Below are 55546 nucleotides of genomic sequence, written 5' to 3' on the forward strand. Positions count from 1 at the left end.
CCACACCGAACCGGGAAGGCCCTCACCCGTTCAAGATCCCTCAGCCGAGACCTGCATCACCCGTCCACAACCTCCCGGGACAGAACACCTAGGGCTCGGCGGCCGCGTCCCCCGGACGGCGGGCGATCGCGTGGTGCGGCCACCGGGGTGGCCACATGCTGGACATGGCGTCCAGGATCTGCGCACACATGACTGCTCCCGAGCGGGGCACTCGCAGGAGGGTGCCTGACGGAGAGGGAGTCATGAGGAGAGAATCGACCCGGGCCGCCGCGCCCGCGACCACAGGAACCGTGACCACGGCCGTACCGGCCCGACTGGACCGCCTGCCCTGGTCACGCTGGCACTGGATGATCGTGATCGGCCTCGGAACCGTGTGGATCCTGGACGGCCTCGAGGTCACGATCGTCGGCAACATCGCCGGCCGCCTGGCCGAGGACGGCAGCGGCCTCGACATCACCGCCGCCCAGGTGACCGGGACCGCGGCCGCCCTGTACGTCGCGGGCGCCTGTTCCGGAGCACTGTTCTTCGGGTGGCTGACCGACCGTTACGGCCGCAAGAAGCTCTTCATGGTGACGCTGGCCGTCTATCTCGGAGCCACGGCGCTCACCGCCCTGTCGATGGAATCCTGGTGGTTCTTCCTCTTCCGCTTCCTCACCGGCTTCGGCATCGGCGGGGAGTACGCGGCCATCAACTCGGCGATCGACGAACTGATCCCGTCCCTGTACCGGGGCCGGGTCGACCTGATCATCAACGGCAGCTACTGGCTCGGAGCGATCGGCGGGGCCCTGCTCTCCATCGTCATGCTGGACACGAACATCTTCGCCGTCAACGTGGGCTGGCGGCTCAGCTTCGCGCTCGGCGTGGTCCTCGGCCTGGTGATCCTCCTGGTCCGAAGGCACGTGCCGGAGAGTCCACGATGGCAGTTCATCCACGGTCACGGCGAGGACGCCGAACAGCTGGTGTCGTCCGTCGAGCGCGAGGTCGAGAAGGAACACGGCCGCCCGCTGCCGGCACCCGCGGGCGAGATCACCATCCACCAGCGCCGGAGCATCGGCTTCGGACTGATCGCGAAGACGGTCTTCCGTCGCTATCCGCGCCGCGCCGTCCTCGGCCTGTCGCTCTTCATCGGCCAGGCGTTCCTCTACAACGCCATCACCTTCGGCTTCGGCACGATCCTCACCACGTTCTTCGACGTGCCCACCGGCCACACGGGCTACTACTTCGCCGTCATCGCCGCCGGGAACTTCCTCGGGCCGCTGCTGCTCGGCAAGCTCTTCGACACCGTCGGCCGCCGCGTCATGATCTCGTCGACCTATCTGCTGTCGGGCCTGCTGCTGTTCGGTACGGCCTGGCTGTTCGGCAGCGGCGTGCTCAGCGCCACCACCCTCACCGCCTGCTGGTGCGTCGTGCTGTTCTTCGCGTCGGCCGGCGCGTCGAGCGCTTACCTCACGGTCTCCGAGGTCTTCCCGATGGAGACCCGGGCCATGGCCATCGCCTTCTTCTACGCGATCGGCACGGCGGCCGGCGGCATCAGCGGCCCCCTGATCTTCGCCGACCTCACCGAATCCGGCGTGCCGTCCGAGACGGTCCTCGCCTTCCAGATCGGTGCCGGCCTGATGTGCGCGGCCGGACTCGTGGCCGCCTTCCTCGCGGTGAAGGCGGAGCGCCGCTCCCTGGAGGACATCGCCGAGCCCCTGTCCGCGGCCCGTGACGACGCGGAGCCGACCCGCACCTGACCGAACGAACACGACCGCTCCACGACCGTCCGCGCATCCGCGGCCGGTGCACGAGCGGAAACACACATGACGTGGCCGAACCCCCGACTCGGCGTTCGGCCCACGGAGAGACGAGCGAGGTACTTCCATGCACACGTACGTCCTGCAAGAGCCGGTGCTCGCGGCCGGAGTCTGGCAGTCCGGTCTCGCCCAGGTGCTGGGCGGGCTGCTGGTGGTCGCGGTCCTGATCGGAGCCTTCGTCCTGGGCATCCGGGTCAAGAACCGCGAGCTCCCGCCGCCGGAGCCGGAGTCGCAGCCCCGGCGGCCCGACACGGACCGGCTGCCCGGCGAGATGTCCGAGTACCGGAAGCCCTCGGAGGTGCCGCAGACCGACGGCGAGCACCGGCTCAGGCCCCACAACCTGAAGAACTCGGGCGAGGCCGACTCCGAACCGCGGAGCGAGGAGAAGCGCAAGTGGCGCGGCATCTCCAGCGGCGGCTTCGGCAGCGGCGGAACGGGCCACGGGGACTGAGCCGTCGCGCTCCCGCCCGGGGCCGTACGCCCCGCCCCGGGCGCGGTCCGCGGTCGTGGGAGACCCGCCGCGGGCCGGCGCGCTACGCGCGAGCGGCGCCCCCGTCGACCAGGTGCTGGATGCCGGGGCCGTAGAGCTCCGCGAGCCGTTCGGCGGTGGTGTGGGCGGTGGCGCCGTCGGGGCGGTGGAGGCTCAGGGTGGCGCCCAGGCCCAGGAGCTGGCCGGCGACGAGTTCGGCGCGCAGTCGGGCGTCGGGGCCGGTGAGGACCTCCGTGAGGCGGTCGGTGATCTGCTCGCGGAAGCGGGCGCGCAGCAGGGTGCGTTTGTCCTCGATGCCGAGGGAGAAGACCACGCGCAGGAGCGGGTCGCCGCGGAGCCGGTCGCGGAGCTCGACCATGGTCAGGACGAGGTGCCGGCCGAGGTCGGGCAGCGGGGCGGCGAAGAGCTCGGCGGCCGCCGGACGGAAGTCGACGACCGTGTTGAACAGGGCTTCCTTGCTGCCGAAGCGTTTGACGATCAAGGAGGGGCTCACCCCGGCCGCCGCGGCGATGCCCCGCATGGTGACCTCGGCGTACGGCTTGAGCGTGAACGCCCTCCGCGCCGCGCGGATGATGGCCTCGCGCCCGGTCTCCGGGCCCGCTTCCCCTCCGTCCGCGGGGGAGCTCCCGGCTTCCTGGCGGACGGTTCGATCCGCGTCGGCCGTGGCCGGGGAGGTGGGTTCGTCGGCGGTGCTCATGCGTTCCCTCGGGCGGCGCTGGCGGGCGGTGGCACCGTGACCGTACCGCCCGGCCGCTCCCCGTCGCGCGGGGCCTTCCGGACCGGCCGGTCGGACGGCAGGAGGAGGGTGGCGACGAGGGCGGCGAGGGCCGCTCCGGCGGCGATCAGGAAGATCAGCAGGTAGGCGTGGAGCGTCGGTGCGGTCCGGCCGTCGGCCACGAAGGTCACACGGGCGAGCACGGCGGTGACCACGGCGCTGCAGCAGGCCTGTCCCACGGAACGCATCAGGGTGTTGAGGCCGTTGGCCGACGCGGTCTCGCTCACCGGCACGGCCCGCATGACGAGGGCGGGCAGCGCGGAGTAGGCGATGGCGGTGCCGCAGGCGACCACGGTGGCGCCGGCGACGACCAGCCAGAGGCTGTGGCTGGTGAAGAAGCGCACCACGTAGCCCACCGCCATGACGACCGCCGCGACGGCGAGCGCGGTGCGGGGGCCGTACGTGACGGAGATCCGCGCCGAGAGCGGAGACAGGGCCACCATGGCGAGCCCGCCGGGCAGCAGGCAGAGTCCGCTGACGACGATGGAGGCGCCGAGGCCGTAGCCGGTGCTCGTGGGCTCCTGTACGAGCTGGGCGGTGACCAGGGAGTTGGCGTAGAACGAGAAGCCGATGAGCAGGGCCGCGACGTTGGTCAGCAGCACGGCGGGCCGGGCGGACACCCTGAGGTCCATGATCGGGGACGGGGTGCGCAGCTCGTACCGCCCCCAGAGCAGGCCCACGGCCACCGAGGCACCGAGCAGACCGAGCGTCAGCGCGGAGGTCCAGCCCCAGCCGGAGCCCTGGGTGATCACCAGGAGCACACCGACCAGCAGGGCGGCGAGGCCCAGCGTGCCCGGCACGTCGAACCGTCCCCGGGAGCGCACGGCCGACTCCGGCACGATCCACAGGACGAGCAGGAGGTCGAGCAGACCGAGTGCGGCGGACGCCCAGAACATGGTGTGCCAGTCGAAGTTGTCCGTCACGACGGCGGCCAGGGGGAGTCCGATCGCCGCGCCGATGCCGAGGGTGGAGCTCATGAGCGCGATCGACGGCAGGACGCGCTCGGCGGGGAGCTCGTCGCGGATGATGCTGATGCCGAGCGGGATCACGGCCAGGGCCGTTCCCTGGAGGGCCCTGCCGGCGATCAGCACGCCGATGTCGGAGCTGACCGCACAGAGCACGGAACCGAGGGTGAGCACCCCGAGCGACGCGAGGAGGACCCGCCGCTTGCCGTACATGTCGCCGACCCGGCCGAGCACCGGAGTGAACACCGCACCGGTGAGGAGGGTGACGGTCACGAGCCAGCCCGCCGCGGCCGCGCTCGCCCCGGTCAGCTCGGGCACGTGGGGCAGCAGCGGCACGACGAGGGTCTGCATGACGGCGACGACCATGCCGCAGAAGGCGAGGACGGGGACGACGAGCCGGGAGGGGGCGGGCCGGGACGTCGTGCCGGGCACGGGTTCGGCGGAGGTCATCATGCTCCAGAGGCGAGGCGAGGCGAGGCGAGGCGAGGCGAGAGCCGGGAAGGGCGGGGGTGCACATGCGTTCACCCCCAGGGTAAACAGGCGTGCACCCCCTGCCAAGGCCGGTGCCCCGGCACCTCGCTCGCCTCCTCACTGGCCCACTGCCGGGCGGCGGCGAACCCTTCCCCGTGCCGCGTACGGCGGGGCGGGTGATGCTGGGGGCATGGGTGGCGCGTTCCCGCGACGACCGTCGCCCGCCTACCGGGCGGCGGCGCGGAGGGCTCTGCGCGTCACGATCGCCGCCACGGCCGGGTTCTACGTGTTCCTCCACGGCTTCGACTCGGCGGTCGGCGCGACGTACGCCCTGTTCGGCGCGATCGCCATGGCCGGGCTCTCGCACCTCCCCGGCTCCGGGCGCCAGCGGGCCGCGCTCCTGGTGGGCGTGGTGCCGGTGTGCTGGGTGCTGATCACGCTCGGCACGTACCTGTCCGTCCGGACGTGGAGCGCCGTGGCCGGCATGCTCGTGGTCGGGTTCGCCCTGGCGTTCGCGGCCGTCGGAGGACCACGCTTCGCGGGCGCGGCCACGGGGCTGCAACTGATGTACATCCTGCCGTCGTTCCCGCCCTACGACCCCGGTTCGCTGGGCGAACGGCTGGCGGGGGCGACCTTCGGGCTCGCCCTGCTGGTCATCGCGGAGATGACGCTGCTGCCCGAGCCGGCGGCCCTGCCCTACCGCGAACGGGCCGCCCGGGCCGCCGACGGCGCGGCGCGCTGCGCGGACCGGCTGCGTTCCGCCCCGTACACCCTGCCGGAGCCCGCGCTGCGCACCGCCCGGGCCCTGAGCGCGGGGCTTCGTTCCTCCCGCGTCCCGGAGGCGGAGCGGCCGGCCGGAGCGGGTGTGCGACCGAGGGCGCTGGCCCACACGGGCCTGGCGACCCGCACCTTGCTCGGTCGACTGACGGCGTTGCCGCCGCCTCCCCCGTCCGCGACCACGCCCCGGGAAGCCGGGGCCGAAGCTGGGGATGGGGATGGGGATGGGAATGGGAAGGGGGCCGGAGCCGGAGGCGGGGCCCGACCCGGGGCAGGGGCGGCCGAGGTGGCCGGGACCGGTCTTCCGGGCCCGCTGCGGGCGGTCGCGGACGTGGCGTGGGAGACCGCCGCCCGGCTGAGGGGCGGAATGTCCGACGGCCGGGCGCATGCCCGTCTGCAGCGGATCCGTCAGGCACTGACGGCGGCCGAGGACGGCCCTCCGGCTGCGCTGCGCCGCAACGCGGCGCTCCTGGAGATGGCGGACGCGGCGCTCGCGATGTCCACCGCGGCCGACATCGCCGTACGGGGCCGAGCGGCCGACGCCCCGCCGCCCGGCCCGTTCTGGTACGCGCGGATGCGGGCACCACGGCTGTGGTGGCGGCGCCTCTCGGGCCACATCGGCAGCCGGTCGGTGTTCTTCCAGAACGCCGTACGGATCAGCCTGGCCCTGGCGGCGGCCCGGTTGATCGCGGGCATCGACACCCTCCCGCACGGCTTCTGGGTGCTGCTGGCCACCCTGACGCTGACGCGCACGACGGTACGGGAGACCAGGAGGACGGAGCGGATCGCGCTGACCGGCACGCTCGTCGGCGCGTTGGCCGCGGCGGCGTTGCTGGCGCTGGTCGGTACCGACATCGAGGTCTACGCGGTGGCACTGCCGCCGCTGATGCTGGTCACCTTCACGCTGGGGCCGGTGAAGGGCGTCGGGTGGGCGCAGGCGCTGTTCACGGTGGTGGTCGCCATGGTCTTCGCGCAGCTGGCGCCGGCCACCTGGCAGCTCGCCGAGTTCCGGCTGCTCGACGTGCTGACCGGCAGCGCGATCGGCGCCGGGTTCGGGCTGCTGGCCTGGCCGCGCGGGGCCCACGACGAGTTGGGGCGGTCGGTCGCGGTGCTGCTGAGGATCGCCGCGGAGATCGTGGTGGCCACGACGGCGCAGACCGCGGCGGGCGGACGACGCGTACCGGTGGTCACCGCACCGGGCCACCGCTCGCTGCAGCACGCCCTGGTCATGGCGGAGTCGGCGTACGCGCAGTACCAGAGCGAACCGAAGGGGCCCGCTCCGCCGCCGGCGGGCCGGGACTGGCAGGCCGCGCTCATCGCAGGCCACCACACGCTGTGGGGCGCCGACCGGCTTCTCGTGCCCTCCGATCCGGTCGTGGTCCCGCCGCTGGGGAGGGAAGCCGCGGAGTCCGTCATCCGCGCGGGCGACCGGGTCGCGGCGGACATGCTGCTGATCTCCGCCCGCATCGACCCCACCGGAGACGCCGTGGAGACACCGGTGCCGCTCCACGCCCCGACAGCCTCCGCCACCGTCGCCGCCGACCCGCCCGGCGCACCGCGCGCGTACTACGCGACGGTGTCCTGGCTGGCCTCACTGACGACGGACCTTGTACGGCTCGCAGGCGACACCGACACCGACACCGGCGCTGACGCGCCTGTCGGCGAGCGGCGTTCGCGCCGGGCGGGCGATCCCGCGGGCACCGGCTCGGGTCCCACCGCGAGCCACGGCGAATCCCGCTGAACGCGACCGCCGACTGCCGACCGCCGACTGCCGACTGCCAGGATGAAGCCGACCGTCGGAACCGACCGTGATGGGGAAAGTGGGACGAGGATGTCGACTGCCGAGGGGTATCCGGTGCGTGCCGCCGCCCAGGCCCGCACGCTGGCCGACATGGACGCCCGACTCGTGGAGTGCCGGGCGTGCCCGCGGTTGGTGGCGTGGCGGGAGGAGACCGCCCGGGAAAAGCGGGCGGCGTTCCGGGACCGGGAGTACTGGGGCCGCCCCGTACCCGGGTTCGGGCCCACGGACGCCGCCCTGCTGATCACCGGACTCGCGCCCGCCGCGCACGGCGCGAACAGGACCGGGCGGATGTTCACCGGCGACCGGGCCGGCGACCTGCTGTTCGCGACCCTGTACGAGCTGGGGCTGGCCTCCCGGGCGACGGTGACGGGTCCCGACGACGGGTTGGAGCTCACCGGCGTGCGGGTCACCGCCCCGGTCCACTGCGCACCGCCGGACAACCGCCCCACGCCCGGCGAACGTGACGCCTGCCGCCCCTGGCTGACCCGCGAGACGCGGCTGTTGCGACCGACCCTGCGCGCGGTCGTCGCCCTGGGTGCCTTCGGCTGGCAGGCAGCGCTGGCGGCGCTGGGCGAGGCCGGGTGGAAGGTGCCCCGACCGCGGCCGGTGTTCGGGCACGGTGCACGGGTGCTCCTGCCCACCGAGGAGGGGACGAACGGCCCGCTCACGTTCTTCGGCTGCTACCACGTGAGCCAACGCAACGTCTTCACCGGAAGACTGACGCCGGAAATGCTGAGCAGGGTCCTCGCCGAGGCGGCCCGCACCGCCGGCCTGCCGGTCGAACGACGGGACGGGTAGCCCCGGCCCTCCGGCGACGGAGTTCCGCGCGAGGGACCAGGGTCGCCGGTCGACGGGGAGGCGCGGATCCTCGCCGCCACCGGTGGCCGTACCGCCACGGCGGACCGACGAGCACGACCTCCCTGTCCCCGATGATCGCGAAAGACGGCAGCGACGGGAGCGGGGGGAGGTTAGGTTGGCGGGGGGCAGGGAGGGCGACTGACGGGTATGGGGGAGCGATGTCCGAAGCGGCGGCGTGTCAGGGCGGGGCGCAGGAAGGCGGCGATCGGCAAGCACCGCTCCAGGACACCCCGGCCGACGGACGACCAGGGCCGTGGCTCCGCCTCGGACGACTGCTCCGCTCCCTGTTCCGTACCACCCTGCGGGGCGTGGTGTCCGTGGCCGCGGCGCTCACCGTGGTGAGCGGGGCCGTCGTCGGCGTGAAGGCCCTCCTGCCCCGGGATCCCGATCACAGCGTCCACATCGACAAGCCCGCGGCCACCGGAGTCGTCTCGCGCTGCATCACCGTCGCGGGTACGGGCAAGCCTGCCGAGGGACACCGCCTCTGGACGGCCGTCCGCATCGAGGGCGCGTACTACCTGGTCGGCCGGGCCCGGCAGGACAGCACACAGGGAACGGGTCACTGGAGCGCCGACGCCGTGACCGTGGGTCCCGAAGACGGCGTCAGTACGACGTACCTGCTCACGATCCTGGACGTGGCCCCCGGCACGGACGCGGCCCTGAGCCGGCTCACCGTCGACGGGCAGCCGGACAACCTGTGGCGCCTCGCCTTCCCCGCCCTCCCCGATGGCGCGAGCGTCGTGGCGGAACGCCAGGTGGTCCGCGACGCGACCCACCGGGACTCCTGCCCGACCTGAGGGCGCCGGGCCGAACCGGTCAGCCACGCCCGAGCTGCCCGCGCCGGCCGTGGGTGGGGGAATGAGATACCGGCGCGGGATGCCATGAGGAAGGACGGCCGGTATGACGACGTGAAGAGCACCGGGTGAGCGGCAGCGGTGGATCAAGGACGGGACCTGGGAGACGGTTCCGGACGGTGACCGGCGGATCTGCGTGGCCTGTACGACGCCCGTCCGCTCGTACAGATACCGCTTCTATCCACCCGGGTCCCCCCTGTTCGAGCGGTGCATCGGCTTGGCCTGGTGTTCCGGCTGCCGCGTCTACTCCGGCTCGATGGTGCAAGTCCCCAGGAAACGAGTCCTCGTCGATGCCCTGGAGTCACTGCCCCGCGACCAGAGGGAGCGTCTCGCGCGAAGCGAAGCCGGATTGATCGAATACCTCGACCGGCACTTCCGGGCAGACGGCGCCCTGGACGACGCCGCTCGCGTGTCCGCACCGCCCCGCAGGACGCGCGGGCCGCGGCAGCGGTGACGATCACGGAACTCGCGCGCGACTTCCACGGCATCGACGTCGAGGTGAGCTGGGAGCCGCCCCAGGAGCCCTGGTCATGGACCGCCCAGGTCACCCTCGCCGCGGAAACCGCACCTCCTTCGCCGGACGCCGAAGGCTGAACGGCGAGATCGAGGGCTGTCCCGTGGCCTCGACGAGACGCGCCACGCCCCTCCGTCCACGCCCCTCCGTCCACGCCCCTCCGTCCACGCCCCTTCGACCACGCCCCCTGGCCACGGCCCTCTCGGACCCTGCGGCGCCCGAAGGCGGAGAGCGCAGGCTCGACGAACCAGCGGCAGAAGCTCGGGTCCGGGGCGTGGACGGCAGCGGCCGTCAGCGGATCGAGGAACTCCTCGGCCAGGCCGGCGCGTCAGAACACGGCGAGCCGGTCCACCAGCAGTTCCACCCTCCGCTCGGTGTCCTCCGGGGGCAGCCGTCCCGCCCGGGTCAGGGTGGCCAGCCCGTGCAGGGCCGCCCAGAACACCTCGGTGAACAGCCCCGGGTGGACTCCGTCCCCCGCGACTTCGTCGAGGCTTTCCAGCAGGGCGGCGAAGGCGTCCTTCAGCGGCTCCGGAGTGTCCTCGTGCGCGAACGCCAGACCGCCGTCGAGCCGGAACATGGCGTCGTAGACCGCCGGGTTGCGCTCGGCGAAGTCGAGGTACGCACGGGCGAGGGCGGCGACCCGGGTGCGAGGGCCGTCCGCGGCGGAGGTCGCGGCCCGCAGCGCCGCGGCCATCTCGGCGGCACCCTCAAGGGCGACAGCGCCGATGATCTCGCGTTTTCCGCGGAAATGGCTGTAGAGGACGGGCTGGCTGTACTCGATGCGCTCGGCGAGCCGACGGGTGGTGACCGCGTCCCAGCCTTGCTGTTCGGCGAGTTCGCGGGCCGTGGCCACGATGAGGCGCTCGCGGTCCGCCCGTTCGCGCTGCTTGCGTTCTTGTACCGACATGAGTCGATCCTAGCACTGCTAGACAATCGAGCGGCAGTAGTACTAGCGTTGCCTCGTCAGCTAGCAATGCTAGATCTCTGGAGGGGTCATCATGCTCAACGCACTCGAGGTCTTCACCACCGTGGTCGTCGGCGTGATGGTGGGGGTGGAGCTCTCCGTCGCCTTCGTCGTCAACCGGATCCTCGACGCGCTCCCCGAGGACAGCGGCCAGCTCGGCCGCGCCCACGGAGGCCGGATGCTCGGCGCCGTCATGCCGGTCTGGTACATCGGCTCGCTCGTCCTGAGCGCGGTCTGGGCCATCGCCGGATGGGACCGCCCCGGCGCCGGCCTCGTCGTCACCGCCGGCGCGCTGCTGATCCTCAGCGTGATCATGTCGATCCTGCTGCTCGTCCCGATCAACAACCGGAGCAAGACGTGGACCGCCGAGAACCGGCCCGAGGACTGGAAGGAGCAGCTGAACCGCTGGGACCGCTTCCACTACGTCCGCGTCGCCGTCATCATCGCCGCCTTCACCCTGCTGGTCGCCGCCCTCACCTGAGCCCACGGGCCGACACCGCGCCGGTGGTGCGCGATCACCGCTCCCCGGGCGACGACGGGCCACCGAGACCGCGACATCCGGGAACGCGGCTGCCGCCGGGAGCCCACGAGCGCCGCCCCCGGCAAGCCGCGCCCCTCGACGACCCGCGCGGGCCCGCGCAGGCGGCGGACTCGCGCCGGCGAACCGCCGGTCAGCCGGCCTGGCCGGTGGGCATGATGGTGACCTGCTGGAGGTTCACCCGCGGCGGCAGCGCGGCGATGAAGCCGACGGTCTCCGCGACGTCCTGCGCCGTGAGCCACTCCATGCTCTCCCTGGAGCCGGCCAGCCAGTCCCGCGCGCCCTGGTCGGTGACGTGACTCTGCAGCTCGGTGCCGACGATGCCCGGCTCGATCGCCGAGACGCGCACGTTCTTCGCGCCCAGCTCGGCCCGGAGGTGACGCGAGAGATGGGTGACGTACGCCTTCGTGCCGGAGTAGACCGCGAAGTTCGGGAAGATGTTCTGCGCCGCGATCGAAGAGGTGTTGATCAGGTCGGCCACACCGCGTTCGGCGGCGGCCCCGACCAACTGCGGGGTGAACGCGCCGATCGAGTTCATCAGACCGCTGATGTTCAGGTCGATCTGGTGCTTCCACTGGTCCGTCGCCAACTCCTCGATCGGAGCGGGCAGCATGACGCCGGCGTTGTTCAGGAGCAGGTCGGCACCGCCGAACTCGGCCTCCACCCGATCGGCGGCGTCCCGCAGGGCGGCGGCGTCGGTCACGTCCGCGGTGATCGCCACCGCGCTCCCGCCGTTCTTCTCGACACGGGCGACGAGGTCCGCCAACCGGTCGGCACGCCGCGCCAGGACGACGACGCGGGCACCCAGGGAGGCCAGTTGCTCGGCGGACGCCTCACCGATGCCACTGGAGGCACCGGTGACGACCGCGACGCGACCGGCCAGGGGGCGGGACAGGGTGTTCGTGGACATGATGCGTACCTTCCAAGGGACAGGAGGAGAGCGAGAACGCGGCCGGCTCCTCCGGCCGCACATCCAGCACACCACCCGGGTGAGCCCCTCGGGACGCCATGGCTGGCCCTGCCCAAACTGGTACCCGCAGGGCCACCTTGGAGCGGACACGGGACCGTCGGCGTGCTCACACTGGAGGCATGGACCGCACCAGGGAAATCTCCGGCTTCCTGCGCTCACGGCGTGCGCGGATCACCCCGGAAGAGGCCGGACTGCCCTTCGACGGGCGTGTCCGCCGTGTTCCGGGTCTGCGCAGGGACGAGGCGGCCCGCTTGGCAGGCGTCAGCACCGAGTACTACACGCGCCTGGAGCAGGGACGGGCGGGCAACCCCTCCGCCGAGGTCGTGGAAGCGATCGCCCGCGCGCTGCGGCTGGACGAGACCGAACGCGAGCACCTCACCGACCTCCTGCGGTCCGGCGCCCGGACCGCACGCCGCGCGTCGGCCAGGGCCCAGCGGGTCCGACCGGGCCTGCACCTGATGCTGGAGACCCTCGGCCACGTGCCGGCCTTCGTCCTGGGCCGGCGCACCGACGTACTGGCCTCCAACCGGCTCGCCAGGGAGGTGCTCACCGACTTCGACGCCCTGCCCGCCACCCGTCGCAACCTGGCACGCTACTACCTCCTGGACCCCCGGGCCCGCGAGCGAGTGGGCGACTGGGAACGGATCGCCGCGGAGACGGTGGCGATCCTCCGGCTGGAAGCGGGCCGCCACCCCCAGGACCGGCAGCTCGCCGACCTCGTCGGTGAACTCACCCTGGGGTGCGAGGAGTTCACCGGCTGGTGGAACGACCACCGGGTGCTGCGTCGCACTCACGGCACCAAGCACTACCACCACCCCCTCGTAGGAGACCTGTACTTCTCCTACGAGTCCTTCCAGGCCCCTGGCGACGCGGAACAGACCCTGTGCGTCTACAACGTCGAACCCGGCTCCGAAACCGCCCAGGCCCTACAGGTCCTGGCCAGCTGGACCGCACCCACGACCACGGCACCCGCAGCTTCGCGCCCCGGCTGACACCACCGCTGCGCCGGCCCGCCCCGCGAAGGGGTCGCGCGGCGCGCGGCGCGCGGCACACGCAAGGGCGACATCCGCTGGAAGTCGGCCCAGGCCGAACCGTTCACCTTTTCCCTGCCTCCCCGGGGCGTCCCGGCGCCGGGCTCGGGGGCCGTGGGAGACGACTCTCCGGACCCTCGGCCGCGTCGCCCGGATCAGGCGGTGAAGTACCGGTCGAACACCTGGGGCAGGTAGTCCGCCGTCGCCCCGAGGCGGCCGGCTGCGGCCGCCGAGGGTGCGAAGCCGATCTCGTCGAGTTCCGGCCCTGTGCCGGACCCGGCCTGCGCGACGGACAGGTCCGCGTGCAGACGGCGTACGAGCGCGCCGGACACAGGCGGGCAGAGATAGTGGAAGCCGAGACTGCCGAACCGGCTGCCCCGGGTGAGGGCCCACAGCCGCAGCTCCTCGACGGCGACGCGCACACCGGTCTCCTCGACCAGCTCGCGGGCGGCGTGCCGGCACAGCTCTGCCGTGTTCAGGGGCATGCCGGCCGAGGGCGGTTCGACCGCGCCGCCCGGCAGGCTCCACCGGCCGGGTGCCGCCGTGGCGGGAGACCCGCGACCCACCACGAGACCCCTCTCGGTGGGCAGGAGAACGGTGACGAACACGGACCCGGGGACCTGCTCGGGCGGTCGTAGCCGGCGCAGGGCACGGTAGCGGTACGTCATCGGGGCCCAGCGCACGACCAGGCTTCCGTCTCCGGGCCGGTCGAGGCCGAGAGCGGCCACCAGCGGGCCGTCGAACGTGGCGGGGTTTCGGGCCGTCGTCTCCTCCCAGAGCCGGTCCACTTCACGCTCCTCCCAGGAGGAGAGGACGGGCGTCATCTCCTCGGCGAACACCAGCAGACGGGCATCGAGGAACTCCACCGGGGGCCGGGCGGCCCCGGGAACGCCCTCCGGCCCGGGCAGGTCGGCGGGGCGGTTCACGAGGACCGGGGCCGGAGCGCCGGGCCGGGCGGGGCAGGGGCGAGGGCGACGCGCATCCAGGGAACGGAGCTCTCTCGGTAGGAGTGGCCGAGCGGTTCGATGCCACGCCGGTCGGTCAGGCTGAAGCCGGTCACCATGATCATATCGGATCCGTCGGCCACGGACACGAGATGCGTTCCGCAGTCGGGGCAGAAGCCACGGCGGAGGGTGGGGTGGGTCGAGTACCACTTCGGCTCGCCGCCGGGACCGGTCCAGCTCAGGGACTCCGTGGGGAAGCCGACCCAGAGCACGGCGGGCCCTCCGCTGAGCCGGGTTTCGTGGGGGCACGAACACAGGTGGGGGTCGAACGGGTCCCCCGCGACCCGGTAGGCGACGCGGCCGCAGAGACAGTGCCCTGTACGGATCGCCCCGGTCGGAGCGTCAGCTCGGGAGGGTACGGGGAGGGGCTCGTCGGACGGGCTCGGGAAGGCGTCGGAGGAGGCGGGTGTGCTGGTCATGGTTCCTCGGTCTTCTTCGGGAGGTGGCTACCAGGTGTGGGGGCCGGAGAGCTCGGTGACGGGTCGGCGGACGGCCCGGGGGAGCCGAAGGAGGACGGGGGCCCGGTGGACGGCCGCGAGCTGGTCGGCCGCGGCCGGGCCCCGGTCGAACAGCTCCAGCGCCTGCTCGGGTGTGGCCAGGACGCGGACGTACGTGCGGCCGGTGGCCGGGTCGACCGGCGGCGCGCCGACGCGCACGAGCGCCGCGGCGTAGCGCACGCGCGCGCAGGGTTCGTCGGGGTCGGACGGGTACCCGAGGTACACGGTGCCGGCCAGTTCGGCCGCGGCCTCTTCTCTGGCTTCACGGACGAGCGTGGCCTCGGGGCGCCCCCGTCCTCGGGTTCCGGGGCGCCGCCGGGCAGACGGGCCGCTCCGGTGTCGGGTTCGAGGAGCACGAGGACACGGCCGTCCGGAGCGAAGGCCCAGCACCAGGCCTGCCGGAGCACGAGCCCGCCGGGGACGGGGCGCGGGTGGAAGGGGAAGGGGTGCCGAGCCCGGGCGGCACGCAGGACGCCCACCCGGTCCAGGACGCTCGGCGCGATCGGAACGCCGTCCTCCAGGAGGATGACACCGGCGCCGTCGACGCGGGCGCGGAGGGCGGACAGGGCACGGCGGGCGTCGCCCGGGGACATGAGGGCGGGCAGATCGGCGGGCTCGACGAATTCGACCGCGAGGCCGCGTCGGACGGTGAGGGTGACCCCGAGTTCCTCTTCCATTTCCCGGACGGCGGCCCGGGCGGCGGTCTCGCCCTTGTCCACCGCACCGCCGGGCAGGAGGCGGAAGGGCCGGTAGCCGACCTTCTGGACCAGGACCCGCCCTCGCCCGTTCGTGATCGACACGGAGGTGCCGGCCCACAGAGCCGCCGACGCGCGCAACGCCCCGTACTGCTCGTCGGTCGTCTTTCTCGGGGGCGGCTGATCAGCAGCGGTGCCCGTCGTCATCGTCTCTCCGATCGGCGAGGTTCGTGTCGAGGTGTGAAGGGGGCGGGTCGGACGGTGAGCCGGTCCGCGGCGGCCGGCGCGGGAACGGAAAAGGGGTCAGTGACGGGGAACCGGGGCGCCGGTGAGGTGCTCGGCGTGCCGGGCGACCAATGGGGCCAGGTGCGGGTGGACGCCTCGACCGCAGGCCTGGAGGAGCCGGCCGAGGGCGACGAGCTCCCCGGCTCGGCCGGCGGGCGTGTCGAGCACGTCGGCGAACTCGTGCCGGAGGCGGGCCGCGACGGCGGGCACGGGCAGGGCGTAGGCGTGGAGCAGCCCTTGGTCGAAGCCCACCGGCATCCGCCCCCACGACTCCCAGTCGAAGACGACGAGGGCCGGCGCGGCGACGTTGGCCCAGTGGAAGTCGCCGTGTCCGGTGGTGCGATGGCTGATCCGCAGAGGGTCGATGCCGAGGAAGGCACGGAGGTTGCGATCGATCCAGGACTGCCGTACGGCCTCGCGATCGGTGGGCACCGTGGCGAGCGCGACCGACGCGGCACGCAGCTCCCGCCACCAGGCGTCCGGCAGGGCGGGATCGCGGTCGAGCACGGGACTGCCGGCGACGACGGCCGGCGTGGTGATGAGTTCGGTGAGCTCGGCCCGGTAGGCGTACGGTCCACCCGTCCAGTCCAGGAGGTCACGCAGCCGGGGACGCGGCACCGCCCGGGGCACCGCCGCGTCCGCGAGCGCAGTGCCCTCCCACAGCCGCCCGCCCGCCTTCCCGGACGGCGCGCAGACGATGCGCAGCCAGCTGGTGCCGGCCCGGCGGCCGAGCGTGCGGCCTCGCCACCCCCACACCTCCGGCCCGGTCGGTGTGACCTGCAGGCCGCGTGCCGCGGCGATCAACGCGCGACGCATCCGCGCGACGTCCTCGGCGGCGGCCGGCGCCGTGAACACCGGTGTGCTCATGGTCGGTTCCTCGATTCGTGTCGGCCTGCTCAACGGATGGGGCAGGGGAGTGTCACGGCCGACCGCCGCCGTCGGCGCTGTCGCGGCAAGCATCCGCTCGACGGTGCCCTTGCTCCGGACGCCCATCGCGGTCACGGACACGTCGGCGGGCGCCGGATCAGCGCCTCGAACCGGCCGGTGGCCCGGTCGTCGCCCCGCCGGGGGACCGGCGCGGCGTGACCGCCGCACGTCGGGATTCATCGCGGGGCTCCTTGCGGGCGGTGGAAGGGCCATGTGCTGCCGGTACGCAGACGGGCGAGGGTGCGGCGGCCGCGCTCGACGAGCTCCGGGTCCCCGGTCCGCGTCCCGAAAGCGATGCCGGAGACCGAGTCCAGGGCGGCGCTCGCGACCAGATGCGCCTCCTCCGCGCCGCTCAGCGGACGGCCGTAGCCGGTGAAGAACGCCGTGGCCAGGTCCTCCCGGCCGTCGAAACGGTCGAGGATGCGGACGAAGTCCCTTACCCGTGGTTGAAGTTCGCTGCGCTCCACATCGACGAAGCGCACCACGCCGTCGGCGCCGAGCAGGAGGTTGCGCAGCTGCAGGTCGCCGTGCGTCACCACCGGCGCGAGCGGCCCGCACCCCTGGGCGGCGGCGACGGCCGAGCGGACGCGCTCCTCGTCACCCGGTTCGAGCAGCGGCCGCGCCGCGTCCAGATGGCGCCCCATCCGGTCGTACGCTCCCACGGGTGCGGGACCGTACGCCGTCTCGGGGAGGGGGCTGGCGTGGATGCGGGCCGCGAGCGCGCCGATCGCCTCGAACACCGCGCGCTCCTGGGCTCCGGTCAGCACCATGCCGTGCAGGGACCGGCCCTCGACCGCGGTCACCACGACCGCCCGGAGCTCCGGGTCTGCGGCCACGAGGCGGGGCCCGGCGCCACCCAGCCCGGGAACCCAGCCGCGCAACGCGGCCGCCTCGCGCCGGTGGAACCTCTCGTTCTGGTGGACCTTCACGAACCACCCGCCGCCCGCCGCCCCGCGTACGCGCCACACGCGGCTGCTCTCCCGGGTCCAGGACACATCCGTCCACGAGGTGACGCGGCCGACGGCACGCTCGGCGAAGTCCCGCACATCCGGCTCCGGCCCAGGATCCGCGGCCCCCGGCCCGTGCAGGAGGCGGAGACGGTCGACGCGCGGATCGTGGGCGATCGGGTCGTCGGGTGCGTGGAAGTGCAGAGCGACCGGTGCGCCGGCCCGGTAGGCGTCGAGTCCGGCCCGGCAGTAGGCGACCATCGGCTCCGGCAGCGCCGCGACCGGGAACCACTGCACCGCATCGCACTTGTCCGGCTCGACGACCCGGGGAGCGCCCTGCCAGCGGCGGACCTCGAAGAAGAACCCGACCCGCTCCCGCCCGCCGCCCGGCGGCCGGTGGTGCACGACCACGGCCGCACGGACGTCCCCCGGATCCACGACGAGGCCGGTCTCCTCCAGCGTCTCGCGTACGACGGCTTCCACGACGGTCTCCCGCTCCACGTGCCCCGACGGCGCGTGCCACAGACCGGACGCGTACACGTCGCCGGCACGCCGGGACAGCAGCACCTCCGGCCCCTGCTCTCCGTCGCGGACGGCGATCAGGTGCACGTCCACCGGCACGGTGTGCCGCACGCCGCTCACGCGCCGCCCCCCGGCCGCGCGGTGTCCTCCGGGGCGACGTCCCGTACAGCGCCGGCGAGGAGCGGGACCGCATCGGCGGGGGTGCCCGGGCGGGGCATCCGGCGGGGGACGGCGGGCAGCGGCGGCAGCGTCCAGGAGAGGGCCTTCGGCCCCTGGCCGGAGGTGACATGCTGGGGACCGGTGCCGTCGCCGAGCTCGACCCGGTACGCGTCCGGCCGTCCGGCCCGCTCCCAGCGGACGTGGAGCTCTTCGAGCTCGGCCCAGATGTCGCGCGACCCGTGGACCCGGACGGTGCCGTCGCCGGGCCCGGACACGGCCCATGAGTCCTCCTCGGGGGCGACGAGGGTCATGGTCTCCGCCCGGAAGTCCCTCACCACCGCGCCCACCCGGTAGGCGGCGGCCAGCCAGAAGCCGTACGCGTCGTCCGGCGGCGGCGCGAGCCGGGTCGCCCGTGGCGTGCCGGGATCCGCCTCGATGCGGGCACGGTGGCCGGTCGCGTCGAGCCACCGGTGGCCGAGCATGGGCCGGTACCCGCGCGGCCCGCCCCGCAGGGTCGCCTCGATCAGGCCCGTCCTGGTGCGGGTGACACCGAGCCGGCCGGGCCAGCTCGGCGTGCGGGTCGCGAGCGTCGTCAGCAGCCGCCCACCAGGCGCGAGCTGCTCCACCCACGCCTGCGGGACGCCGGGGACCCCGATGCCGGAGTGGATCCGGTCGAACGTCCCTCCTGCCGGGTGCCCGTCGAGGGCGTCGCCCTCGACGACGGTGGCCTCCAGGCCGAGCCGGTCGAGGTTGCGCCGGGCGAAGGCGGCCATGTGGCCGTCACGCTCGACTCCGGCGGCGAGACGGGGGCCGGTGACGGCGGCGGCGAGAGCGAGGGAGACCCCCGGGCCCGGGCCGAGTTCCAGGTATCGCTGCCCCGGTTCCAGCCGGAGGGCCTGAAGGACTTCGACGGTGACAGGGGAGTACGTGGACATCGAGGTCATGTGCCCGCCGGTCACCGGCCCGCGCGGCAGCGCGTCCAACCGCTCGCCGTCGCGTTGCAGGAGGATCGACTCGTCGCCGTGGATCAGATCGAGCCACTCCTGACGGTCGTCCGGGTGCGAGCCGTCGAGGAGACGCCACTCGATCGGATCGGCGCCCGGGCCGCTGACCCGTACGTACGCGTGGGGCAGAAGCACCTCGCGGCGCACGTGGAGCAGGGCGTCGCGCAGCAGGGGGTCGGTCAGGACGCCCGAGGAGGCGAGACGGTCGACCATGGCGGTGCGCAGGCTGCTCGTCGCGGCGGCCTGGGGATCAAGGGACATGCTGACCGCCCTTCGTGGGTGAGGAAGCGGCCGCGGGGGACGCGGCGGTGTCGCGGTCGGTGCGGACGGGTGTCATGACCCACTCCGCTCCGGCCGGCGGGCCAGGGTGTGCACGAGGTGGCTCATGTCCCGGTACGGGCTCCGCCAGGACGCGGTCCACTCCAGCTCCAATGCCGCCGCGTACGCGACCGGGTCCGGCGCCCAGGTGCCGTCGAGGTGGTCGTGGAAGATCCGGACCCCCTGCCAGGGCAGCGGCGTCAGCCCGTGGTCGGCCGCGAGCCGGTCGAGGGCTTCCGCGGTGTCGCCGCGGGTTTCCCGACCGAGATTGCCGACGCTCCTGTCCGCTCCGGACCCGATGAGCCGACGCGCGGTCGCGTACTCGCCTGCCAGGGCCTCGCGTACGCCGATGGACCGGCGGTTCTTGGCGAGGACGCTCAGCAGTCCGCCCGGTGCGACGAGTCCGGCCAGGCGGGCGAGCGCCTCACCGGGCTCGTCCAGATACATCAGCACGCCGTGACAGCAGACCGCGTCGAACCGCTCCCCGTCGAAGGGGAGGGAGGCGAGGTCGGCACCGACCAGCCGGACGCGGTCGGCGAGCTCGGGGCGGGCCGCGAGGCGATCGGCTGCGGCGGCCAGCATCCGGGCGGACGGGTCGGCGCCGGTCACCCCGTGGCCGACGGCGGCGAGACGGAGGGTCATCTCGCCGTTCCCACAGCCGACATCGAGAACCGCGGCGGGACGGGCCGGAAGCTCGGTGAGGAGCCGGCGCTCGACCAGATCGTGGCGGAGTCGTCCCCGCGCGCTGTCGGAGTGGGCGGCGTACGCGGCGCCCACCGCGTCGAATCCGGTCATCGCGACCACCCGAGTTCCGTGTAGGCGCGGCCCCTCCGGATGCCCTCGATCGCCGCACGGGTGTAGGGGACGGTCGGCTCGGGCAGGTCCTTCGCGCTCCACCACTGCCAGGCGACGCACTTGTCCGGTTCCCGGAGCCTCGGAGTGCCCTCCCAGCGGCGAGCACGGAAGAAGAGTTGGACACGCGGGAAGTCGTCGGGCCGGTCCAGCATGTGCACCGTGTGGACGAGCTCGACGTCGGCGGGGTCGATCACCAGCCCCGCCTCCTCGTACGCCTCCCTCACGAGGCACGCGGTGGCCGACTCCGCCTCGCAGTGGCCCGCCGGCACGTGCCAGAACCCACCGGCGTACGCCGAATCCGGATGTCGCAGACCCAGCAGGACCTGGTCGTCCCGCTCCAGGCAGAGGTGAACGCCGACCACGTTCGGCACGGTCCCGGACGGTGCCTTCGCCGGCGCGGCCCCGGCGGCCGTCGCCGGTCCGTCGGCGGACGCGGGGTGCTCGGCGGCGTGCCGCTCCAGGAGGGCCCTGGTCGACGGCAGCATCGTCATGTGCGGGAACTTCTCGGGCCGTACCCACGCGAGCATCACGCCCTCGGTGAGGGGGAGCCGCGCCGGATCGCCGTTCCAGCGGCCGGTGAACAGCTGGATCGGGACGCGGGTTCCGTCGATGCCGGTGACGTGCTCGACCGCGTACGGCTCCAGGCGGGCGATGCTCAGATCGGCCTCTTCGCGCAGCTCCCTGCGGACGGTGTCGAGCAGGGTGCGGTCCTGCGGCTCCCGGCCGCCGCCGAGCAGTGACCAGCGCCCGGGCTCCCAGATCCACGGCTTGTCGGCGTCCCGCAGGTGCAGCAAGTACCGGCCCTGGCCGTCGTGGATGATCGCGGAGGCGTTCACCGGCACGATCACGCCGTCCAGAGCCGAGGCGGCGAGCTTGTCGTGCAGCGTCGGCGAGGACACCTCGTCGAACGGCAGCCAGACCGCGTCCGTCACCTCCTCGGCCCGCAGGGTGGGTTCGGGCGCGTCGTCGGCGAGGTGGAAGGCGAAACGGAAGTCGTAGTGTCGGTGGGCCGGTTCGCCCTTCGCGGGGCTGGGATCGATGTCGTGGACGTCGATGTCGACGGGCCGGTCCCGGAATTCGGCAGTCAGGACGAGGGCGGATGCGGGGATCCCCGTCTCCTCCTCGGCCTCCCGCAGGGCCGTGGCCAACAGCGTGACGTCGTCGGCTTCGACGTGTCCGCCCGGGGTGAGCAGCAGCCCCCCGGTCGCCTCGTGGCGGACGTGGAGGACCCGCCGGTTCCGGTCGATCACCACCGCGCTGCAGGTGACGTGGCCGGGCAGGGCGGAGCGGTCGGTGGGATCGCCGCCGGCCTCCAGGGCGGTCAGCAGTCCGGCGAGGGCGTCGCGTTCGCCGGGGTGCCGGTCCAGGTAGGAGGAGACCAGGGTGCGGAGGGGGGAGAGGGCAGGGGGCATGGCGGAACCTCGCGGACTGGGGAGCGGACGGCGGGAGGGCGGTCGATGGCCGGCCGGTCCGGCCTTTCGGGTCGGTCCGGCCGGGTCAGGGCGGTGCGCGGGCCGAGTACGAGGCGGCCCGAGTCCGTGTCGGGCGAAGTACCGCTGCTGAGGGCCGAGGGCCTCTCCGACGGCCTCCCCACGGTGCCCGGCCAGTGGCCCGTCCGCCGTCATGGTGCCCGGGACGTACCGGGGCACCGTCATGACCAGGTCCCGGTGCGCGGCGACGAGCCGGCCCTGGTTCGCAGTGTGGCGGGTGGCGATGACCGGCCCCCGCCACAAGGGCGCGCACCCGTTGAGCCCGGCGGCGTCGACCGGCCCCGGTGCGGTGCCGAAGCGGCCGGTGAGCAGGAGCGTCGCCGGCGAGCTCCGGGCCCCGAAGACGGACGGTGTCATGACAGCGCCTGTCCCTCGTCGACGGCACCGACCGGCCGTTCCGGCGCCGCTTCCGCCGGGACGGCCTGCGCCGGCAGCGAAGGGTCGAGGAACTGACGCGCCTGCAGTTCGTACATCTCCCGGAACACGCCGCCCCCGGTGACCGGGTCCATGAGTTCCGCGAAGGTGCCGTGCTCGACGACCTTGCCCTCGTCGAGCACGTAGACGAGGTCCGCCGTCCGGACGCTGTGGAGGCGGTGGGTGATCAGGACCGTGGTCTGGCCCGAGGCGGCCAGCCGATGGATCTGGTCGAAGACCCGCTGCTCGGCAGCGGGGTCGAGCGCACTGGTCGGCTCGTCCACGATCAGGACCGCACCGTCCCGGTGCCGGGCACGGGCAAGACCGATCTTCTGCCACTGACCGCCGGAGATCTCCTGGCCGCCCTTGTAACCGCGTACGAGCAAGCTGTCCAGGCCCCGTGGAAGGCCCTTGACGACCTCGTCGGCGCCCGCGTAGACCGCCGCGGCCCCGACGCTCCGGTCGTCCATCGCGGCGCTGCTGCGGCCGATTCCGATGTTCACCCGCGCGGTGAAGGGCCAGCGGAAGAAGTCCTGGGCGACCATCGCGACCCGGTCGAAGACCTGCGCGCGGTCCGCTTCGACCGTGCTCACCCCACCCCACAGGACGCGGCCGGAGTCGGGAAGCCGGGACCCGCTCAACAGACGGACGAGGGTCGACTTGCCCGAGCCGTTCCTCCCGACCAGGGCGACGGTCCTGCCACGCGGGATGACGAGGTCGACCTCGTGCAGGGACGGCTTGTCGGCCCCGGGGTAGGTGAAGGTCACCTTCTCGAACCGGATCTCGTGCGCGCCCTCGGGCACGTCGAGCCCGCCGACGGGGATGGACCGCCGGGCGGCCTCCTCGCACAGCTTCTCCAGATCGGCGACGAACAGGGCCTCCTCCTGGACGTCGGTGACGCGCAGGACGAGGTCCGTGATGCTCACCGCACCGGAGCGGATCGCCAGCACCGCCGTGCCCGCGACGGCCAGGCCCATCTGCCCGTGCCACAGCAGCAGCCCGAGAGCGCCGTAGGTGGCGACGGTCGCGACGCCGCGCGTCGAGTCCGCGACCAGATGGGTGAGGGCACCGGTCCACGCGAGCCGGGTCTGCTCCCGCTCGCTGGTCTCGGCCATCTGACGGAAGTGCGTGAGCAGGAACGGGGCCGCGTCGTGGACGCGGATCTCGGCCGCGGCCTGAGGGTTGATCAGCAGCTGGCTGATCAGCTTGGCGGCCCGCACGTGCTGCACGAAGCGGTGCCAGCTGATGTACCGGTGGCGGGCCATGGTCAGCGACCCCCACGCGCTCGGCAGCGCCATGAGGACCAGGAGCGGCAGGAGGACGGGGTGCAGGACGGTGAGCACACCGGCGGCGGCGATCAGCGAGATGGCGGAGGTGACCACGGCGGTGCAGTAGCCGACCATCCGCCTCGCCGAGTCCGCCCCCCACTGGGCGGAGTCCATCAGCTTGTGGAAGGCGTCGTCCTCGATCGCCTCCAGCTCCACCCGCGCCACCAGACCCAGATACCGCTCGGTCGCCACCCGCTGGGCCTTCGGCTCCAGGATCCCCGTCGCGGCGGACGAGGCCGACCGGCATGCCGAGCCGATCACCGCGAGGGCGGCCACCAGCGCGAGCGACGGCAGCGCCGCACGCAGCCGGCCGGTCATGTCGCCCGCGGCGAGCAGCTCGACGAGCAGGGTGTTGACCGCGATCAGGGAGACGGCCTGGGTGACGCCGCGGGCGATCTCGCTCACGGCGACCGTGGCGAACGCCCGCGAGTCGGCCTCGCGGGCCAGCCGGACAGCCACCGACACCTGCCTCGGCAGCGAGCCGGCCATCGCGCGCAGCCCCAGCTTCAGCCAGGCACCGTCGTGAGCTCCCCACCCGTAGTCGTAGGTGAGCTCACCACCGAACAGCAGCTGTTCGGATTCCGACGTGCTCTCCGCGGCGGCTGCCAGCGGGTCACCGTTGCCCGTCACGCGCCCCACCTCGCACCCGGGTGTGCTGCGCGAGGGGAGGTGCCGGCCAGGAGCGAGGCCGTGGCCGAGGGGAATCCGTGCCAGGACCGATCGGCCTGGGAAAGAAGAGCGGGGAGAGGGGACATCACGGTCTCCGAGGGGTCGAGCTGGGGTGTCGGATGGCTCAACGACGTCGACCCGTGTCTCGAACACACGTGTTTCGGACGGCATTCGAACCCCGACGCCAGGCGAAAGCTCGTTCGTGCGGTGTGCATCGATCCGTGTGGGACGGGGGTCCTTGCGAAAGCCGGGTATGGCCGAAACGCCGACATCCAAGGCGGCGCGGCTGCAAAGGAGTTCGGCCGCGCGGGAGACGGCATGCTCATGCCGGTGAGAAGCAGGGGCTTCCCGGGCGCGGTTCCTCGCGGCTGACGCCGTCGGGCAGCGGGCGCGCGGGGCTTGGGCGTACTACTGATCGTTCAGAATGAAGCAGCGGCGACCGCGGAGTGATGAAGCAGCGGTGACCGCCGAGGGGACGCCCACTGCGGTCGTCCGGGGTCGGGCAAGGACTCGTCTCATCATGAGCCCGGTGTCCTCGCGGAACGGTCTTCGGGGCTTGGGCGCGATCAGCGATCGAGACGGAGATCCGCCGAAGAGCTTCCGATCCGGGACACCGGGCGTGACTCCCGCGATGGCTCGGTTCAGCCGACGGCGGGCTCGCCGATGAGGCCGGAGCGCGTGAGGGCGCGGGCCACGGCGCTCGGGTCCGGTTCGTCGCCGTCCGGGTCGCACGCCCGTGCCAGGAGCGTGGCCACGTCCTGCAGCCGGCCGGTCTCCGCCTGGGCGAGGAGGGCGTCGGCGTCGGGCCCGTCGTCCACCGGTGCGAGGCGCTCGGCCACGAGTTCCACCGCTTGCGCGCGGTCGGCGAGCGTGTCCATCCCGCAGTCCAGGCCGTCGTCGTCGAGGCTGTCGGGGTAGGGCGCGCGGGCCCAGGCCTCGTTCTCGTACCAGTAGACGCAACCGAGTTCGTTGCCGGACAGCCGGTCGCGCAGTTCGTCCCACGGCAGCCATGCGGGGCCGCCCGCGAGCATGTCGACCGGCGGCTCGTGCCATTTCGTCTCGCTGGACTCGTCCTCGCCGTACAGCACGTAACGGCCGTCGCCCCTGCTGGACATCACCCACCAGGTGCAGCCGCCGTCGTCCCAGTGGAGCCCGTCGTCGTCGATCCAGCGGCCGGTGCGATGCGCGCTCGGCCGCTGTTCGCCCGCGGTGGTCGCTCCGAGGGCGGCGATCAGGGCCCAACGGGCCCAGAGGGTCCCGGCGGGCGGAAGGTCCTGCGGCAGTCCCGGACGGTTGATCGTCATGACGGCAACCATACGGGCGCGGGCGCCCCTTACAGCCGGTGGGTGCGTGTCACCGGCTCCTGCGGGGAGCCTGCCCCCGCACGCCCGGGGCGCGCCATGGCGGGTCGGGAAGGCAGAAGGCAGGAAGGCAGGAAAGGGAGCAAACCGAAAGGTGGACGGTCATCGATGCGCTACGCAACGTGAACGCGCGACGGTCATCCCTACTTCCCGAGGCGACGACCGTGGGGTGCGGGCGTCGACCGTCGTGCCGTGGCGCCCCTCCGTTGCGGTGACCTCCGGCCGCAGAGCACGCACGGTACCCACCGGCCGACGGGGGCCGACCGTGGCCGACCGCCCCGTTCCTCGTGTCCGGGCGTTCCGGGGGAGCCTTGCCGACTCAGTGTTTGAAGGCGTCCTTGCCCCGCTCCTTCGCTTCGCGGGCCTTGCCACGGGTCTCCAGAGCGGCGCCTTTCACCGTGACGCTGCGGTTGCCCACGGCGTGCGCTGCCTTCCTTATGGTCTTGCCCGCCAGTTGTTCGGCTTTGGCCTTGATCTTCTCGCTGGCGCTCATTTCTGTTCCTCTTTCCTCAGTGCCCCTACCCACATAGGGGCGGAAGATGAGGCAGGCCCATGGACTGTCCAGGAGGCATGTGAACCTCACGGTTCACGGGGGCGGCGTGCGGGACGGCACCCTGGGGCTGAGGGGAGGGCGGTGCGCATGCGGAGGGCGCCGCGAGCGCACCTCACCGACGCCTCCTTCGATTCGGGCGCTCGGACATGCCGCCCGTGGCCGGCGGGGTTTCGTAGCCGACAGGGCTTCGTACGCCGCCCAGGGCGGCCGCTCCACCTGTCCGAACCGCATCTGCCCGGCTACGGCATCCGGGACACGTGATGCCGTGCGCCGGTGACGATGAGTGAGACGTTCTGGCCGCCGAAGCCGAAGGAGTTGCTGAGCACGGCCTCCTGGGGGACGTCTCGTCGCTCTGCGACGACATCGAGATCGATGTCGGGCCCGACGTCGGTCGCGGTGAGGTTGCGGGTCGGCGGTATGACGCCGTGCTTCACACTGAGGACGGCGATGAGCGCCTCGATCGCACCAGCCGCACCGAAGAGGTGGCCGAGCGCCGCCTTGGGGGCTGTCACGGTGGCGCGGCCGAAGACCTTCCCGATCGCGTGCGCCTCCGCGACGTCGCCGACCGGGGTTCCGGTGGCGTGGGCGTTGACGTGGCTGATCTGCTCGGGAGCCAGACCGGCTTGCGCGAGGGCCTTCCGCATGGCCGAGATCTGACCGGAGCCGTCGGCGGCGGGCGCCGTGATGTGGTGGGCGTCTGCGGCGATGCCGGCGCCCGCGAGCACCGCGTGGACGCGTGCGCCTCGGGCGTCGGCGTGCTCGGCGCTTTCGAGCACCACGACGGCGGCGCCTTCGCTGAGGACGAATCCGCTTCGGTCCGCGGCGAACGGCCGGGACGCCGAGGCGGGTTCGGCGGTGTGCCGCGACAGTGCTTGTGCCTGGACGAAACCGGCGACGGTGATCGGGGTGATCGCGGCCTCGGTCCCGCCCGCGATGACCACGTCCGCCTCGCCGGCCCGGATGAGCCTGGCCCCCAGGGCGATCGCCTCGGCACCGGACGAGCATGCGGAGACGGGCGTGTAGACCCCGGCCCGTGCGCCGTATTCGATGCTGATCAGCGCCGCCGCCGCGTTGGGCATGAGCATCGGGACCGTGCGCGGCGAGACGCGCCGCATTCCGGCCGTCTCCAGTACGTCGTCTTGCTGCAACAGCGTGTGTACGCCACCGATGCCTGTGCCGATCGCTGATGCGAGCCGGTCCGGGTCCACCTCCGGGGCGCCGGCATCGGCCCAGGCCTCGGCCGCCGCGGTGAAGGCCGCCTGCTGCGAGCGGTCGAGCCGCCTCGCCTGCGCCGGCGGCAGCGATGCCGCGGGGTCGATCGCCATCGTCCCCGCGACGACGTCGGGAAGGCCGGTGTCCTCCCGGCCTCGCAGAACGCCACCGCGGATGCCGGACTCACCGGCGAGCAGGGCTTCCCAGGTGGACTCCACGTCTCCACCGAGGGGCGTGATCGCGCCGAGTCCGGTCACGACGACTTCAGTCGGGTGCATGCCTTTCAACCCTTTCTTGTATGCGATACAAGTGAACAGGGCCCTGTTGTATCACATACAATTTGTGTGTGGAGAAGAAGCGAACCGAAGCTCGACCGACGTCGACCCGGTCGCGCGACCGCGGTCGCGCAACGAGACGCCGACTGATCGAGGAGACCGCGCGGCTCTGCAAGGAGCGGCCCGGCGCGGAGCTGAGCGTCGCGGAGATCGCGAACGCGGCAGGCGTCTTCCCCAACCAGGTCACCTACTACTTCGGCTCCAAGGACTCGCTGCTCGTGCACGCCGCCTTTCTCGGCTTGCTGCACGACGCCCGACGGATCGAACGCATCGGTCGTCAAGCCCCCGATGCGGCGACGTTCCGGCGCAACATCGCCCGCGCCGTACTGGCCATGCCCTCGCTTCCGTCGGTCGCGCGAGCACTCGCCGCCGCGATCTCCAGGCCCGAACTCGCGCCCGTGGTCGACCGGCACCTCCAGCTGCTGTTCCGGCAATCCGAGCACTTCGCGAGCCGACTCGTCGACGGTCGCGGCTGGAGTGCCCGGCGACCGCTGGCCGTGGAGGCCAGGACGTTCTGGAGCACCGCACTCGGCGCCGTGCTGCTCGTCCGAGCCGGAGCGCACGGCACTGTCGCCGATCTCGACCTCGCGGGAGCGTTGACCATCCACGACGACCCCGAGCCCGGCTAGGCGGTTTCGTTCGGATCATGACGGGGCGAGTGAGGACGGCGGCTCCCGGGTGGCACCCTGGTGCGATGCGACCTGGAACCGACGCCACCGAGAACGGCCTGCGGCATCTGCTCAACGAGTGGGATCCGATCGGCGTCGCCGACCACGTGCAGGACGAGTACGACTGCATGCTCGCGCCTCTGCTCCAGCGCCTCCGTGGTGACGCGGACCAGGGGGCGATCGGTGGGTTCCTGCGGCATGAGCTGGAGGATCACTTCGGTCTCGACCCTCTGGGCCTGCGACCGGACGCGATGGCAGCCCGAGTGATCGACTGGTGGGCAACTGTCGGCAAGGCTGGTGGCACCAGCTGCGTGCAGCCGCTCCTTTCGCGTCCCCTGACCGTTTGCCCCGGTGTTCCTACGGCTGACGCGCAGCGGGCGCGGATCGAGCCGTTGCTTCCGGACCGGACGCCGAAGCGGGCGGCCGATGGCGCGACCAGCGGAAGGTGATCGCACCACCGCCTGGAAGTTCCGAAGAGGGGCACAGCGGGTGCGGTTGCCGGAGAAGTACGGCAACTGGCAGGGCGTCGACAACCGGCTGCGGATGCGGTCCGCAGCCGGCACGTGGGAGCGGGTGTGCACTGCGCTCCTGGCAAGGCCGACGCAGACGAAGAGCGGAACTGGGTTGTCTCGGTGGACTCCCCGATCGTGCGAGCCCACCGTACGCGGCCGACGCCCGCACAAGGGCCCCGGTCGACGAGCTGGACGATCACGCCACCGGCTGATCCCGTGGCGGGCTGACCACGAAGATCCACCTCGCGGCCGACGGCAACCGCAGGCCCCGGCCCTGGCCGGAGGTGGTCCTGGCAGACAAGGCGTATTCGTCACGGGCCGTCCGTGAACACCTCGGGCGGCGCGGCGTCCGGGCGGCCATCCCCGCGCCGGCGGATCGACGCGGCCCTTGCCCGCGTCGCGGCAGCCGAGGCGGCACTCCCTCTCGCAGGCATCTTCATCCGGCCTGCACGCTGACTCGAAGGAGCCTCGGGCACAGAATGATCACATGCTTCCTCCTCGACTGCTGTGGTGCGATCCTCGGCCCGTCCCCCGGTTCAACCGTCAGGAACCGGTGACAGTGATCGTCCGGGATCCCGGTTTCCACGAGCCGACCGACGAGGACGACTGCACGGTGTTCTCGTACTTCTGCCAGGCTCACGACCGCTTCTACCAGCGCGAGGCTTGCGGGGAGGGACCGCATCTCGTGGCTCTGCACTGTGAGGAGCACGGGCCCGAAGGCATGTGGCCGCAGCCACTCACGCTCATGTTCCCCGAAGGCTTTGAGCCTCCGCTCGACAAGGCGCAACTCAGCCGGCTGCAAGCAGAGTGGGATGCCGCCTGAGCACGATCCGAGACGGTGTCGCGGATGTGCTTGCGGCGGGCGAGGGAACGTCAGCCCTTGAGGCGGGCGATGCCATGCTCGACCCGGCCCCGTCGTGAGGAGTAGACCTTGCGCTGTCGCCCGTACGTTTCCCCACCGGTCCGGGAACGTTCGGCTTGTTCTTCCCGAGATGAACGTGCCCCGGTCCTTACTCGGCCCCTGCCTTCTCCAGCTCGGCGAGCCGGGCAAGGATGCGCCTTGGAAGTTCAGCAGCCGTGAGCCGGAACGGAGTCCAGCGGTCCTTGGAATCCGGTTTCATCGACGCGGAGAACCGGAAGCGGCCCTTGCCGTTGGGCTCGCTCACCATCTCTCCGAACGTCCTGCTCGGTATCAGCCAGGCCGTCATGATCGCCCCTCGTTCGACGTCCACGGCGACGAACAGCATGTCCAGATCGGTTCGAGGCTGAAATGTCTGCGACCGGACGAAGGCCATCAGCCTGCCCTGCTGAACCTGCGTCCCGGTGGACATCCTCGCCTTGACCTGCACCGCCAGCGTTGCGGAGCTCCCGCGCCGATGGAAGACGAGATCTACGCCCTCGTCGTCCACGAGCGAAGTGGAGACGTTCAACTCGCCACCTGTGGCGAGGATGGAGGAGGCCGCAACCAGGTACTCCGCGGCCTTCCCCATCCGTGCGGCTGCCGGGCTCTTGTCCAGGTAGTCCTCGTCGTCACTCATGACGGGAATCTACAGACCGCCGACTCGCGGGGACCACCCATCCGTACAGACCAGATGCACGGCAGACACGCCCAGATCCCTGACGCGCAGGGGGGCTGAGGTGTGCGACTCGGCTTGGCGCTGTCCGGCGGAACATTTCCGGCCGGCGCGGAGCACGCCTGGTACGGCTGGGTCGTCGTGGGTCGCAGCAGTCACGCGAACGACGGCCACCGGTCGGCGGCCCACTCCCGCCAGCCGGCCCATCCGGGCGGCGGGCCGTCGACCCTGCGGCCCTCCAGCTCCGCCGCGTCGGGCTCCTCGAAATGCGCGCGCCCGTGCATGATGTCTGTCTCGGACATCGGCAGTGTCTCTTCGGGGTTGGTCGCCCAGCGGTGGGCGATACGGGCCCGTTGGGTCTCCTCGTCCACCGGCAGGTAGACCATGCGGAAGCACGCCCCCTCGGCCTCCGCGAGCCGGCGGATCGCGGACCGTTCGTCCCGTGACCAGCAGCCGTAGTCCACGACGACGTCGGTGCCGAGTCTGACCGCCTCCAAGGCGAGCCAGAGCATGCGCCCCTCCAGCACGTCGCGCTTCCCGTCCGCCTCCGCCTCGCCGAACAGGGGAATCATCCAGTCGTCGGGCGTCAGACGCAGCGCGCCGTGCTCCGCGGCGAGCTGTCGGGCCCGCGTGGTCTTCCCGGCCCCCGGCAGGCCGACCATCAGGAACAACGTGGTCACCCCCAGATCGTGGCAGGGAAGCGAATCAGGCGGCCACCGTTTTATCCGCCCGCTCACGGGCTGAGCCACAGGCGGAGGGAGGCCACGGTGACAGCGCAATGGAAGACGAAGGCGCGCTTGTCGTAGCGCGTAGCCACGGCGCGGAAGTGCTTGAGCCGTTGATCGTGCGCTCGACCTCCTTGCGGCGCTTGTATGTTTTTTTGCCGAAGCCCGCCGGCCGGCCTCCTCGACTTCCTCGGCGCCTGCGGTTGGCCCGCTGGTCCTTCGGTTCCGGGATGGTGTGTGTGATCTGGCGTCTGCGCAGGCAGCGGCGATTACGGCGGGAGCTGTATGCCTTATCGCCGCCCGAGCGGTCGGGACGGGTCCGTGGATGCCCACCGCCGGGGCGCTTGACCCGGATGCGTTCGAGGACTGGGATCAGCTGTGGGCTGTCGCCCCACTGACCAGGAGTGATCAGCAGCGCCAGAGGGCGGAGGCCGCCTTCCCCGGCAAGGCGGATCTTGGAGGTCAGACCGCCCCGCGAACGGCCGAGTCCTTCGTCGGAGCGGTGCTGCCGAGGTATCGGTCTCCGCTTCGGAACGCGCGGCGTCCTGTGCGGAGCGCCGGCAGCGTGCTGAGGGGCTCGTCACCAGGTGGAGTCCACGCTCACCCTGCTCCAGCCGATCCGGCTCCGGGCATCGGCATCGGCATCGGCTTGGACGGCTTGCAGGATCCGATCCCAGGTGCCGTCCGCCGACCACCGGCGATGACGCTCACAGACCGTCTTCCAGCTCCCGAACCGGTTCGGCAGATCCCGCCACGGGACCCCGTACGGACCCGGAACAGGACCCCGTTGATCACTGTTCGGTGATCCTTCCAACGCCCGCCCCGGCCGCCGGTCTTCGGCAGAGGGGACGCAAGTCGCGCCCACTCGTCCTTCGTCAGATCACCCCGGCCCACGAACCGGCCCATGGTCCCGCCGCGAGGCGACCGTGACATGATCCGCCGGCCAGGACACCTAGGCCGTTTCGTTCGGATCCTGCGAGGCTTGTCATACTCCCCGAGTGGAGACGCAAGCCGAGGAAGCAGCGCGGCGTTGGCTGGCTGATCAGGGCGTCAGCCAGGTGCGCGACGGGTGGGTGAGTGACGAAAAGCCGGACACGTTGCTCACCGCCAACCAGGTGGCGCACTCCTGGGCTGGTGATGTGTTCGCCGAAGACCTGGATGCGGCAGATCAGGTGCGGTTGGCTTTCGGGCTGCTGGACCTCCTTGACGAGTACTGGGTCACGTGCGAGATCCGGTTCGCGAACGACGATGCGGAGGGCCCTTTGCCGGCCGACGTGCTGTGGGACGGCTACCGTCGGCGGCTGGAGGCGGACCGGGACGCCGCAGCCGTCACCTACTCGCTGTGGGTGGACTGGTTCGAGGACCACGCCACTTCCGCGACGGCCTTCGCCGAGGTTCTCGGTAACGACATCGGCCAGGTGGTGGCCGAGCGATCGGAACCCCTGCTCCGCCGAGCCCGTCGGGTTCTGGAGTGCTCGGGCCCGGTCCGCTGGACGGTGAAGGAGCTGACATACCGCACCGCCATGCGACTTCCTGCCCTGCACTCGGCCGTCTTCCGCGGCCTTCTGACGAGCTTCCACGACGTCTACGGCGACCTGGAACCGGCCGCCGCACTGGCCCTCCTCGACCAGCTGGATCTCCCCGCGAACACCCAGCACCTTGCCGCACTGCGCCAGGTGCTCGTCGCGGGGCACAAGAATCACCACCGCAGTCCCGGTGCCTGGGACGATGCGGTTCGCTCCTGCTCTTGAGGCGTCGGCCTGGCACCTCGGCTGCCGCGCCGCAGCCGGTGGCCGCGTTGATCGGCCGGAACGGGGATGACCGCCCGAATTCCGCGCCTGCGCAGGTGCGCGCGGATTGCTCGGGAGGAGTACGCCTTGTCGGCCAGGACCACGTCCGGCCTGGTACGGGGACGGACTCGCTGCTGAGGCACGCGGAGGCGGGCCATGACGTGGACGAAGGCGGGTGCGTCGATCACCTCACGGTGGTCCCGCCACCGGCCACCCCGCTGCGGCGTCCGGTCTGGCAACAACGGCTCGATCCGCGCCCACTGCGTGTCACTCAACGGCACACCGGGACCAACGACCAGATGATCCAAACGAAATGGCCCAGGCGCCGAGGGCGAACCCCGGTCAGGGCCTGTCCGGCCGATCGCATGACTGCTCCGAGGCAAATGAACGGTTCGTCCGCCATGTTGACCGTCCACGTATGGAGCGGGGCTGGAGGCGAGTGCCGCCAGGGAGCAGGTAGGCGTCTTGGGGGAAGTGAGGGCTCCTGAGCTGTAGTTCTCTCCGGGGCGCTCTGCTGGAACGGCTTCTGTGCACCCTTGCAGAGCCGTCGGTGCGGTGGTCGGGAGTCTGATCGAGCTCGGCTCGGAGGGCTGTAGTTCGTTCGCGGGCTCACGCCCCGCCGATCCAGAACAGGGCGATGTCGACGTCCCGCGCCGTCCATTCGTGTTCGGATGACTGCCTTCGGGTGAGGAGACCGTCGATGAGGCCCATGTAGCGGCCGTATCGCCCCGAGTCGTCGGTGAGTGTCAGGCCGAGGGTTTCGAGCGCTCGCTGCGCGCGGCTGTCATAGACGGCCATGCGGAGTGGAGCTGCTGCCGTGAGGACGGCGGAGGCCAGGGCGTCTCCCTTGTGGAAGCCCGGCAGTGTGGCGAGAGCGGCTCGGCCGGCTTGGGCGGCCAGTGCGCGGGGACGGGACGTGTCCCGGACGGCTTCCCACGCTTTGCCCGTGGCCGCGCGGACCTGCGTGTCGGGGAGGGCCATGAGCGCAGAGGCCCACCGGGTCCGGGCTGACAGCCGCTTCCAGACCACCAGAGCGCCGATGTCGGCTTTGCCGAGGGAGCCCGACGCTTCGGCCCGTTGCGAGACCTCCCACAGGACTTCGTCGTAGTTCGGTGATGTGGCAGCGCGGTACGAGTCACGCGCGGCGATGAGGAGGCTCCACGCGCGGTCTGTTTCTGAGTGAGACAACGGATCTTCCTTGCGTCTGGCGCCCGTAGCGCCGGATCACGGGCACACGTGCCCTTCGTGTACGCAATCGTCGACCATGAACCCAGGCCCAGGCCCGGGATATCGGGACAGCAGGCGGTCGTTCAGGCATCAGTGTTCGGACCCCCTTGGACCGGAGCGGTGCGAGGACGGACGCGTGTTTCCGTGCGCCGCCGAAGGCCTTCGAACCCGAGGCTCCCGGACGCCCGTCGGGCTGGGCCGACAGGCTGCCGTCGCAGCGTTCCACGACAGAACCCCCTACCCACCTCAGCCCCTGACCCAAGCTTGTCATGCACCCAGTTCGACGGGGTTCGGTGCCGGTCTTGTGGTGGATCGGGCGGCTGCATGCCTCGCCGGTCGCGAGGACTCTGCCCATGTCATGGCGGGTGGCGGGGTGGTGGTTCTTTGAGCCCGGTGGTCGGCCGGGTCCGGGTCGGGACGGTTTCGGTGCACCGGCCGGCGTGCCGGTCCCACGCCTGCGCGACCGCCTTCCCGCAGAGGCGGGTGTCGGTGACCGTGAGGGCCTGCTCGATGCCCCAGGTGGCGGGGTCGCCGAAGACGAACTCGCCACCGTGCCTGGGCAGTCGCCCGCCCTTGGGGTTGGCCTGGAAGAACGCTGCGCGCGAGGGCGCCGGCCGTCGCATCACCCGGTCCGAACGGAGCCGGCCCAGGATCTCGACGGGCAGCCCGGCCAGCAGATGGGCGATGCGGGGGGCGTCGTATCCGGCGTCCAGCACGACCAGGACGTCCGGGTCGCCCGGCTTCCACTGGCCGGCCGCGACCAGCCGCTCGACGACCTCGCGGATCTGCTCCGTGGTCACCGCCGCGACGTCGGCGCCGGGCTCCAGGCGGACGGCGTCGAGCACCGCCGTCCATCTGTGACGGAGCACAGGATCAGATGAAGGCCGTCTTCACGTCCGCTGAACTGCGAGAACGCCGATCAAGTTCGAGCGGTGCTCGACGTCGGGCCATCAATGACAAGCGACAAGTTGAGACGGGCGTGCGGCCCAGACTCCTCACAGAGCAAAACGACAAGCTCAGCTGAAGAACAAGGTCAGGGACCTACGTACTCGAAGACCCCGCCGTGCGGGTGCCGCAGCACTGCACGGCGGCCGTGGGGAGTGGGCTGAACAGGCGTCACGATCTCGGCTCCCCCTGTTCCCGCCTCCTCGACTGCGGCGTCCAGGTCGGCGACAGCGAGAGTCGCCGTCACACCCGCCACCCGCTGCACCGCCTCGTCGGATCCGGCGAACAGGAGGAAGGGACCAACGCTTGCCAGCGTGACCCCGGCGAAGGCGAACCGCGACGCGGCGCTTCCAGTCAACTTCTCGTAGAAGGGCAGAGCCGCATCCAGATCCTCAACACACTGCCGGACGACCACTGAATCGATAGCCATGGTCGACATCATCACATCTTCACACGCGCCTCCGAAGGTGATCCTGCTGTCCCGCAGACCGGGAAGCGGACAGTCGCGTTCGAGATGCCGTTCGACGTCGGACGTTAAACGGCAAGCTAAGAAGCCGTTTCTCTACCGATCGCGATGGGCGTGAGTTCGAGTGTGCCTGCCCGGCCGGGTGATCTTTCGGCGGTCTGGGTATCAAGCTCTGGGTACCAAGCCAAGGGTGATCGGCGCGCGGGGGTGGATTTCGAATGGGGGCAGCGGACGAGCAGGACCTTGAGGACGGGGAAGGCTGGCTGACGAAGGCCGAAGTCCGGGAGATCTGGCCGCAGATCAGGCCGATCAGCATCAGGGCCGTGGCGCGGGCCAACAACGTACGTACCTCGGCTGCGCCCTCCCCGGACCTGACCCGCGAGCCGACGTACCACGCGGCCGACGTGCGCCGCCTGGCCGCGCGGATCGCGCGGGGTGAGGCCGAGGTCGCGCCCTGGCAGCGCGCCGACTCCGACGCTGCACGCGACGACGCCACACCCGGCCCACCGGTTCGGCAGCCCGTCAGTTGGGCGTCCGAGAACGTGCCGGGGCTGATCCTGCTGGCCGTCATTGTGGGGCTGATGCTCTGGGGCCTGACCTCTTCCGGCAACCAGGGCACAGTGACGGGCTTCGTGCGCTGAGCACGCTGACTGGCGGTTGCTCTATCGATCCTCCGTGACGTTGCCGTCCAACTCCGCGCCCCTGTCGTGTGGTTGCCTCGCTCGCCGGTTCGGGGGAACGCCGGGGGCCGGCCGCACGGGCCTGCAAGGTACCCCGGGGACATGACCGACGCGGAGTGGCCAGTCGTGCGCGATGCGATGCGGGTGCCCGCCTGGTGGGAGGAAAGGGGCGGGCAGTCGGAGAGCTACTGCCACCGGCAGCTGGTCGACGTGGTGCGCTACCTGGTTGCGGGCGGCATTGCCTGGAGAGCGGTGCCTGCGGACTTCCCCGCCCGGGACCGCGTCTGCGCCTTCTTCCGGCGCTGGCGGGGCAAGGGCCTGGTCGCCGAGTTCCACGACCGGCTGCGCGACCGGGTCCGCGAGGCGTCGGGCCGTGGTCCGGAGCCGACCGCCGGGATCATCGACGCGCAGTCGGTCGAAGGGGCCGCGTCGGTGCCGGTTGCCGGCCGGGGGTTCGACGGCGGGAAGAAGGTGAACGGCCGCAAGAGGCACATCGTCGTGGACACCCTCGGGTTTCTGCCGGCCGTGATGGTCACTGCCGCATCCGTCATCGACCGCGAGGCCGGCCGGATGCTGCTGGGGCGGCTGCGGATGCGGACGCAACGCTGGCGCATCTCCCTGGCGTGGGCCGACGGCGGCTGCGCCGGACGTCTGGTCGACCTCGCCCGCGATGTCCTGCGGATCGCGCTGACGGCGATCAGACGCACCGACGACGCCACAGGCTTCGCGGTGCTGCCGAAAGGGTGGCCGATGGAACGGAGGTTCGCATGGCTGATGCGCTCGCGCCGCCTGGCCCGCGACTGCGAGATCCGCACCGACACCTCCGATGTGATGATCCGGTGGTCGAGGAGCATGGTCATGAGCCACCGGCTCGCCCGGCGAGCACGCTGAGCATCTCCGGACGTTCCTCGGCCGTCCAGCCCCGCGCGGCCAGGCGCTTCGCCTTCGACCGCACTTCCTCCACCTTCGCCGCGACCACCTCCAGACCCAAGGCCACCGCGAGTCGCCGGCAGTCCCCCTCCTCCCCGCTCCCCGCCAGGACCTCCACGAACCGTTGGTGGTCCGGGCCGGTGAGTCGAGAGCGAGCCCTTCCCTCCGGGCGGGAACCACCTAGTAGTGCTTTGTTAGGTGGTGTCGTAGGGCTGCCATGGGACGGGTTGTCGGCAGGTGGGGCAGGTGCCGGTCCAGGTGGTGATGAGCTGTTGGAGGAGGGCCAGGGCCTGGTAGAGGGTCAGGCCCTGGCAGGGGCTTTGGGGTGTCTCCGCTGTTCGGTCAGGAACAGGTGGGCGGCGGTGACGAGGGTGACGTGCCGGTGCCGGCCGGTGAACGAACGGCCCTCGAAGTGGTCCAGGCCCAGGGCTGTTTTCAGCTCGCGGTAGTCGTGCTCGATCCGCCACCGGGTTTTCGCAAGCCGGACCAGATCCCTGGCGGGGATATCGGGTGGCAGGTTCGAGATCCAGTACTGCACCGGTTCGCGCTCACCCTCGGGCCACCGAGCGATCAGCCAGGACAACCCGATCGTGCCGTCGGCGGCCGGTTTCGGGCGACGGCCCGCGAGCCGGACGCGCAGGAACACGAAGTGCGAGCTCATCGCCGCCTTCGATCCCTTGCGCCAGGTCACGGTCCGACCGCGGCCGCGACCCGCGGCCAGTACGTGCTCGCGCAATGACACGGGCCGGGTGCGATAGCGGGGCAGCGGCCTGGGGCCGAGCCCGCCGTATTCGGGCTGGTGCGGCACCGCGTCCTGGCCGTGGGCGGTCATCTCGCCCTTGGCCTGCAGCACCCAGGCCAGGCCGCGTTCGTCCAGGCCGTGGCGGAAGTCGGCGTTCGCGCCGTAGCCGGTATCGGCGACCAGGACGGCGGGCCGCAGCCCAAAGCCGGCGAGTTCGTCGAGCATGTCCGGGGCGAGCTGCCACTTGGGACGGTGGCACTCGTCGTCGGGGATCCGGCAGGCCCGCCTGCGGGCCTGGGCGTCGGGACCGTCCCAGGCGGCAGGCAGGAACAGGCGCCAGGACAACGGGCACGAAGCCTCCTCGGAGGCGGCGTGGACACTGACACCGATCTGGCAGTTGCCGACCTTGCCCAGGGTGCCCGAGTACTGCCGGGCCACCCCGGGCGAGGAACGGCCGTCCTTGGGGAAGCCGGTGTCGTCCACCACCCACACCTGCGGCCGCACGACCGCCACCGCCCGCCACGCCAGCCGGGCCCGCACGTCCCTGACCTGCCACGTCGAGGTCGTCATGAACTGCTGCAACTGCTGGTGATCGACACCGAGCCGTTCAGCCATCGGCTGCATCGACTTCCTGCGGCCGTCCAGCAGCAGCCCCCGCAGATATAACGCACCCTTCGCCCGCTGGTCCCGACGCACCAACGGTGCGAACACCTCCGTCGCGAACTCCTCCAACCGGCCCCGCACCGCGGCAAGCTCCCCAGCCCTCATACAGCCAGCGAACTACCACCCACCCACCACGACAAGACCACCTAACAAAGCACTACTAGGACTTGTCCGGCCGATCATGTAACTGCTTCACGGCCGGGTCGTTGATGTGGACATGGGGCGGGGTGATCTGAGTGATACCGAGTGGGAACGGCTGCGGCCGTTCCTGCCGGTCAGCAACAGGCGTTGTGGCAGGTGGCGGGATCACCGGCAGGTGATCGACGGGATTCTGCACCGGGTGCGGACCGGCGTGCAGTGGTGGGACCTGCCCGAACGGTTCGGGCCGTGGAAGACGGTCTACGAACGGCACCGACTGTGGTCGGCCGACGGGACATGGGAGCGTCTGCTCCAGCAGGTCCAGGCCGCCGCGGACGCGGCGGGTGAGATCGACTGGGACGTCTCGGTCGACTCGACCATCGTGCGAGCGCATCAGCACGCGGCCGGCGCCCGCAACGACCCACCGCCGGCTCCCGTCTCAAAGGGGGCCGAAGTCCCAGAACACCAGGACGAAACGCCGTGGCAAAGTCTGCACGCCCGCCTGGTGGAGGTGGTGCGGGAGGTGAGGGCCTGGGCCGCTCGCGCGGCGGCTTCACCACCAAGCTCCACCTCAGCGCGGACGGCCGCTGCTGCCCGCTGTCCTTGATCGTTACACCGGGCCAGCGGGCAGACTGCACGCAGTTCAAGCCGGTCCTGGAGAGGATCCGCGTCCCGAAGTTCGGGCCGGACAGGCCCCGCAAGAAGCCGGACAGCGTCGCGGCTGATAAGGCTTACAGCAACGGTCCGTGCCGCGAGTACCTGCGGCGCCGGGGCATCCGGCACACGATCCCGGAGAAGACCGACAGCCGGGCCGCCCGCCTGCGCAAAGGCTCACGCGGCGGGCGGCCGCCCGGCTTCGACGAGGAGCGGTACAAGAAGCGCAACACCGTCGAGCGGGCTATCAATCGGTTGAAGCAGCACCGGGCGGTGGCCACCCTCTACGACAAGCGCCGTTACGTTTACCTCGGCACCGCCACTGCGGCAGCCCTCGCGATCTGGCTCCGAACATGATCGACCGGCAAGCTAGTCGGCGACGACCCCCGTGTTCTGGCAGGCGGTCAGCAGCCAGCGGCCGTCGGCTTGCTTCGAGAGCACGTACAGCGGGGCGCCCTCGCTCTCCTCGCCCGGGGCCAGGTAACGTTGACGGACCTTGACTGCCGCGACGTCGGGGCGGATGAAGAACACGTGGACCACCTCGTAGGTGACCTGGCCGTCCCAGCTTGCCGCGGGGAGGACCTTGCGGGTGAACTCCGAGATCGCGTCGAGGCCGATGAGGACCTTACCGTGGGCCGTCGTCCAGATCGCGTCCGGGTGGAAGAGGCTGAGGAACTCTTCGGGGTCCTTGTTCTGCTGGGAGTGCTCGACGGTCGCGACGAGCTGGTCGATCGCTTCGATGTCTGCCGCGTGGGATGTGGATTCCGTGGTCATGTGGATCATCGTCACACCTCAAGCGCGATTGAGGTCAAGCGTGTGATCACATGGCGATGTGAGGCTGACCGAGCATCTGGCGCGGTTCCGGCACGAGCTGCCCGGGGAATCTGAGCCCAGGACAACGAGCCGGGCACGAGACATCGACATGATCGGCCGGACAAGTCCTAGCCGGGCACCGCCCCGGCGACCCGCGCAGGCCGTTCACCGGCCACCCCGGCCAGCGACGCCTCCTCGCCCTCAGAAGGGGGGATGTCCTGTGCCGTGGCCGGCGGCCCGGTGGAGGTTTTCCAGGGCTTCGCGGACGGGTGCCACACCGTCTTCCTCGCTCAGTCGTTCTGCCAGGACCGTGGCGCGGTGGCGGTAGGAAGGGTCGTGGGTGGCGGTGACCAGGGCATCGGCGAGGCGGTCGGGGGTGGCGAACTGCCGGAGGGGAACGGCACCGGGGGAGACGCCGAGCGCGGTCAGGCGGGAGGCCCAGAAGGCGTTGTCGAACCACACGGGCATCGGCACGGCCGGCACGCCGGCCCGCAGGCCCGCGGCCGTGGTGCCCGCCCCGGCGTGGTGCACGACCGCGGCCATCCGGGGGAACAGCAGGGAGTGCGGCGCTTCGCCGATCGTGAGCATGTCGTCGCCGTCGGCGTCCAGGCCGCTCCAGCCGGACTGGATCACGCCGCGCAGTCCGGCCTTGCGCAGGGCTCGTACGATCAGGTCGCTGACGCGCCGGGGATCGGGGACGGTCGGGCTGCCGAGGCCGACGAAGACAGGTGCGGGTCCGGCGTCGAGGAAGTGGCGGATCTCCGGGGCCAGTTCGACGGCCGGTGAGGTGTACGGCCACCAGTAGCCGCCCACCGTGAGACCCGACCGCCAGTCGGCCGGGCGCGGCACGACAAGCGCACTGAAGCCGTGATGGACGGGCCAGTCCTGCTGTTCGCGGGGTCGGCGGCGCGTCGGGAAGCGACGGCGGGGGCGGCCGTGCCGGCGCTCGACGAAGCGGGCCGCCCGGGCGAAGACCAGGTCCAGGGCCTCGTTGACCGCCCGCCCGGCCAGCCGGTTGCCCGCGGCGCCGAAGGAGCGGGTGCCCAGGACCGGCGGCGGGAAGGCGCCGGTGGGGGCGATCGGCTGGAGGTAGACCCCTCTGCTGGGCAACCCGAGGCCGTCGGCGATGACCTGCCCCAGGGGCGCCACGGACCCGGAGAGCAGGAGCACGTCGCTGTCGCGTGCCGCCTCCAGCATCCCGGGGACCATGCCGTCGACCAGGCGCCGGGTCATGACCAGTACGCGCGCCAGTTTGCCGGGGCCGTTATGGCTGGTCAGGAGTTGTTGTCCGGCCTCGGTCCGCAGCTCGGCGCGTGGATCGACGGGCAGGCCGTGGAAGCCGAGACCGGCCTCGCGAACCAGGCCGGAGAACGATTCGTGAGTGACGACGGTGACCTCGTGTCCCGCCTGTGCCAAGCCGTGGCCGAGGCCGGTGAAGGGTGCCACATCCCCCCGCGAACCTGCTGTGATCAATGCAACACGCACAGGAGTCAGTATGTGACTTCGAAGCTCGAGGAGCGACCAGCCGTGCCGGAGGCCGGGCCATGCAGGAGGGGGGCAGGGCTGCCTCTGTCTCCAAGAACCGGCTCTGGCGCGACTTCTGTTTCTGTGCATCGAGCCGAGCCTCGGTGGCCGATGGGTCGACCGCCGGTGGGGCCGCTCGGTAGTCCTCTCGTCGAGCGCCTGGCGGTGGGCCCCTCGCTATCGTGTGCTGATGTGACTGGTTCTGGGCGGCTTCCGCTGCTGTTCCTCGATGTCGACGGACCGCTCATCCCGTTCGGGGCGGACCCGCAGGAGTATCCGACCCATGCACTCAGCCCCCGTCTGCGCGGGGCCGGCATGAACCCGCTCCTGGCCAGGGTCGATCCTCGCCACGGGGCCAAACTGACCGCGCTTCCCTGTGAGGTGGTCTGGGCCACGACGTGGATGGACGAGGCCAACGAGTGCATCGCTCCGCTGCTCGGTCTCCAGCAGCTCGCCGTCGTCGTCTGGCCGGAACCCTCGGACACCGACGAGCGGGACGAGCGCGAGGGGCTGCACTGGAAGACCCGCACCCTTGTCGACTGGGCGGCGGGACGGCCGTTCGTGTGGGTCGATGACGAGGTCACCGAAACAGATCGGATCTGGGTCGCCGCACATCACCAGGGACGCGCCCTGGTCCATCGGGTCGATGCCCGCCTCGGTCTCACCGATGACGACTACGCGGCCCTCACCTCCTGGCTGCGACAGCCGTTCAGGTCGCGCCGCGCCGAACCATGAGGTCAACGCCTCGTGCAGAGAGTCGTCCGTCGACCGGCCGGGCGCGTCCTCCGCGGCCCATGCCGGGTGGCCGTCGGGTCGTACGAGAACGGCGGCGGTCGGCGGATGCCGGTCGGCGGGGCGGGTGGTGATGACGTCCCCCCCGGCCCCCGGTCGGGCCGGCCGTCGGCGGCCTCGGCCGTCGCGGAGTCTCCGGTGAGGCGGCGCGTCGTACGGAGCACCTTCCGTCGGCTCTGCGTCGCGCTGATGGAAAGCAGCTCGGCCGAAGCCGAGTCGGGCTGAGCAGAGGAGCGGAGAGGAGGGGGAGGCATACACACTGGATTGCACAGGCGACGAGCGGCCTTGGCCGCCGTGTTGCTGCTGTTCGCGGTCGGTTGTGGCGGGTGCCCCCGTGCGTGTGGCCAAGGCCGAAGATTCGCGCCTGACTATGACCAGCGGCATGAGGCCGCGCGTCAGCGGCTTCGGCCGGGGGGGATCTGGCGATCCGAACTCCTGACCTGGCAGCGGCAGTTGGGGTTCGGAGAAGGGGCCGTCGCGGAGCATCGCGAACAAGGGGGCGGCCCGGCGCCTGGCCAGGCAGAGCAGAGCCTGGGGGTGGTGCTTGCCCTGGGGAACCTTCTCGTCGAGTGGGACCGCGAGGCCGGATCGCCCGGAGCGGCGAACGCGGAGACCGCGAAACGGTTCGCCGACCATGGTCGGCGAACCGTTTCGCGGGAGTCCGAGGTCAGCTCAGCGTCTTCACCGCGGCCGCGTCGTACGGCTTCAGCTCGTCGGTCCGTCCCGCCAGCACCTTCGCCGCCCACTCCGGGTCCTGGAGCAGCGCGCGGCCGACGGCGACCATGTCGAACTCGTCGCGCTCCAGGCGGTCGAGGAGCTCGTCGATGCCCTGGACCGGGGCGCCCTCGCCCGCGAAGGCGTGGATGAAGTCGCCGTCGAGGCCGACCGAGCCGACGGTGATGGTGGGCCTGCCGGTGAGCTTCTTGGTCCAGCCCGCCAGGTTCAGGTCCGAGCCCTCGAACTCGGGTATCCAGTGGCGGCGGGTGGAGGCGTGGAACACGTCGACGCCGGCCGCTGCGAGCGGGGTCAGGATCGCCTCCAGCTCCTCCGGGGTCTCGGCGAGCCGCGCGTCGTAGGCGTCCTGCTTCCACTGCGAGAAGCGGAAGATCACCGGGAAGTCGGGCGAGACGGTCTCGCGGACCGCCGCCACGATCTCGGCCGCGAACTTCGTACGGGCCACGGGGTCGCCGCCGTAGGCGTCCGTACGGCGGTTCGTCCCCGCCCACAGGAACTGGTCGAGGAGGTAGCCGTGGGCGCCGTGCAGTTCGACGCCGTCGAAGCCGATGCGCTCGGCGGCCGCGGCGGCCTCGGCGAAGGCGCCGATGACGTCGTCCAGGTCCTTCTGGGTCATCGCCTCGCCGGTGCCCTCCGTGCCGTCGGGGCGGATGCCGGAGGGACCCATGGCCGGGGCGTCGGGGTAGGGCGCCTGGCCCTGCTTGCGCACCATGCCGATGTGCCACAGCTGGGGCACGATCGTGCCGCCCGCCGTGTGCACGGCCTCCGCGACCTTCTCCCATCCCGCCAGCTGCTCCTCGCCGTGGAACCGCGGCACACGGTCGCTCTGCCCGGCCGAATCGTGGCCGACGTAGGTCCCCTCGGTGACGATCAGGCCCACGCCGGCGGCGGCGCGGCGGGCGTAGTACGACCGCACGTCCTCGCCCGGGACTCCGCCGGGGGAGAACATGCGTGTCATGGGCGCCATCGCGATGCGGTTCGGGACGGTCAGGCCGTTCAGCGTGACGGGCCGGGACAGGATCTCGGCCGCGCGGGAGGCGGAGGACGCGGTGACGGTCACAGGGAGGCTCCTCATGGCTCTTACTTGACAACCTTGATGCTTGAGAACTTCATGCAATGAGGAGACGGTAGAGGTAGATATTTGAGATGGTCAAGCATCGTCGGTAGAGTGGCCCTCATGGCAGAAGGTCCCCGCGTCGACACGGCCCGGCTCATGGAGCTGCTCTCCGTGTCGCTCGGCGTCTACTACGGCGACTTCACCGTCGCGGCGGCGAGTGAGAACCTCACGGCGAGCCAGGGCAAGGCCCTGACCGTGCTGCGCCGGGGACCCGCCGCGATGCGCGCCCTGGCCGAGACCATGGCCTGCGACGCTTCCAACATGACCGGCATCATCGACCGGCTGGAGCAGCGCGGCCTGGTGCGCCGCGAAGCCGACGCCTCCGACCGGCGCGTCAAGAACGTCATCCTCACGGCCGAAGGCGAGCGCGTCACCGACGCGATCCGCGCGAAGATGCGCACCACGCGGGAGGGCCTGGACGGACTCGACGACCAGGACAGGGAGTCCCTGTACACCCTGCTGGAACGGGTCTTCGTCTCCCGGCCCGCCACCACCTGACCCCGGCCGCCCCGCGTTTCCTCGGCGCCGCCTCCCGAGTGCTGTTCGCCGGACCTCCCGGCGCCTGCGAGTCCCTGTTGTCCGTCGCCTTCGGCCGGATGACGGCCGACACCGGATCTCTCGTCCGCTTCGGCTTCGAGCCGTGCTTCCTGTTCTGATGGACGCGCGGGTCCTCCCCGGTTCCTACTCCTCCTGCTGCGACGTGAGCGGGGGCAGCGGTTCACGGGCGGCGTGCCAGGTGGGCGGGAGCGCGCCGGTGCCCGTGCGGGCGGCGATGACTCCGCCCGCGATGGCGCAGATGGTGTCGATGTCGCCGCGCCCGGCGACGGTGGTCCACAGGCCTTCATGCAGGTCGTCCAGGTGTCCTGCCGCGCGCCACAGGGCGTAGGGGGCGGTGACGGGTCCGGACACCCGGTAGCCGGATCCCAGGACGTTCGCGGCGTGTCGGACCGAGGTGTGTGCCGGCATGCGGGCCGCGATCCGCAGGGCGAGACGGTCCTGGTCGACGTCACCGCCGCCCTCGGCGAGTTCCCGTACGAGGACCGCCGCCTGGGAGGTGTCGTCGCTCCACCGCCACAACGGCTCCGAGGGGAGGGAGGGTCCGCGCCTCCAGGGCCGCCGTGCCCTCACGACGCAGGATGCCGAACCAGCGGTCCCCGAAGGCGTCCCCGAAGGCGAGCCCGTCCAGCGAGTCCAGCGCGGCGGCAGACGCTGTGATCATGGGGGCAGTATCACAAGGCGGCAGCGGCCCCAGCACCCCGGTTTCGGCGCGGCAGCGACGTACCCCGTGCGCCTGAACCCGGTCGTCCACGCTGTCGGCCCACGGCTCGGCCGTCTCCCTTGGCTCGGGGGAAGTCGACGGCAACGGGTGGGGGGGCCGAGGACGCACTCCTGCTGCTACAGGTGCCGATCGGCCCCGGGGTCGTACCGACGTCATGTGCTGCCCGGCCCGAGCCGAGCGACCGGACCCTCCCCCGGCCCGCCACCGCGCGACCCCGACGAAGAGCCCCGCGTGCGGACTCAGTCAGGCGGCTCCGGCGTGCCGGGCTGGGGCGGCCCGGGCTTCGGGGGCTCGGGTGGATCGGGCGGCGGCTCGGACGGAGGGGCCGGCCTGCCCGGCGGTGCCGGAGGCTCCGGAGGTACGGGCGGGGGCTCGGCGGGGTTCGGCGGCCCGGGCGGGGGCGGCGGTTCGGGGGGCGGCACCGGTGTGGTGTCGGGCCCGGGCGGTACGGGAACGGTGCCCATGTCCCTCAGCTCCTCTCGGTCGAGAACGTGATCGCGTGCTCTTCAGGTGTGCGCGTGCGGCCGTCGGCGCTTCGGACCTGGACCGCGGTGCACCGCGGCTTCCTCCGAGAGCCCCGGCGGCCCGTGCCCCGGCCGGCGGAGTGGCCGCCGGGACGCCCGAGCGTCTACCCGCCCCGCGTTCTCCCATACGGAGAGGTCTCAGGCGGGATGGCCGGGGTCGAGGTCCCGCAGCGCCCGGTAGCGGAGCAGCGGGGGAGGAGGGCCCGCCGCCGGGGGAGCCACCGCCACGGGCGTCAGGAGGAAGCCCACGTGGTCGCCGTCCTCGACCTGCCCGTCGATCCGTCCGGTGAACCACGTGGCGAGCCCCTCCAGGATGGGGCTGCCCGCTTCTCCCGGATGCCAGCCGACCCGGGCGAACTTGTCCACCCGGTCACCCGTCTCCCCGCCGAACAGCTCGGCCGTTGCCCGGTCCCCCTCGTGGAGCAGGTGCACGGTGAGGTACTCGGCTTCGCGCGCGAGGCGGTAGGTGCGGTTGGCGATCGACAGCCACACGACGAACCTGGGCGGGTCGATCGAGCATTGCGACGCGAACCCCACCAGGCAGCCGGCCCGCTCGCCTCCGGACGCGGCCGTGACCACGTACATCGGGCCGTCGACCGCATCGGTGAAGGCAGCGAACTCCGTCACGGTGCCTCCTCTTCGCCGAGGCCCTCCGCCGGGCGGGGGCGCGTTCACGCCGAGTCCCTCCACCGGGGCGGGGGCCGGGGGCGCTTTGTCAGGCCTTCTCCTGCATGGAACGGCGTGCGGGATTGCCCTGCTCGGCCGCCTTGGGGTCCTTCTCGTCGGCCTTGGCGCGGACGCCCTGCTCGATGCGCTCGCCGAGGGGCTTGTCGATGTTCTTCCAGTAGGCGAAGGCGCGCTCCAGGACGGGTTCGGTCACGCCGTTGAGGAGGTGGCCGACCACGTTGTCGACCAGGCGGTCCCGGGCCGCGTCGTCCAGGACCTCGCGGACGAGGGTGCCGGGCTGCCCCCAGTCGTCGTCCTCCGGGTGGGAGACGTAGGCCGACCGGGTGATCTCGCCGTCCGCCGTCCAGCTGGGCGGCGTCCCGTAGCGCTCGGTGTCGGCGGCCGGCCCGCCCTTGGAGTTCGGCGCGTACACCGGATCGGTCGTCTTCCGGTACGCCATCGCCCCGTCCTTGGAGTACGTGTGGACGTCGACGACGGGCGCGTTCACGGGAAGCTGCTGGTAGTTGCCGCCGAGGCGGTGGCGGTGGGCGTCCGCGTACGAGAAAAGCCGGGCCAGCAGCATCCGGTCGGGGCTGGGCCCGATGCCGGGGACGAGGTTGTTCGGCTGGAAGGCGGCCTGCTCGATCTCGGCGTGGTTGTCGGTCGGGTTGCGGTCCAGCGTCATCCGGCCGACCGGGATGAGCGGGTAGTCGCCGTGCGGCCACACCTTGGTGAGGTCGAACGGGTTGAACCGGTATCCGGCTGCGTCCTCGTACGGCATCACCTGCACGTGCAGCGTCCAGGAGGGGAAGTCGCCGTCGCGGATGTGCTCGAAGAGGTCCCGCGTGTGGTAGTCGGTGTCGACGGCCGCCATCTGGTCGGCCTCGTGCTGGGTGAAGAACTCGATGCCCTGGTCGGTCTTGAAGTGGTACTTCACCCAGAACCGCTCGCCGGAGGCGTTGATCCACATGTACGTGTGCGAGGTGTAGCCGTTCATGTGGCGCCAGGTCCGGGGGATGCCCCGGTCGCCCATCAGCCAGGTGACCTGGTGGGCGGATTCCGGGGAGAGGGTCCAGAAGTCCCACTGCATGTCGTGGTCGCGCAGGTTGTTGTCCGCGCGGCGCTTCTGGGACCGGATGAAGTGCTGGAACTTCATCGGGTCCTTCACGAAGAACACCGGCGTGTTGTTGCCGACCATGTCGTAGTTGCCCTCGGACGTGTAGAACTTCACCGCGAAGCCACGCGGGTCCCGCCAGGTGTCCGGGCTGCCGCGCTCCCCGGCGACCGTGGAGAAGCGGGCGACCAGATCGGTGCGGGCCCCGGGCTGGAACAGCGCGGCCTTGGTGTACCGGCTGACGTCGTGGGTGACCTCGAAGTGGCCGAACGCGCCGCTGCCCTTGGCGTGCGGCTGGCGTTCCGGGATGCGCTCCCGGTTGAACTGCGCCATCTGCTCGATCAGGTAGGCGTCCTGGAGGAGGACGGGGCCTCCCGGTCCCACGGTGAGCGAGTGCTCGTCGCTCTCCACCGGGGCGCCGGAATCGGTCGTCGTCGCGGGTCGGACCTCGGTCATCGTTCTGCCTTTCGTCGTCGCGCACGCACGCCTACCCTCTGCCTGCTCCCCGAAAGCCGCTACCGGAGGAATCACGCTCCGTGGCCGACCGGCCGAAAGGCGACGGAGCGTGGTCGGTGGGGTGCGTGATCCGGCATTTCCTCCGGTACCGGCCCGCGAAGCCGGCACGGCCGGTACGGGCAGGTACCGGTTCCGGGACCCGCCGCCCCCCACGACGACGGGCACCCCGAAGGCGAGGAAGCCCACCGCCCTCATCAGCGGTGCGAGGCCCTCCGTCACGGGGCGGAGGAACACGAGGACGCCGCGTGCCGGACGGTTCTGCTCGTTCGGGGGAACGGGACGGTTCTGCTCGTTCGGGGGAACGGGACGGTTTTGCCCGTTCGGGGGAACGAGGCCCTTGTCCACGTCCCTGTCCCCCTGACCGTCCACGGCCGGCCCTGTCTCCGACGCGCGGGGTGTCAGCCTGCCGACGGCCCCGGAGGTCCCGGTCTGCGGCCCCAGGCGGTGAGCATCCCGGCCGACAACGCCGCGCACGCGTCCGATTCCAGGTAGCGGACCGCCGCGTCGATCCCGGCATCGTCGATCAGCCCGGTGGCCACCATCGAAGCCCGGCTGCGCTCCCACGTGTCGGCCCAGAAACGGCTGATCGGGCTGCCTCGCAGCAGCGGCGGAACGTACATCTCCGCGCCGACCGTCTCCAGACCGGCCCCGCGCAGCAGCTGCGGATACGACGGCACCCAGGAGACGTCCGTGCCGATGGAGCCGCGCAGCCCCCGCCACATCGCGCGCATCGCGGCGGCGTACGGCGTGTCGGCCACCGCCCCGCCGTCCGAGGCCGGCTCCGGGGCACCCGTACGGTCGCTGGTCAGGTCGACCGCGTCGCTGAGCACCAGCACCCCGCCCGGCGCGACCAGCCCGGCGAGCGCCGACACCATCCGCTCGGGCCGCGGCAGGTGCATCAGCACGAACCGCGCGTGCACCAGATCGAACAGGCCCGGCGCGAAATCCGGGGCGGTGATGTCGGCCCGGAGGACATCGAGCCCGGGTACGGGCCGTTCGGCGAGGAAGCGCACGTCACGGTCGACGGCCAGCACGGCCGTCACCTCCGCCTCCCGCAGCAGACGCCGCGAGACCGTGCCCGTACCGGCACCGATGTCCAGACAGCGCCACCCCGGCCCGACGCCGAGGGCGCGCAGCCGGGTCAGGGTCAGGTCGTCGTACGCGAGCGCCCCGAGATCGATCCGTTCGGCCTCGCCGGGCTGCTCGGGCCGGAACACGTCCCGGCCGTAGCCTCCGCCGTCCGCCGCGTCGCCTCCGCCGTCGGCGCTCAATTCGTCACCCTGGCCGACGTGCGGGGCAGGAGGGCGAGGGCGTCGAACGCCGTCCACGACGTCATGGCCGGACCTTTCCTCGGAGGTGCTCGGGGTGGTGGCGGCACAGGGCGAACACGGGACGAGGAGACCGCCCCGGACCTTGAGGCGCTGCGGCGACGCGGAGTCCGTGCCTGGACGCCGGGCTCGTCGGTGCGCAGCGGTCGTCTCCCGACTGCCGAGAAACACGCCTCCGCGCCCCTCCAGTCTCTGCCGCGGGCGCGGCCCTGTCCTGCTGACGGAAGTGAGGGGGTGCTCCCGGGCGACGGGCGCCGACCGCGGTCGATGTCCCGCTACGCGCCGGAGGCCAGTCGCCTCGCCGCCTCGTCCCACGGCTGGGGCTCGGCCACGTCGTCCCTGTCGAAGGCGTCCTCCTCGAACCAGCCCGTCCCCGCGAGCCATGTCTCCAGCCACGCTGCGAGACCCGAGGAGTCGAGGAACCAGCACTGCTCCCACGATCCGCCGCTGTACGGGTTCGGTTCGAACAGCAGGACCTGAGCGTCCTCACTGCGACAGTCAACGCCCGCGTACATGGCGCAGCCCCAGGTCAGGACGGGTATGACGCCCTCGGGCCACTCGGGGTGCTCCGCCTCCGCGGACGCCTCACGTCGCGTCAGGTATTCGCCGACGACGCTGGAGCCCGGACCGAGCAGGGGCAGCAGTCGGTGGTCGGGTCCGAAGCCACCGTCGGCGACCTCGCGGTACAGACGGGCGAGCAGGGGATGCAACGCGAAGCCCAGTTGCTCCTCGGCCGTCGCGATCCGGGCCTCGTCCACAGGCGCGGGCAGGTCCCTGTTGTCCGATGCGGCCCGGTCGGCAACGCGTCGTACGAGGTCGTCGATGTCGGTCATGATCGTGATGCTGTCAGAGCCCCCTGACATGTCGGCGGCCGAGGCCGGCGGCGCCCTCGGGGCAGCGGTACCCCGTATCCGCCGCATATGACTTAGGTTAGGCTGGCCTTGCCTGGTGCGTGAATCCAGGCATCAAGGCGTGTAGGTTCGGGTTCTGGTGCCGCGGGTGGGAGCCCGCCGGCCAAGACGGGGGGAGGCGGGTGCGAGTGGGAGTCGGGTCGGGCCTGTGCGCGTCGGGCGCCCGCCGGGGCGGGGCACTCGTGAGGGTGACGGGGGGCGAGGGTTCTCGCCCGGCGTCCGGGACGAGGCGTCGTGGATAAGATCGCGGTCACCGCCGGAGCCCTGTACGCCATCGTTCTGCTTCGCGCCGGAGGGACGTTCGCCGTCGGGTGGCTCGCCGGTGCCGGGGCCCGGCGCAGCAGGTTCGCCGGGCGGACCTCCTCGGAGAGGTTCCGGCGTGCCGAGCGGGCGATCCAGCGGTGGGGCGCGCCGGTGGTGGCCGTCTCCTTTCTGACCGTCGGTTTCCAGACCGCCGCCAACTTCCTCGCCGGCAGCATGCGCATGCCGTTGCCGCGCTACCTCCCCGCCCTGTTCGTGGGCGGCGCGGCCTGGGCTCTGGTCTACGCGACCGCGGGACTCGGCGTGCTCGAACTCCTGGGAAGGCTCTTCGCCGAGCGGACCGCCCTCGGGGTGTCCGCCGCGGCGGTGCTCCTCCTCGCGGTGTGCGGGGTGTGGGTGTACCGCAGGCGAAAGAAGGACGGTCCCGTCCTGCCGTGACACCGCGGCCGAAGCGTCGCGAGCCCGTTGGGCAGGGCCAGGTGCCGCAGAGGGCGAGACCGGACGCTCAGGGCGCCCGGCACCGGGCGGTGATCCGCGGCCGGACACACCCCTCATCAGGGCCCGATGAGGGCACCGCTGCCCGAGACGGAGGCGCTGCACGCCCGGCGGACCGGGGGAAACGCGGCCATGGTGCAGATGCTCCGTCGGGCGGGGCATCCGTGGGTCCAGGCCGACCCGCACCAGCACGGGCCGGCCTGCGGCCACCGGACGGGCCCCGCCCTCTCCGTCGTCGGACGCGTCCGCGGTGCAGCGGTCGGCCGTTCACGACGTGCTCCGCACGCCAGGGCGTCCTTCGGAGGGGGAGGTGACGGTCCGAAGGACGTGCAACGGCGGAGGAACGGGCACGGTGCCCGGCTTCGTCCCGCCCCCCCGCTTCGGGGCGGCCATGGCCTGTTCGCCGAGGCGGCGGATCTTGGCGTGTGTGCGGTGGTGTCGCCGCTGCCACCGCTTGAGGCGACGGCTGCGAAAGGGCACCCGGATGGAGCCGTCGGCGCCCTGGTGTGCCTTGTCGGACCAGTACTCGAGCTCGGCGTGGGTGAGTGCTTCGACGATGCCGTGGGGTGCGGCTGGACAGGTCGATCGACGCCGGGTGGACAAGCGCGCGAAGCTCCTGGTGGCTGCGGGCGGTCTTGGTCGAGAACCCGTCTACCAGGAGTTTCCTCGTTTCGCAGTTCCGTCCGACAGGTGCGGCTGAGGCTTCAGTCGGCCGGCTGGGCGTTGACCGGTCGGGTGCGCCGTCTCCCGTGTGGGCGCCGTCCCCGTTCTACTCCACCGGCTCGCACCAGGTGGCGACGAGATCGTGGAAGCCCGAGAAACGGGTGCCGGGGACAGTCTCATCACTGAACGTCTGGCCGTTGAGCCAGCAGATGTCGAAGATGTCGGTCTCGGTGTCGAGGAGGCAGCACACACCACCGGTGGTGGCGGTGAGGTCGGTGAACACCTTCCTGACGCTCGCGGACTGCACGAACATCCGGCTCATGCTCGAGGAAGCGGCTGTGAACTGCAGTGACGCAAAGTTCGGGTGCCATGCAGGGGAGAACCTGACCGTCAGGTAGACGTACCCGACCGACACCCGTCCCTGCTCGTCGACCCCGTCGGAATCGCGGAGGAAGAACTCGCGCACCGCGTCGTCGACGCCGACGACGATCGAGGTGTCCAGTTCGAGCGAGCCGCCTGATGAACAGTCGACCGGTTCGCTCTTGAAATTCGAGGTGAACGGCACGAGCAACCGCTCTCCGCCCGGCAGGGTCGCCGGAAGCGGCGGCGTCTCGCGGCCTTGGGGGGCGAGCTCGGCCAGCCGGGTCAGTGCTCTCGCGACGTTCCGAGGAGGCATGAAGATCTCATAGCTGTAGTCCAGCCCCATACCGCCCCGCCTCCCCAGTGCTGAACCGTCATCCTGTCATGATCCTGACTGACGAGGGCACTGCCCCGAGCCGAACGCTCAGGTGGCCGGATCAACCGCTCACCGGCCGCCTGAAGCGCTCGGTCACCACACGCGGCCATGGCCTTCAGGTGGGAAACGGCTCGATGCCGAGCATGCTGATCCGAGGATGTCTCACGCTGGAGAACTCCAACAGGATGGCGACGGGAGGCGGTCCGGCCGCCGAGAACGGAGCCGCCTTCGGCCATGCCGAGGGGACCACCCACAGGAACCTGGCGAGCGGCCGGTACTCCGGGCCGGCCGCCACGGAGCCGGAGCTCAAGCTCCTGGACAATGATGCCCTGCGCGCCCGGTCGAAACCCGGTCGGCCTTCCGCTGCGCGGTCACGCCCGCCGGGATCCCCGCGTACGCATTCGGCACGTTTCGTACGGGACTTGGCGGCCAGACGAGGGAGAGGAGGCGTACGGCCAGCCGGAGCGAAGGAGAGGCCTGACATGTCGAAGGTATCGCATCTGCCCGGACGCGCGGAGCACCAGTGGGCCTGGCAGAGGGCGGCCGCGTGCCGCGGTCTGGGCACCGAGGTGTTCTTCCACCCCGAGGGCGAGCGCGGCCGGGACCGGGTGATGCGGGAGGAGGCCGCCAAGGCGGTGTGCGACCGGTGCCCCGTACAGGCCCGGTGTCTGCAACACGCCGTCAGCGTGGCCGAGCCGTACGGGGTTTGGGGCGGTCTCACGGTGAGCGAGCGCCAGTCGTCCGGAGGAACCGACGCCGCAGCGGCGTAACCGGGGTCCGGTGGTGGCCGACGCGAGGTCCGGGAACCGCGCCCGCCCGCCGCCCAAGGCCCGGTGCCCCCTGCCGGGTTTGGCCGCCGGAGAAGTGGTGAGGCGAACCCACAGGCGCCTACCGAACAGTGACGAGCAGCCAGCCAGGAGTCATCACCATCCAGGAAGGCAGTCATGTCGATGCAGACCGCAGTTCTCTTCCTCGCGGCGACGGTCGCCGTCCTCTTGGCGGCCGGTTTCCTGGTCCGGGCCCTCACGGGTACGGACAGGGGCGCGAGCTCCCTCAAGCGACGTTTCGGTCCCGAGTACGACCGCACGCTCGAACGGCACCGCGGCGACAGCGAGGCCGCACACCGCGACCTGCGCGAGCGGCTCGAAGGCTACGGCGGCATCCGTCCCCTGCCACTGGAGCCGGCGGTCCGCGAGCACTACACCGCTCAGTGGACCACGCTCCAGGAGCGCTTCGTCGACGCGCCGCGGCAGTCGGTCGTCGACGCGGACGAACTCCTCACACGGGCCGCGGAGACCGGGGGCTTTCCGGACGCGGATCGGCGCGAGGAGCAGCTCGCCGCCCTGTCGGTGCACCATCCGCGCCACGTGGAGGGCATGCGCGAGATACGTCGTGCGGGGCGCTCCGCCTCGGCTTCCACGGAGGAGCTGAGGGAGGCGCTGGTTCACGCACGTGCGCTGTTCGAGGAGCTGATGGAGACCAGGAGGCCGACCGGAGCCGTCCGTCCCCGCTCGGGGCGACACCGTCGGCGCCTGCTCGACCCGAAGGGAAGTGGAGCGTGATGGCACGCGAGAACCGGAACGAGGAGACACCAGGCGGGAACGACGGAGCCGCGCGGCGTCGGCCCCAGCCCCCGAGGGCCCCGGGAACGCCGGGTCCTGCCGGCGGCCGGGCGCCCCTCGGCAGCGGCGGCGTGCCCGCCCAACGAGTCGGCCACCCCGTGGCACCGCCCCCCGCCCCACCGGTCCCGCCACCGCCCGCCCCGCCCCGGGCGTCGCCGCCGCAGGCGCCGCTGCCCGCCGTCCCGCCCGACGACCCCAGCGCCACGGGCCGGAGCGGTGGAAGCCGTCCGAAGGCTCCCGCCGTACCCCCCGTCGCGCCGCGCGGACGGGACACGACGGACAGGCCGGACGACGGCCGAGGCCCGGGGTACGGCGACAACGGTGGGAGCGAAGCCCGCGCCACCGCAGGGGGCGCGGGCGGACAGCTGCTGGACGATGCCGAGCGGGACCGTCTCGGGCAGCGTCTGCACCACGTCCTCGCAAGGTTCGTCGAGGCGCCGCGCGACTCGGTCGCCGAGGCGGCCGAGGTCCTCGACGAGGTGGAGCAGCGGCTCGTCGCCTCCCTGCGGGACCGCCGGGTCGCCTTGCGGGCGGGCTGGCAGGAGAACGGCGATCCGGACGGGCCGGGTCCCGACACCGAGCAGCTCCGGCTCACCCTGCGGACCTACCGCGAGGTGACGGAACGGCTGCTCAGAGCGTGATCCGGTACCACGCGAGGTGGCGGACGGAAGCCCCCTGGACCCCAGGGGGCTTCCGTCCGCCCGGCAGGGCCGGCTGCGTCGCCGCGGTCGTCGGTACCGGCGGCCGACAGACGCGCCGGGGGCCACGCACGACGTCGGCCCTCGGGTCGCCCGCGGGAGAACGACTTCCGCACGCTCGCCACTTCGCCCCGTCCCCGGCCGCTCCGCGGGCCCGCCGCAGGGGTGTGAACGAGCGGCCGCCCCGGCCGCGCCGCACGGACTGCGGGCACCCGTCGAGAGGCATAGTAGGGGAGTGATCACCAAAAGTGACGAGGGTGGCGGCAGCGACCGCGACCGTGGTGGGCCTGACGGCGTAGGTGACGAGGAGGCCCAGGTCATCGTGGTGGGGGCGGGGCCGGCGGGCTCCGCCGCCGCGGCGCACCTGGCGCGAGCGGGTGTGGACGTACTGCTCCTGGAGAAGAGCGGCTTCCCCCGGGAGAAGGTGTGCGGGGACGGGCTGACCCCGGGCGCCGTGCACCAGTTGGTGCGGCTGGGCATCGACATCGACGCGCCGGGCTGGATGCGGAACAAGGGGATGCGCTGGGTCTGCGGCGGACACCGGGCGGAGCTGGACTGGCCGCGTCTGGGCGCCTTCCCGGACTTCGGGCTCACCCGGAGCCGGCACGACTTCGACGACGTGCTCGCCACGCACGCGAGGGCCACCGGAGCGCGCCTGC

52 protein-coding genes and 6 pseudogenes (1 of these 58 cut by a window edge) are annotated in these 55546 nt (G+C 71.9%); 22 read left to right on the forward strand and 36 right to left on the reverse strand.

Going from position 1 to position 55546, the window contains the following annotated elements; all coding sequences use genetic code 11:
- Positions 1-242: 242 nt before the first annotated feature.
- Together ACFYUZ_RS36425 and ACFYUZ_RS36430 are read left to right on the forward strand one after the other, a co-directional pair.
- The gene (locus tag ACFYUZ_RS36425; RefSeq protein ID WP_389316613.1) at positions 243-1736 is read left to right on the forward strand and encodes an MFS transporter; all 1494 of its coding nucleotides are present in this window, start codon (positions 243-245) and stop codon (positions 1734-1736) included.
- Between the two features lie 127 nt (positions 1737-1863).
- On the forward strand, positions 1864-2247 hold the full coding sequence (locus tag ACFYUZ_RS36430; RefSeq protein WP_389316616.1) for a DUF6479 family protein: 384 nt from the start codon (positions 1864-1866) through the stop codon (positions 2245-2247).
- An 82-nt stretch (positions 2248-2329) separates the two neighbouring features.
- Here the strand turns inward: ACFYUZ_RS36430 and ACFYUZ_RS36435 are convergent, their stop codons facing one another.
- Positions 2330-2983, reverse strand: coding sequence for a TetR family transcriptional regulator (locus ACFYUZ_RS36435; protein ID WP_389316619.1), 654 nt, complete (start codon positions 2981-2983; stop codon positions 2330-2332).
- A complete protein-coding gene (locus ACFYUZ_RS36440) occupies positions 2980-4476 on the reverse strand; it encodes an MFS transporter (RefSeq protein ID WP_389316781.1) in 1497 nt (498 codons plus the stop codon). The genes ACFYUZ_RS36435 and ACFYUZ_RS36440 overlap by 4 nt, the downstream gene beginning before the upstream one ends.
- 211 nt (positions 4477-4687) lie before the next feature.
- Between ACFYUZ_RS36440 and ACFYUZ_RS36445 the strand changes: the two genes are divergently transcribed.
- The 4 genes from ACFYUZ_RS36445 (at position 4688) to ACFYUZ_RS36460 (ending at position 9381) form a co-directional block, all read left to right on the forward strand.
- A complete protein-coding gene (locus tag ACFYUZ_RS36445) occupies positions 4688-7015 on the forward strand; it encodes an FUSC family protein (RefSeq protein ID WP_389316622.1) in 2328 nt (775 codons plus the stop codon).
- 90 nt (positions 7016-7105) lie between these two features.
- Positions 7106-7873 carry a uracil-DNA glycosylase gene (locus ACFYUZ_RS36450; RefSeq protein WP_389316625.1) on the forward strand — a complete coding sequence of 256 codons (768 nt, stop codon included), beginning with the start codon at positions 7106-7108 and terminating at the stop codon, positions 7871-7873.
- Positions 7874-8241: 368 nt separating this feature from the next.
- Positions 8242-8730, forward strand: coding sequence for a hypothetical protein (locus ACFYUZ_RS36455; protein ID WP_389316628.1), 489 nt, complete (start codon positions 8242-8244; stop codon positions 8728-8730).
- A gap of 507 nt (positions 8731-9237) precedes the next feature.
- The gene (locus tag ACFYUZ_RS36460) at positions 9238-9381 is read left to right on the forward strand and encodes a hypothetical protein (RefSeq protein ID WP_389316631.1); all 144 of its coding nucleotides are present in this window, start codon (positions 9238-9240) and stop codon (positions 9379-9381) included.
- 248 nt (positions 9382-9629) lie between these two features.
- Here ACFYUZ_RS36460 and ACFYUZ_RS36465 read toward each other — a convergent pair whose 3' ends face one another.
- Positions 9630-10208, reverse strand: coding sequence for a TetR/AcrR family transcriptional regulator (locus ACFYUZ_RS36465; protein WP_389316634.1), 579 nt, complete (start codon positions 10206-10208; stop codon positions 9630-9632).
- Positions 10209-10299: 91 nt separating this feature from the next.
- Between ACFYUZ_RS36465 and ACFYUZ_RS36470 the strand changes: the two genes are divergently transcribed.
- Positions 10300-10746: an anthrone oxygenase family protein gene (locus ACFYUZ_RS36470; RefSeq protein ID WP_389316637.1), complete on the forward strand. Its 447-nt coding sequence runs from the start codon at positions 10300-10302 to the stop codon at positions 10744-10746.
- A 190-nt stretch (positions 10747-10936) separates the two neighbouring features.
- Here the strand turns inward: ACFYUZ_RS36470 and ACFYUZ_RS36475 are convergent, their stop codons facing one another.
- A complete protein-coding gene (locus ACFYUZ_RS36475; protein ID WP_389316640.1) occupies positions 10937-11713 on the reverse strand; it encodes an SDR family oxidoreductase in 777 nt (258 codons plus the stop codon).
- Between the two features lie 179 nt (positions 11714-11892).
- Here ACFYUZ_RS36475 and ACFYUZ_RS36480 point away from each other — a divergent pair, with 179 nt between their 5' ends.
- Entirely contained in the window at positions 11893-12765 is an 873-nt protein-coding gene (locus ACFYUZ_RS36480) for a helix-turn-helix transcriptional regulator (RefSeq protein ID WP_389316643.1), read from the forward strand.
- A 194-nt stretch (positions 12766-12959) separates the two neighbouring features.
- On the opposite strand, the gene ACFYUZ_RS36485 is transcribed toward ACFYUZ_RS36480, so the two are convergent.
- From ACFYUZ_RS36485 to ACFYUZ_RS36545, 13 genes and pseudogenes are all read right to left on the reverse strand, one after another.
- Positions 12960-13730: an NUDIX hydrolase gene (locus tag ACFYUZ_RS36485; protein ID WP_389316646.1), complete on the reverse strand. Its 771-nt coding sequence runs from the start codon at positions 13728-13730 to the stop codon at positions 12960-12962.
- Positions 13727-14227, reverse strand: a complete 501-nt coding sequence (locus ACFYUZ_RS36490) for a GFA family protein (protein WP_389316648.1) — start codon at positions 14225-14227, stop codon at positions 13727-13729. Before ACFYUZ_RS36490 ends, ACFYUZ_RS36485 begins: the two co-directional genes overlap by 4 nt.
- Positions 14228-14254: 27 nt before the next feature.
- Positions 14255-14485, reverse strand: coding sequence for a hypothetical protein (locus ACFYUZ_RS36495; protein WP_389316795.1), 231 nt, complete (start codon positions 14483-14485; stop codon positions 14255-14257).
- A 527-nt stretch (positions 14486-15012) separates the two neighbouring features.
- Positions 15013-15207, reverse strand: a pseudogene (locus ACFYUZ_RS36500) (NUDIX hydrolase); the annotation flags it as partial.
- 96 nt (positions 15208-15303) lie between these two features.
- The gene (locus ACFYUZ_RS36505) at positions 15304-16152 is read right to left on the reverse strand and encodes a hypothetical protein (protein ID WP_389316651.1); all 849 of its coding nucleotides are present in this window, start codon (positions 16150-16152) and stop codon (positions 15304-15306) included.
- A 236-nt stretch (positions 16153-16388) separates the two neighbouring features.
- Positions 16389-17801 (reverse strand): NUDIX domain-containing protein, encoded by a 1413-nt coding sequence (locus tag ACFYUZ_RS36510; RefSeq protein WP_389316653.1) that lies wholly within the window; start codon positions 17799-17801, stop codon positions 16389-16391.
- The gene (locus ACFYUZ_RS36515; protein ID WP_389316655.1) at positions 17798-19105 is read right to left on the reverse strand and encodes a protein-L-isoaspartate O-methyltransferase; all 1308 of its coding nucleotides are present in this window, start codon (positions 19103-19105) and stop codon (positions 17798-17800) included. The genes ACFYUZ_RS36510 and ACFYUZ_RS36515 overlap by 4 nt, the downstream gene beginning before the upstream one ends.
- A 72-nt stretch (positions 19106-19177) precedes the next feature.
- Positions 19178-19957, reverse strand: coding sequence for a class I SAM-dependent methyltransferase (locus tag ACFYUZ_RS36520; protein ID WP_389316658.1), 780 nt, complete (start codon positions 19955-19957; stop codon positions 19178-19180).
- Entirely contained in the window at positions 19954-21429 is a 1476-nt protein-coding gene (locus tag ACFYUZ_RS36525) for an NUDIX domain-containing protein (protein WP_389316661.1), read from the reverse strand. Before ACFYUZ_RS36525 ends, ACFYUZ_RS36520 begins: the two co-directional genes overlap by 4 nt.
- A 431-nt stretch (positions 21430-21860) precedes the next feature.
- The gene (locus ACFYUZ_RS36530; protein WP_389316784.1) at positions 21861-23738 is read right to left on the reverse strand and encodes an ATP-binding cassette domain-containing protein; all 1878 of its coding nucleotides are present in this window, start codon (positions 23736-23738) and stop codon (positions 21861-21863) included.
- A gap of 821 nt (positions 23739-24559) precedes the next feature.
- Positions 24560-25222, reverse strand: coding sequence for a hypothetical protein (locus ACFYUZ_RS36535; RefSeq protein ID WP_389316664.1), 663 nt, complete (start codon positions 25220-25222; stop codon positions 24560-24562).
- Between the two features lie 376 nt (positions 25223-25598).
- Positions 25599-25772, reverse strand: coding sequence for a hypothetical protein (locus tag ACFYUZ_RS36540; protein ID WP_389316667.1), 174 nt, complete (start codon positions 25770-25772; stop codon positions 25599-25601).
- Positions 25773-26071: 299 nt separating this feature from the next.
- Entirely contained in the window at positions 26072-27322 is a 1251-nt protein-coding gene (locus ACFYUZ_RS36545; protein WP_389316669.1) for a beta-ketoacyl-[acyl-carrier-protein] synthase family protein, read from the reverse strand.
- A gap of 68 nt (positions 27323-27390) precedes the next feature.
- Here ACFYUZ_RS36545 and ACFYUZ_RS36550 point away from each other — a divergent pair, with 68 nt between their 5' ends.
- The 3 genes from ACFYUZ_RS36550 (at position 27391) to ACFYUZ_RS36560 (ending at position 29382) form a co-directional block, all read left to right on the forward strand.
- Positions 27391-28008 (forward strand): TetR/AcrR family transcriptional regulator C-terminal domain-containing protein, encoded by a 618-nt coding sequence (locus tag ACFYUZ_RS36550; RefSeq protein ID WP_389316672.1) that lies wholly within the window; start codon positions 27391-27393, stop codon positions 28006-28008.
- 65 nt (positions 28009-28073) lie between these two features.
- Positions 28074-28496 carry a hypothetical protein gene (locus ACFYUZ_RS36555; RefSeq protein ID WP_389316675.1) on the forward strand — a complete coding sequence of 141 codons (423 nt, stop codon included), beginning with the start codon at positions 28074-28076 and terminating at the stop codon, positions 28494-28496.
- 616 nt (positions 28497-29112) lie between these two features.
- A complete protein-coding gene (locus ACFYUZ_RS36560) occupies positions 29113-29382 on the forward strand; it encodes a hypothetical protein (RefSeq protein ID WP_389316678.1) in 270 nt (89 codons plus the stop codon).
- Positions 29383-29569: 187 nt separating this feature from the next.
- Here the strand turns inward: ACFYUZ_RS36560 and ACFYUZ_RS36565 are convergent, their stop codons facing one another.
- From ACFYUZ_RS36565 to ACFYUZ_RS36575, 3 genes and pseudogenes are all read right to left on the reverse strand, one after another.
- Positions 29570-30097 carry a hypothetical protein gene (locus ACFYUZ_RS36565; protein WP_389316680.1) on the reverse strand — a complete coding sequence of 176 codons (528 nt, stop codon included), beginning with the start codon at positions 30095-30097 and terminating at the stop codon, positions 29570-29572.
- 191 nt (positions 30098-30288) lie between these two features.
- Positions 30289-30813, reverse strand: coding sequence for an AAA family ATPase (locus tag ACFYUZ_RS36570; protein WP_389316683.1), 525 nt, complete (start codon positions 30811-30813; stop codon positions 30289-30291).
- Positions 30814-30866: 53 nt separating this feature from the next.
- Positions 30867-31752, reverse strand: a pseudogene (locus ACFYUZ_RS36575) (IS5 family transposase).
- A 104-nt stretch (positions 31753-31856) separates the two neighbouring features.
- Between ACFYUZ_RS36575 and ACFYUZ_RS36580 the strand changes: the two are divergent.
- Complete coding sequence (locus ACFYUZ_RS36580) at positions 31857-32609, forward strand: hypothetical protein (protein ID WP_389316686.1); 753 nt, start codon at positions 31857-31859, stop codon at positions 32607-32609.
- On the opposite strand, the pseudogene ACFYUZ_RS36585 reads toward ACFYUZ_RS36580, so the two are convergent.
- The 4 genes and pseudogenes from ACFYUZ_RS36585 to ACFYUZ_RS36600 form a co-directional block, all read right to left on the reverse strand.
- A pseudogene (locus ACFYUZ_RS36585) lies at positions 32597-32836 on the reverse strand (transposase); the annotation flags it as partial. The gene ACFYUZ_RS36580 and the pseudogene ACFYUZ_RS36585 sit on opposite strands and share 13 nt — an antisense overlap.
- A gap of 421 nt (positions 32837-33257) precedes the next feature.
- Positions 33258-33836, reverse strand: a complete 579-nt coding sequence (locus ACFYUZ_RS36590) for a hypothetical protein (RefSeq protein WP_389316689.1) — start codon at positions 33834-33836, stop codon at positions 33258-33260.
- Between the two features lie 482 nt (positions 33837-34318).
- Positions 34319-34738 (reverse strand): annotated as a pseudogene (locus ACFYUZ_RS36595) (transposase); the annotation flags it as partial.
- Between the two features lie 170 nt (positions 34739-34908).
- Positions 34909-35250 (reverse strand): VOC family protein, encoded by a 342-nt coding sequence (locus ACFYUZ_RS36600; RefSeq protein ID WP_389316692.1) that lies wholly within the window; start codon positions 35248-35250, stop codon positions 34909-34911.
- 254 nt (positions 35251-35504) lie between these two features.
- On the opposite strand from ACFYUZ_RS36600, the gene ACFYUZ_RS36605 reads away from it, so the two are divergent.
- Together ACFYUZ_RS36605 and ACFYUZ_RS36610 are read left to right on the forward strand one after the other, a co-directional pair.
- Positions 35505-35927 (forward strand): hypothetical protein, encoded by a 423-nt coding sequence (locus tag ACFYUZ_RS36605; RefSeq protein WP_389316694.1) that lies wholly within the window; start codon positions 35505-35507, stop codon positions 35925-35927.
- A 141-nt stretch (positions 35928-36068) separates the two neighbouring features.
- Positions 36069-36857 (forward strand): IS5 family transposase, encoded by a 789-nt coding sequence (locus ACFYUZ_RS36610; protein ID WP_389316697.1) that lies wholly within the window; start codon positions 36069-36071, stop codon positions 36855-36857.
- Positions 36858-37197: 340 nt separating this feature from the next.
- Here ACFYUZ_RS36610 and ACFYUZ_RS36615 read toward each other — a convergent pair whose 3' ends face one another.
- Entirely contained in the window at positions 37198-38406 is a 1209-nt protein-coding gene (locus ACFYUZ_RS36615) for an IS701 family transposase (RefSeq protein WP_389316699.1), read from the reverse strand.
- 112 nt (positions 38407-38518) lie between these two features.
- Between ACFYUZ_RS36615 and ACFYUZ_RS36620 the strand changes: the two genes are divergently transcribed.
- Positions 38519-39450, forward strand: a protein-coding gene (locus tag ACFYUZ_RS36620) for an IS5 family transposase (protein ID WP_389316702.1) whose coding sequence is annotated in 2 segments (ribosomal slippage) — positions 38519-38911 and positions 38914-39450 — 930 coding nt in all. Because the reading frame shifts where the segments join, the coding sequence is not laid out codon by codon here.
- Positions 39451-39462: 12 nt separating this feature from the next.
- On the opposite strand, the gene ACFYUZ_RS36625 is transcribed toward ACFYUZ_RS36620, so the two are convergent.
- Together ACFYUZ_RS36625 and ACFYUZ_RS36630 are read right to left on the reverse strand one after the other, a co-directional pair.
- A complete protein-coding gene (locus tag ACFYUZ_RS36625; protein ID WP_389316705.1) occupies positions 39463-39876 on the reverse strand; it encodes an SgcJ/EcaC family oxidoreductase in 414 nt (137 codons plus the stop codon).
- 231 nt (positions 39877-40107) lie between these two features.
- A complete protein-coding gene (locus tag ACFYUZ_RS36630; protein ID WP_389316786.1) occupies positions 40108-41376 on the reverse strand; it encodes a glycosyltransferase in 1269 nt (422 codons plus the stop codon).
- A gap of 246 nt (positions 41377-41622) precedes the next feature.
- On the opposite strand from ACFYUZ_RS36630, the gene ACFYUZ_RS36635 reads away from it, so the two are divergent.
- Entirely contained in the window at positions 41623-42165 is a 543-nt protein-coding gene (locus ACFYUZ_RS36635; RefSeq protein ID WP_389316708.1) for an HAD domain-containing protein, read from the forward strand.
- A gap of 42 nt (positions 42166-42207) precedes the next feature.
- Here the strand turns inward: ACFYUZ_RS36635 and ACFYUZ_RS36640 are convergent.
- The 3 genes and pseudogenes from ACFYUZ_RS36640 to ACFYUZ_RS36650 form a co-directional block, all read right to left on the reverse strand.
- A pseudogene (locus tag ACFYUZ_RS36640) lies at positions 42208-42606 on the reverse strand (hypothetical protein); the annotation flags it as partial.
- 63 nt (positions 42607-42669) lie between these two features.
- Positions 42670-42836: pseudogene (locus tag ACFYUZ_RS36645) on the reverse strand (IS110 family transposase); the annotation flags it as partial.
- A 53-nt stretch (positions 42837-42889) separates the two neighbouring features.
- Positions 42890-44017: an NADH:flavin oxidoreductase gene (locus ACFYUZ_RS36650; protein ID WP_389316711.1), complete on the reverse strand. Its 1128-nt coding sequence runs from the start codon at positions 44015-44017 to the stop codon at positions 42890-42892.
- A gap of 117 nt (positions 44018-44134) precedes the next feature.
- On the opposite strand from ACFYUZ_RS36650, the gene ACFYUZ_RS36655 reads away from it, so the two are divergent.
- Complete coding sequence (locus ACFYUZ_RS36655; RefSeq protein ID WP_389316714.1) at positions 44135-44572, forward strand: MarR family winged helix-turn-helix transcriptional regulator; 438 nt, start codon at positions 44135-44137, stop codon at positions 44570-44572.
- Positions 44573-44755: 183 nt separating this feature from the next.
- Here ACFYUZ_RS36655 and ACFYUZ_RS36660 read toward each other — a convergent pair whose 3' ends face one another.
- The 5 genes from ACFYUZ_RS36660 to ACFYUZ_RS36680 all read right to left on the reverse strand — a co-directional run bounded on the left by ACFYUZ_RS36660 (position 44756) and on the right by ACFYUZ_RS36680 (position 50334).
- On the reverse strand, positions 44756-45151 hold the full coding sequence (locus ACFYUZ_RS36660) for an ADP-ribosylglycohydrolase family protein (protein ID WP_389316717.1): 396 nt from the start codon (positions 45149-45151) through the stop codon (positions 44756-44758).
- A gap of 864 nt (positions 45152-46015) precedes the next feature.
- Positions 46016-46504 carry a flavin reductase family protein gene (locus tag ACFYUZ_RS36665; protein WP_389316720.1) on the reverse strand — a complete coding sequence of 163 codons (489 nt, stop codon included), beginning with the start codon at positions 46502-46504 and terminating at the stop codon, positions 46016-46018.
- Between the two features lie 88 nt (positions 46505-46592).
- Entirely contained in the window at positions 46593-48113 is a 1521-nt protein-coding gene (locus tag ACFYUZ_RS36670) for a catalase (protein ID WP_389316724.1), read from the reverse strand.
- A 458-nt stretch (positions 48114-48571) separates the two neighbouring features.
- Positions 48572-49444 carry a class I SAM-dependent methyltransferase gene (locus tag ACFYUZ_RS36675; protein WP_389316727.1) on the reverse strand — a complete coding sequence of 291 codons (873 nt, stop codon included), beginning with the start codon at positions 49442-49444 and terminating at the stop codon, positions 48572-48574.
- Between the two features lie 332 nt (positions 49445-49776).
- Positions 49777-50334 (reverse strand): SMI1/KNR4 family protein, encoded by a 558-nt coding sequence (locus tag ACFYUZ_RS36680; RefSeq protein WP_389316730.1) that lies wholly within the window; start codon positions 50332-50334, stop codon positions 49777-49779.
- A gap of 312 nt (positions 50335-50646) precedes the next feature.
- Between ACFYUZ_RS36680 and ACFYUZ_RS36685 the strand changes: the two genes are divergently transcribed.
- Complete coding sequence (locus tag ACFYUZ_RS36685) at positions 50647-51111, forward strand: DedA family protein (RefSeq protein ID WP_389316733.1); 465 nt, start codon at positions 50647-50649, stop codon at positions 51109-51111.
- 826 nt (positions 51112-51937) lie between these two features.
- Here the strand turns inward: ACFYUZ_RS36685 and ACFYUZ_RS36690 are convergent.
- Entirely contained in the window at positions 51938-52537 is a 600-nt protein-coding gene (locus ACFYUZ_RS36690) for a hypothetical protein (RefSeq protein ID WP_389316736.1), read from the reverse strand.
- Between the two features lie 512 nt (positions 52538-53049).
- On the opposite strand from ACFYUZ_RS36690, the gene ACFYUZ_RS36695 reads away from it, so the two are divergent.
- The 4 genes from ACFYUZ_RS36695 to ACFYUZ_RS36710 all read left to right on the forward strand — a co-directional run.
- Positions 53050-53337, forward strand: coding sequence for a WhiB family transcriptional regulator (locus ACFYUZ_RS36695; protein ID WP_389316739.1), 288 nt, complete (start codon positions 53050-53052; stop codon positions 53335-53337).
- 174 nt (positions 53338-53511) lie between these two features.
- Complete coding sequence (locus ACFYUZ_RS36700) at positions 53512-54129, forward strand: hypothetical protein (RefSeq protein ID WP_389316742.1); 618 nt, start codon at positions 53512-53514, stop codon at positions 54127-54129.
- A gap of 158 nt (positions 54130-54287) precedes the next feature.
- The gene (locus ACFYUZ_RS36705) at positions 54288-54830 is read left to right on the forward strand and encodes a hypothetical protein (RefSeq protein ID WP_389316744.1); all 543 of its coding nucleotides are present in this window, start codon (positions 54288-54290) and stop codon (positions 54828-54830) included.
- 292 nt (positions 54831-55122) lie between these two features.
- A protein-coding gene (locus ACFYUZ_RS36710; RefSeq protein ID WP_389316747.1) for a geranylgeranyl reductase family protein crosses the window boundary here: on the forward strand, positions 55123-55546 show its 5' portion. It continues 908 nt past the right edge of the window; 424 of the gene's 1332 nt are visible here — the first part of the coding sequence; the start codon lies at positions 55123-55125; the stop codon falls past the right edge of the window.

The sequence above is a fragment of the Streptomyces sp. NPDC004266 genome (genome assembly GCF_042874095.1).
In the GTDB taxonomy this organism is placed as follows: domain Bacteria; phylum Actinomycetota; class Actinomycetes; order Streptomycetales; family Streptomycetaceae; genus Streptomyces.

Coding starts and splice junctions, on each gene's coding strand:
- ACFYUZ_RS36435 (WP_389316619.1), bottom strand. CDS start 2,983: ATGAGCACCGCCGACGAACCCACCTCCCCGGCCACGGCCGACGCGGAT.
- ACFYUZ_RS36440 (WP_389316781.1), bottom strand. CDS start 4,476: ATGACCTCCGCCGAACCCGTGCCCGGCACGACGTCCCGGCCCGCCCCC.
- ACFYUZ_RS36490 (WP_389316648.1), bottom strand. CDS start 14,227: ATGACCAGCACACCCGCCTCCTCCGACGCCTTCCCGAGCCCGTCCGAC.
- ACFYUZ_RS36670 (WP_389316724.1), bottom strand. CDS start 48,113: ATGACCGAGGTCCGACCCGCGACGACGACCGATTCCGGCGCCCCGGTG.
- ACFYUZ_RS36655 (WP_389316714.1), top strand. CDS start 44,135: ATGGCAGAAGGTCCCCGCGTCGACACGGCCCGGCTCATGGAGCTGCTC.
- ACFYUZ_RS36430 (WP_389316616.1), top strand. CDS start 1,864: ATGCACACGTACGTCCTGCAAGAGCCGGTGCTCGCGGCCGGAGTCTGG.
- ACFYUZ_RS36565 (WP_389316680.1), bottom strand. CDS start 30,097: ATGAGTGACGACGAGGACTACCTGGACAAGAGCCCGGCAGCCGCACGG.
- ACFYUZ_RS36545 (WP_389316669.1), bottom strand. CDS start 27,322: ATGCACCCGACTGAAGTCGTCGTGACCGGACTCGGCGCGATCACGCCC.
- ACFYUZ_RS36425 (WP_389316613.1), top strand. CDS start 243: ATGAGGAGAGAATCGACCCGGGCCGCCGCGCCCGCGACCACAGGAACC.
- ACFYUZ_RS36505 (WP_389316651.1), bottom strand. CDS start 16,152: ATGAGCACACCGGTGTTCACGGCGCCGGCCGCCGCCGAGGACGTCGCG.
- ACFYUZ_RS36680 (WP_389316730.1), bottom strand. CDS start 50,334: ATGACCGACATCGACGACCTCGTACGACGCGTTGCCGACCGGGCCGCA.
- ACFYUZ_RS36520 (WP_389316658.1), bottom strand. CDS start 19,957: ATGACCGGATTCGACGCGGTGGGCGCCGCGTACGCCGCCCACTCCGAC.
- ACFYUZ_RS36470 (WP_389316637.1), top strand. CDS start 10,300: ATGCTCAACGCACTCGAGGTCTTCACCACCGTGGTCGTCGGCGTGATG.
- ACFYUZ_RS36465 (WP_389316634.1), bottom strand. CDS start 10,208: ATGTCGGTACAAGAACGCAAGCAGCGCGAACGGGCGGACCGCGAGCGC.
- ACFYUZ_RS36690 (WP_389316736.1), bottom strand. CDS start 52,537: ATGGGGCTGGACTACAGCTATGAGATCTTCATGCCTCCTCGGAACGTC.
- ACFYUZ_RS36535 (WP_389316664.1), bottom strand. CDS start 25,222: ATGACGATCAACCGTCCGGGACTGCCGCAGGACCTTCCGCCCGCCGGG.
- ACFYUZ_RS36615 (WP_389316699.1), bottom strand. CDS start 38,406: ATGAGGGCTGGGGAGCTTGCCGCGGTGCGGGGCCGGTTGGAGGAGTTC.
- ACFYUZ_RS36475 (WP_389316640.1), bottom strand. CDS start 11,713: ATGTCCACGAACACCCTGTCCCGCCCCCTGGCCGGTCGCGTCGCGGTC.
- ACFYUZ_RS36605 (WP_389316694.1), top strand. CDS start 35,505: ATGGGGGCAGCGGACGAGCAGGACCTTGAGGACGGGGAAGGCTGGCTG.
- ACFYUZ_RS36450 (WP_389316625.1), top strand. CDS start 7,106: ATGTCGACTGCCGAGGGGTATCCGGTGCGTGCCGCCGCCCAGGCCCGC.
- ACFYUZ_RS36625 (WP_389316705.1), bottom strand. CDS start 39,876: ATGATCCACATGACCACGGAATCCACATCCCACGCGGCAGACATCGAA.
- ACFYUZ_RS36540 (WP_389316667.1), bottom strand. CDS start 25,772: ATGAGCGCCAGCGAGAAGATCAAGGCCAAAGCCGAACAACTGGCGGGC.
- ACFYUZ_RS36555 (WP_389316675.1), top strand. CDS start 28,074: ATGCGACCTGGAACCGACGCCACCGAGAACGGCCTGCGGCATCTGCTC.
- ACFYUZ_RS36600 (WP_389316692.1), bottom strand. CDS start 35,250: ATGGCTATCGATTCAGTGGTCGTCCGGCAGTGTGTTGAGGATCTGGAT.
- ACFYUZ_RS36695 (WP_389316739.1), top strand. CDS start 53,050: ATGTCGAAGGTATCGCATCTGCCCGGACGCGCGGAGCACCAGTGGGCC.
- ACFYUZ_RS36480 (WP_389316643.1), top strand. CDS start 11,893: ATGGACCGCACCAGGGAAATCTCCGGCTTCCTGCGCTCACGGCGTGCG.
- ACFYUZ_RS36445 (WP_389316622.1), top strand. CDS start 4,688: ATGGGTGGCGCGTTCCCGCGACGACCGTCGCCCGCCTACCGGGCGGCG.
- ACFYUZ_RS36515 (WP_389316655.1), bottom strand. CDS start 19,105: ATGTCCCTTGATCCCCAGGCCGCCGCGACGAGCAGCCTGCGCACCGCC.
- ACFYUZ_RS36700 (WP_389316742.1), top strand. CDS start 53,512: ATGTCGATGCAGACCGCAGTTCTCTTCCTCGCGGCGACGGTCGCCGTC.
- ACFYUZ_RS36530 (WP_389316784.1), bottom strand. CDS start 23,738: ATGGCCGGCTCGCTGCCGAGGCAGGTGTCGGTGGCTGTCCGGCTGGCC.
- ACFYUZ_RS36610 (WP_389316697.1), top strand. CDS start 36,069: ATGACCGACGCGGAGTGGCCAGTCGTGCGCGATGCGATGCGGGTGCCC.
- ACFYUZ_RS36525 (WP_389316661.1), bottom strand. CDS start 21,429: ATGCCCCCTGCCCTCTCCCCCCTCCGCACCCTGGTCTCCTCCTACCTG.